Raw genomic sequence first — 57,671 nt, forward strand, 5'->3', positions numbered from 1 at the left:
TCTGATTCTTAAAAAAAGCTGTGCCCCATCGTAACAAATGCGCCAAGCATTTTAAGCGAATTACAGTCTGATTTTGTAAAATCGTTAGATAATCACCCTGGTTTTTGGCAAGAGTTCTAAAAATTACCACAAAGTAGGGGATAGCGTTTTGCGTCTTAAACCGCAATATTTGTAAAGTAACCTTCAAAAAAACGAATACAATTTTTGACTTTTTTTATTAACCCAATTAACACCACAGCCCATGATTAGAATTAATTTTAGAGAGGACGAAGTTGAAGCCCTCAAGTTTGAACGCTATCACAATGCGAGTGCCCGTATCCAGCAAAAAATGGAAGCATTGTACCTGAAAAGCAAGGGCCTGCCTCATAATGAAATATGCCGTATCTGTGAGATATCAAAAACCACTTTGATTACTTATCTGAGAGAGTACCAGAAAGGTGGAATAGACAAGCTGAAATCTGAAACCAAGTACAAAGGTAGAGTGAAAGAAGTAAAACCTACCCGTATGGGATACAAGTATATTTCTGAGCAGGCTTATGCCTGAAGCCCGCTTAGGCTTTAGTAGAAGCAGGTATCTCTGGTGCCTGCTTTTTTTGTTTCCAGCGGTTATGTGACCATAACCATTCCGCAGGGCGTTCCCGGATCGCCTCCTCAATCAACCTCACATACTGTTCAGTGATATAATGCGCATCCTGTCTGAAAGGAGGCGCATCTATCACTTTGAAATCTATGCTATAGTACCCACGCTTGATACGCTTCATATTGACCACGAAGGCCGGTCGCTTCAGCTTATGCGCAATACGTTCAGGTCCTTCATAAAAGCCTGTTTCCTGGTTTAGAAAACTGGTGTAGTGTTGATACTGACTGCTTTTTGCCCTTTGGTCGGCTACCATAGCGGTAATGCTGACTTTTTTTTGTAGCATCATACTTCGGAAAGAAGTGCGTTTTTCTATGGGCGTGGCCCCGAACCTGCCCCTGATTTTTCGCATGAGCTGGTCAAAAAAGTTGTTTTTCAGGCGCATATAGACAGCGTCAATATGAAAGGGTAACTGTGCGCTGCATGATACCAACATCCATTCCCAGTTTCCCTGATGGGAAGAAAGTCCGATGACTGACTGACCTTTTTCAAAGAAAGGAGTGATAGCTTCGGGATTAAGCAACTGTACTCTTCGGTTGAGGTCTTCTTTTGAAATCGTTAAGGTTTTTACACATTCTACCACTACATCCCCCAAATGACGGTAGAACTGATTTTTGATCTGATGGAGCTCCTTTTCAGTTTTTTCAGGAAATGAAGCGCTGAGGTTTTTGAGAATTACCTGTTTGCGGTAACCCACCACATATCTCAGCAAAAAATACATAAAGTCTGAGATCAGATAGAGTACCGGAAAAGGTAAGTGCGATATGAGTTTAAGGAAGATCATAAAAAGCAGGCGAAATTATAGGTAATCAACGGAAAATGCTGAACTTTGCGGCATAAAATTTAAGCATAAAAGTATAAGCAAGAGGATAAAGCATTGAAAATTTCCGCATCATTATATTCAAATAAAGTTAAGTCGCTGGAAGAACTGGTAAAAGAACTGGATGCGCTTAATATTGATTCCTTTCATATTGATTGCAACGATAATCCGGCAGTCTTTGATGATATCGCACAGATCAGGAAGATCAGTGGTACACCCATTGACCTGCATATCATTTCTTCGGAGCCAGAGAAATACCTGGACCAGATTGTACGCCATGAGATAGAGTACGTGCAATTTCAGTATGAGGATATGCGAGGGAAAAATTTCAGCCTCCCGAAAAACCGTACGCAGTATGGTCTGGCGGTGGTTTCAGATACGCCGCTGGAAATTTTTGAGCAGTATCAGGATCAATATTCCTTTATTCTGCTGATGACGACCACGCCCGGCCAGAGTGGAGGTGTCTTCCGGAAAGACAATTTTAACCGCATTCGCAGATTTGGAAAGATGTTTCCCGCTAAGAAAATCCATGTGGATGGTGGAGTGAATGATGAAGTCTCTTTTATCCTGAGAAGTATGGGCGTAGATTCTGCGGTATCCGGTTCTTTTTTGGTCAATCATACCTCTATGGGCGCCGCCCTGATGGGACTTAAAATGCAGGACGTAAGCTCTCACTACCAGGTAAAAGATATAGTCATTGACAAAGAAAATCTTCCGGTACTGGACATTAACACCTGCACTTTCCCTGAAGTGCTCCAAGCCATAGAAAGCTTTGACCTTGGCTTTACTTTGTTTACAGATAATAGCCAAAAACTCGCTGGAATTGCGAGTAATGCTGATGTGAGAAGAGGGTTACTCAATAATATTGAAGATTTCAACCAAACCCGTGTGGCTGATGTAGTAAACACTACACCCATAAGCATACGGGAAGAGGCCACTATTTCTGATATGCTGGCTTTGGTCACCAGTAAATCATTTCCTATTTTGTTTTTGCCGGTAGTCAACGCAAACCAGCAACTTACCGGCGCGGTAACATTTAATAACCTAATCAGAGGAGAAGTATGATTATTCATCTGAAAGAAAATATAGACGAAATTGAAGCGGTTAAGCTTGCGGAGCAAAGCAGGTCAGCTTATTACAAAAAGCACGGTCAGTATGTGCTGATCACCTCCTCTTCGGATAAGGAACTTCCTGCTGCCCTGGAATCTGTTGCCGACGAATATTTTGTGATGAGCAGTGATATTCAACTGGCGAGCAGGCAGTATAGAGCGCAGGTACGGGAAGTTCAGGTAGGAAAAAACGTGCAACTGGGTGGTGCTCATGATAATACCCTGCTAATCACCGGCCCCTGTTCTATTGAGTCCAAAGAGCAGATTACCCAAAGTGCGAACTTACTGAAAGAGCTGAACATCACTACGCTGCGTGCCGGTTGCTTTAAGCCCAGAACCTCGCCCTACTCTTTTCAGGGATTAGGGATGGAAGGCCTGCGAATGCTGGCTGAAGTACGCGAAGAGTACGGACTCAATATTATTACTGAAGTAAGAGATGCCACCCATGTAGATGCGGTCATTGAATATGCGGATATTGTACAGGTAGGCTCCAAGGCTATGTATGATCAGGGGATTTTGAGGACTTGTGGCAAAGCGAACAAACCGGTACTGCTGAAAAGACATTTCGGGGCTACTTTGCAGGAGTTTGTACAGGCTGCCGAGTTTATTCTTTCCGGAGGTAATGAGCAGGTGATGCTATGCGAAAGAGGGATTCGTACCTTTGAAACCAAAACCCGTTTCTCCTTAGACTTATGTGGAGTAGCTTATCTGAAAGAACACACCAACCTGCCGGTAGTGCTTGATCCCAGCCATGCAATGGGGATTGCTTACGGTATTCCTGATTTGACGCGTGCCTGTGTAGCGATGGGTGTGGATGGGCTGCTGATAGAAACGCACCCTACGCCTAAAACCGCCAAGTCCGATGCTGCGCAGCAACTTAATCATGATGAGTTCCGTGCCTTGTATCGCACCCTTGAGCCCATTGCCGGAGCAATAGGAAGGAGAATTATATAGTATAATGCGATGCAACACTTTGTTTTAAGGTTCTTATCCTGACCAAAACCATAACACTAAGAACTAACGCACTAAAAACTATAAGCACCCAGAACTTTTTTAAACTCATGTTCCTAGAACTCCGCCACATCAAACTTATAGTATTGGATATTGATGGTACACTTACCGACGGAGGTGTATACATCACCGAGAATGGAGATGAATTCAAAAAATACAATACCAAAGATGGGATGGCCATCAAGCGTCTGATCAAAAAAGGAATACATATCGCTTTCCTGAGTGCCAGCAGTAGCTTAAGAACGGTGACCAAAAGAGCGGAAATGCTGGGCGTAAAATATTGCTATGTTGGTAACCACCCTAAAACCGAAGTGCTACATTCCTGGCTAGAAGAGCTGAAGCTTGAGCTGTCACAGGTACTTTTTATGGGAGATGATATAAACGACCTGGAAATTATGAGGAAAGTAGGAGTGTCTGCCTGTCCGGCGGATGCAGTTCCGCATATCAGAGAAGAAGCTAAAATCGTGCTCTCCCGCAAAGGAGGGGATGCCTGCTTCCGTGAATTAGTTGACCTTTATTTTCCTCTGTTGGATTAGCATTTTATTTGTATCTTTCTGATGAGGATTTTTTTGCATCGGAAAACAATAAGCATGAGATTCATGCTTTTTTACAATAGTAAATCGTCTCTATGATTTCCGGAGGCGTAGCTTTACCGCTAACTTATCGCTAATGAGTTTTGTATATCCGCAGTTTTTGTGGGGGTTGTTGGCTTTGAGCATCCCCATTATTATACATTTATTTAATTTCAGAAGGACCAAAAAAGTATATTTTAGCAATACCTTTTTTCTAAGAAATGTAAAAGAAACAACCACTTCCAAGCTGAAGGTGAAGCATTTGCTCATTCTTCTTGCCCGCTTACTCTTTATCACTTTCCTTGTGCTCACTTTTGCACAGCCTTTTCTTCCGGGAAAAGAAAGTGCTGATAGCGGCAACAACGCCGAAAAAATGGTTTATATCTATATGGACAATTCTCTGAGCATGTCGTCAGAATTGAGTTCCAATGCACGGGCGATAGATCAGGGTGTCAATTATATTGAAGAGATTCTTGCTCTCTACCCCCGCAATACGCAATATAAATTTTTGACCAATGAGTTTGGTAATTTCTCAAGGGTACCCAAGAGCAGTGACGAACTAAGTGAACTGATTGCTGAAGTAGAACTGAGCGGTGTCATCAGGAGCGGTAGTGAAATACTGAATAAAATACAAAGCGATATCAGTAGCAGTGCATTCGGACAGGAGACTGATGCGCAAGCTGATATTTATGTGATCTCTGATTTTCAACGTTCTACTTTTGGTGACCCTGAAGCATTTACTGAAGATACTACCCATAACATTAAACTGGTACCTATCAGCAGCAGCTTTGAATCCAATGTGTTTGTAGATTCTATCTACCTGGCCAACCCATTCGTACTGGCTGATGAGGCTAATGAACTGGCGGTAACCCTAAAGAATGATGGTAACGAAGACATAACTGATCAGATCGTCAGACTGCTTATCAATGAAGAACAGGTAGCCAGCGCCAGCCTTAATATTCCTTCCGATGCCAGTGGCACAGTACGGTTCAGCCTGAATTTTCCCCTGCAGCAAAACAATCGTAGTCAGATCGTTTTTGATGACTATCCGGTAACTTTTGACAATGAGTTCTATTTTACCCTAAACCTGGGAGATAAAATTTCAGTGCTGGAAATTAAATCTGAACAACTCAGCGTTCAGGATAGTAGCTCAGTAGCCAAAGTTTATGCTAATAAGAGCATATTTGATCTCCAGTCCTTTGGAGTGGGAAACCTGGATTATAGTCTGATAGAAAGCTCAGACTTAATCGTGATGAACGAAATCGGGAACACAGGCGATGAGGCTAACCGGGCGGTTATTCCCTACCTGCGCGAGTACATCAGTCAGGGCGGGCACATCATGTTTATTCCCCCCTCCAGTGGTGATATATCCCTACTGTCTGAGATTACCGGCAATACAGGAATATCGGCAGAGCGCATCGTAGTTCCTGACTCAGTAGATGTGGATCGTCCTCCGCTCGCAAATCTGGACATGGCGAATCCTTTCTACGATGGTATGTTTGAAGGTGAAACTGAAAACTTTGTAATGCCTTATGCTGAGAAGATTCTTCAACACAATCTCCAGGGAGAAGCTTTACTCAACTATCGTACTGGTGAACCATATTTATTGAATCTCAGTAAGCGCTACATCATGGCTGAAAATGGCTCTTCTGACCAGATTTCTTTTTTCTCCACACCATTACGAGATCCTGTTACCAATATACACCGCCATGCGATTTTTGTGCCTGTGATGTATCGGCTGGCATCCCGAAGCAAATCCATGAACAATCAGTTATATTATTATGTAGATAATCCGGTAATCGCCCTGGAGACGGCAAGTTTTAACAATGAATCTTCAGATGAGCAATCTGATGGTCCTGACCGCAGGTATCTTTATAAACTTATCAGGGAGGGAGAAGAAGTAATCCCCTCGCAGCGGATGATCAGTGGTCGTCTGCTTATGGAAATTCCTCAGGGAGTAATTCAGGCAGGCTTTTACGAACTTGTGCGGGTAGAGGAGAGTGCTTCCGGTGAGGGAAATCCTGAGCCCCTTACGACACTTTCTTTCAATATTGATGAAAATGAGTCACTGATCATGCAGTATGATGTGAGTGACCTGGAGGATATTTTTGAGAACTCCGCCAATGTCAATATTTATGAAGCAGAAAATGTAGAGGCATTTGCAGGTATGATTCGTAGTGAGCAAACCAATACCGCACTCTGGAAATATACTTTGCTCATGGCATTATTATGTTTGCTGACGGAAATATTACTCATCAGATTTCTGTAGGACAGGCTGAGTCATTATTTTTTATAAAAAAAGCGACCAAGTCAAATGCCAGCCACTTGAATAGAAGCAGCACTTCTTCTTAAGTTTGTTCTGCAATCAGATAATCCGTAAAATTGTCCGAAATCCGGAAATCAAAAGCGCTGATCTTTTTATCATGAATGTACTGCTTCGGTCCGTAAAGCTTATACACCCAAGTTCTTCCTTGCACCAAAAAGAAGTAGACCTCCTTATTCAAAATGGAGTCATCAAGCAACTTGCTCCCGCAGGTGAAGTCAAGCTCACTGACGATAGCATAGAAGTAATAAATGCCAGCGGAAAAATGGTTTCGGCAGGTTGGTTTGATATGCAGGTTAGCTTTGGTGACCCCGGAGAGGAGCATAAGGAAGACTTACTAAGCGGCGCTGCTGCTGCTGCTGCTGGTGGATTTACCGAACTTGCACTACTACCCAACACTTCTCCTGTAGTGCAGAGTAAGAGTGATATTCGCTATCTGATCAGCGATCTAGAAGAGCCGGTCAAGATTCATCCCATAGCTGCAGTGACCCGTGATGCTAAAGGGGATGAGCTGACTGAAATGATTGATCTTCATCATGCAGGTGCTATAGCGTTTTCGGACGGGCTAAATCCGCTCTGGCATACGCAAGTAATGCTTAAAGCATTGCAGTACATGCAGAAGATGGATAGCTTACTGATCAACCGACCGGAAGATTTGCACCTGACGCAGTATGCGGATATGCACGAAGGGCTTCAGAGCACCATTCTGGGCATGAAAGGGATGCCTGTGCTGGCAGAAACGCTGGCTATTGAAAGAGACCTCAGGCTTCTGGAATATGTATCGGAAATGTCAGTAGGTGCCTCACCCAGATTGCATTTTAGCAACATATCTTCGGCCGCAGCGGTAAAACTGATCAGAGAAGCCAAACAGAAAGGGCTGGCGGTAAGCTGCGACGTGGCAGCGCATCAATTGTACTTTACTGACCAAGCGCTTTCGGAATTTGATACCAACCTTCGGGTAAACCCTCCTTTGCGGACAGAAGAAGATCGTCAGGCATTGATTGAGGGTATTATTGACGGAACTATTGATACGATTGTCTCTTCCCATCAGCCTCACGAAGAGGAAAGCAAAAAGTGTGAGTTTGAACTTGCTGCCTTTGGGATGAGTGGACTGCAGACGGTACTTCCTATTCTATCGCAGGTCTTTACTGCTGAGCAGTTGCTGAATATAGTGCTGGACAAAATGATTACAACACCACGTGCATTACTGAAAATTGAGCCTGTTAAGATTGAAGAAGGTGCGGAGGCGAACCTTACTTTATTTGACCTGGAAAGTGGCTGGACGTTAAACGATAAAAGCAATCGTTCCAAATCCAGAAATTCACCATTCTGGGGACAAGCATTAAAAGGAAAAGTATGGGGAACGTTCTACCAAAACCGCTATCGTACAGATATATACTGAGGAATGGCTAAGCAATCAATTATGAAGTCCCCCTATTTAATTTTGCCCTTAAAATATGGAGTAGCCGGGGGAGTTTTGTCAATAATATTGTTTTTTATTGTTTTGGTAGTAGGAGGCAACCCATTGATTTCGAACCCTCTGGACTTTATTGTAAATTCTGTAATACTTCTAGTGTTTATTATTTTCAGTATCAGAGAATTTAAAAAGATTTATAATTCAAACACACTTCATTTTTGGCAAGGTATCAATGTTGGTTTTTTTACAGCCATCATTATTGGGTTCACAACTTCTTTTTTTATATATATTCACCTGACTTATATAAATCCTGAACTGTTAGCTTCTTACAGAGCAATAATTAGTGAGCAGTTAGCTACCAATAAGGAAGGATTCGTTGAACAGTTTGGAGAAGAAGTATATAATAAATCTTTACAAGATAATGAAAGTGTTACACCATTGAAGTTGGCTTTAGATGAGTTGATTAAGAAGAAATTAGTGATCGGCTTTTTTATTACTACCATCATCTCGGTGGTAATGCGACAACAACCTCTAACCAAAAAATCTAACTAAAATGAATCACGATCTTAAATACGGATTGATTCTGGGAATTATCAGCATCGTTATTTCTGCCTCCATTCTTATCATTGATTATACTTTACTAGCCAGCGCGTGGTGGATCGGGCTTGTCAACATCGCAATTACTGTGGGTATACTTATTTACGCAGGTTATCAGCTGAGATCAGAAAATGAAGGTGTACTTTCATTCAAAGATGCGTTTATGTCTACCTGGCTCATCATCGTGATTGCGGGTGCTATGGCCACGATATATAGTATCATACAGTACCATCTCATCACTCCGGAACTTCCCGCCCTGATTCAGGAGTCTATCATCAACCAGTCGGCTGCAATGATGGAAAGGTTTGGTGCTGACGACCAGACCATAGACGAAATGGTAGCCGAACTTGAGTCTGATAATTCATTTAGTGTAAACAATCTGCTGCTCAGCTTTTTTTATACCAGTATACTGGGTGGTGCGGTGCTGGCCATGATCATCGGACTCATTGTGAAGAAAAAACCGGAAGCAGATTTTAGATAATGGAAATCAATCAGAGGAAAGACATATCCGTAGTAGTTCCGCTTCTCAACGAAGAAGAGTCTCTTCCTGAACTGTGCGCGTGGATTGATAGCGTAATGCAAGCCCATGAACTACGCTACGAGATATTGCTGATTGATGATGGAAGCCGGGATCGTTCCTGGGAGGTAATCATAGATATTGCCAAGATGAACCCCAACGTGGAAGGTATTCGCTTTAACCGAAATTACGGTAAGTCAGCAGCTCTGAATACGGGCTTTGAACATGTAAAGGGAGAAGTAGTAATCACCATGGATGCCGACCTGCAGGATAGCCCTGATGAAATACCGGAGCTGTACCGTATGATCAAAAAAGAGGGGTACGATATGGTTTCCGGCTGGAAAAAGAAAAGGCATGACCCGCTGAGTAAGACTATCCCATCTCTGTTCTTCAATTATGTTACCCGCAAAATTTCAGGAATCAGGCTGCATGATTTTAACTGTGGATTGAAAGCTTATGATATTCACGTAGTTAAAAATTTGGAACTGTACGGGGAAATGCACCGCTATATTCCTATGCTTGCCCAGCGCCATGGTTTTGACAAGATCGGAGAAAAGGTAGTGGAACACCGTGCCCGAAAATACGGCAACTCTAAATTTGGCCTAGAAAGGTTCATTTACGGTTTTCTGGACCTGCTTTCTATTTCTTTCGTTTCTAAATTTAAGAAAAGGCCCATGCATTTTTTTGGTACCATGGGTACCTTGAGCTTCTTCTTCGGAATCATAGTCACCATCGGCCTGATCGCTGATAAACTTTATAAGTTAAATACTCATCTGCCAGTAAGAGAAGTTACAGACCAGCCATTGTTTTATCTGGCATTGGTAGCAGTTATCGTTGGGGTGCAGTTGTTTATGGCTGGTTTTGTAGCCGAAATGCTCACCATGAATTCTGAGAAAAAGAATGATTACATCATCTCTGAAAAAGTAAGTTTCCCTCGTAATAAAGTATTCTGATATGTTTTTTTCCCTGATCATTCCGGTATACAACAGGCCGGAAGACATGCAGGTAGTGTTAGATGGGCTGAGCCGACAAAGCTACAACCACTTTGAAGTAATTGTGGTAGAAAGTGGCTCTGAAATCAAATCAGATCAGGTCGTAGCCGCTTTTAAAGACCGACTGGATATACACTATTACCTCAAAGGGAATGATGGACAAGGCTTTTCCAGAAATTATGGCCTTGCCAGGGCAAAAGGAGATTACCTGATCATTCTGGACTCTGACATCATTATACCCTCTCACTATCTTCAAAGTGTATACGATTACCTGAAACACGATTATCTGAATGCCTTTGGGGGGCCGGATAAGGCTCATACATCATTTACTACAGTTCAGAAAGCTGCTGACTTTGCCCTTACATCCTATCTTACTACCGGAGGAACCCGGGGCAGAAAAAAAGGGGCCGGTACGTATTACCCCCGTAGCTTTAACATGGGGATGTCTCGTGCGGTGTATGAAAAAACCAAAGGCTTTGCCTTACCCAATTGTGGAGAGGATATTGAACTCAGCATTCGCATTCAAAAGTGGGGTTTTAAGACAGGCCTTATTCCAGATGCTTATGTATATCATAAGCGAAAGGACACGCTTGGTGGTTTTTTAAAACAAATGGAATGGTTTGGCAAATCACGCATCAATCTGTACCGAATTTATCCGGAAAGTCTGAAGCTAATGCATTTGCTACCGCTGGGTTTTTACCTTTATACGCTATTGATGCTCGTGCTACTTATAGTATTACCAATGTTAGGCTTTTCAATGCTTACCGCATTCTTCATCTATTTTGTAGCGGTATTTGTTGAGGCAATGCTGCGCTATCAATCTATTAAAGTAGCAGCCTTCAGTATTTGTACTTCGGCATCGGTTTTTATAGGATACGGATATGGTCTGATCAAGTATTTTTTTCTTCAGAAAGCTCCCTATACCAACTTCCCTGACATTTCTCAGCAGCCAAATGCGAACATTTAACCTGAGTTGCTGTTTACTACATAAGAAATAAAAAATTTTTTAACTATGAAAAAGACAATTTTTGTTTATATTTTTAGCTTCTTTTTATTAATTTTCATCATAAGTGCTTGCGATAGCAGTTCCACTAATGAAACGAGTGATCAAACTGCTGAAAGTGCTTCTGATACGGTTCTGGTAGAAAGTGCTGATGAAGAAATGGCTGCCAGCGGAGTTGATTTAGTGTTGTTAGCTTTTATGAATAACCGCTTGCAATACTATATGAGCGATCTCGCAGCGAAAAAAGCAAGTGCTGAAGAAGTACGCGAACTTGCTCAGTCAATCAACAACGTTGAGGAAGATGCCAGAGTGAAGCTTGAGGAACTTGCGCAGGCAACGGAAACAGATTTGCCTGAAGCCATCGGTGCTGGTCAAAAGATGAAGATTGATAGTATTGATGCTTTACCTCAGGAGCAGTTTGACCAAGCTTACCTGACAGAGGTAGTTGAGGAATACAAAGAAAATGTTGAGCGCCTGAACGAGCTGATCATAGAGGAAGAAGATAACCCTATAGTAGCTGGTTTAGTGGCAGATATAAAAGATTACCATGAGGAGCAAATGGAAAAAGCAGTCTCCTTATTGGAAGAATTAAGTTAATTTTGGTTTTACTCTTTTTGTGGTTTAAAGCCGGCCTTCACGTGGAGGCTGGCTTTTTTTATGGTTGAAAGTCAGGATGATTTTGGTCTTTTTCAGATACAATGGGCTGATCGGTTGGCCATTCTACATTGAAGTAGGGGTCATTCCAGCGAATGCCTCTTTCTTTGCCTGGTGCATAAAAGTTTGAGACCAGATAATACGCTTCAGTGTGATCTTCAAGCGTAATGAAAGAATGAGCAAAATGTTCAGGTACGTACAATGCCCTATGGTTTTCATCTGATAGCTCTACTGCTACGTATTGGCAATAAGTCGGTGAGTCCTTGCGCAGGTCAATGATGACATCCAGTAACTTACCTTTAACACATCTTATGGTTTTTGCCTCTTCAGCTCCTTCTACCTGATAGTGAAAGCCCCTAAGGGTGTGCTTTTTTTCTGAACGGGATAAGTTAGCCTGAGCGACAGTAGGATTTAGGCCATGCTCTTTGTACTCATTGGCACAAAATGCACGCGAAAAAAATCCTCGCTCATCACCTATTTTTTTTAAGTCTAGAATATATGCTCCGGCTAATTTGGTCTCTGTAAATATCATTCCTTAAGTTATTCTTCTTATCTAAAATAATATCATAAGTCAGTTCTCTGATATGTATTACTGGATCAGGCTCAATCTCTTGGCCAGCGTTTTGAGACGGACAAACTGATCGCCATCAAAATCTTTGGCACTGAAGTGATGCTCAATCAGCTTATCAAAAAGCTCCTGCATACCTTTTTGCAGATCGTATTCCAACTTAAAATCTGGCAGTAAAGAATAGAGTAAATCAAAATTCACTTTATAGTTTCTCGGATCTTCACCAACTTCCCCCGTGTAGACGATTTCGGCATCAGGAAGTAACTTCTGTACCTGATCTGCGACATCGCGAACCTGATAATTCTCACTGTTTGCTCCGATATTAATGATACGGTTGTGCATTTTATCTTTTGGTGCTTCCGCCAGAGCGACGAAAGCATGAGCAATGTCTTTGCAGTGGATCAGTGGACGCCAGGGTGACCCATCACTTTTGATGGCGATATTGCCTTTAGACACAGCGCATGCCAGGAGGTTATTCACTACCAGATCTATGCGTAGCATGGGGGAGTAGCCATAAGCCGTAGCATTGCGTAAAAAAACGGGTGAAAAGTTTTCATCGGCCATGGCTCCAATACGCTTCTCTGACTCAATTTTGGATTTGGCATAAGCAGTTAGTGGGTTGACCGGGTCATTTTCGTCCATGTCCAGCTTGGCGCCTTTTCCGTAGATAGAACAGCTACTGGCAAAGAGAAAGCGAGATACGCCCGTACTTTTGGCTAGCCTTGCCAGGCGCACGCTTCCCTCCAGATTGATCTGGTAAGTAAGTTCTGGATCTACATCCCCCATAGGGTCGTTGGACAGAGCGGCCAGATGCATGACTGCGTCATGGCCACGAAGATCCTCTTCCTGCACTTCCCTCACATCTTTAATCAGCTCATGGTCGGGTTTTTCATATGCTTCCCAGGCGCAGCCTTCGTAGAGGTTGATGTCACAGCCGGTAACTTCATGCCCTTTGGCCTTAAGCAAACTTATAAGGTGGGCACCTATGTATCCATTATGTCCGCTTACAAATATTTTCATGAATTAGAATTTAACATTTTGAAAATGTTTTTGGCTTCTTCCTTAAAACGCAGCTGAACTTCATACTCATAACAGGATTGTAGCTTTTGCGCACTTACCTTCAAGTCATCAGGATAGACTGTTTGGTCTTCTCGATTAATTTTGATGGGAAGCACCTTACCATACATTTCCTGGTAGGCCTCTCGTACCTGCTCAGCTACATACAGCATGGTATAGGTTTCCTCTCCGGCAATGTTAAAGTAATCGTTTGGAGCAGGGCGCTCCAATGCTTCCTGCACAATTTTACAAACATCGCCCATCCAGATAAAGTCACGTGTAGCCTGCCCGTTTGATTTCAGTACAATCTGCCCTTCGGTAGCAGCCATTCTTGAAAGGTCATTCAGTACCAGGTACCATTTAGAAGAATCATGGTCTTTGGGGCAACCATAGCTATTTGTCAGCCTGAATATGGTATAAGGTATATGATGTGTACTGAAGAACTGCTTGACATAGTATTCGGCAAAAAGGTGCGTACTGCCATAGTCATTTTTGGGTTCGGTGGGTGTCTCTTCAGTAATCAGCCCACTTCTCTGTCCATATACCTGAAAAGTAGAGAAGTATATAAAGTTTTTCAGTGCTTTATCCTTAAAATAATCCAGCAGGTTTCTGGTGCCCAGCGCATTGACCAATAGTGCATCTTTGGCAAAGTTGTCTTTAAAGTAGTCATTGACACTGGCAGTATGTACTACATGGTCAAAAGTATAAGGACTTAACTGCTGTTGACAGGACTTGGCATCCGAAATGTCACAAGTGATGAAAGTGAAGTTCAGATCCTGAAATATCGGTCGCTTACGACTGGCGAGTACAAATACATTCATATCGGTATAACGGCAGAAGTAATCGGTAAGCCAACTGCCCAGATTGCCAAGACCACCGGTGATCAAAAGGTTTTTACTCATCTTATATTGTTTACCAGATTTTCCAACGAGGACTATCTGTTTCCCACATATCTTCCAGCATACGTTTATCACGAAGGGTATCCATACACTGCCAGAACCCTTTGTGTTTGTAGGCTACTAATTGTCTGTCACGTACCAGCATGTTCAAGGGTTCCCTTTCAAACATAGTTTCATCTCCTTTGATGTAATCCAGCACCTTAGGTTCACAGACAAAAAAACCGCCGTTGATCCAGCCTCCTTCTCCTTCTGGTTTTTCCTCAAAGCTATTGACCGTCATGTCTTCTCCGATCCTCATGGCCCCAAATCGGCCTTCGGGCTGTACAGAGGTCATAGTGATCATTTTATCGTGCTTTTTATGAAAGGACAACAAAGCATTAATATCAATATTGGAAACACCATCACCATAGGTAAACATGAAAGGCTCGTCCTGATTGAGATAAGGTTGAGCACGTTTCAGCCTTCCACCTGTCATAGTCTCCAATCCGGTATTAACCAGCGTTACCTTCCAGGGTTCCTCATTGCTCTTACTGTGTGTTTCAATTTTATTATTGGCGATGTCTATGGTAACATCATTTTGATGCAGGAAGTAATTGGCAAAATATTCTTTGATCACATACCCTTTGTATCCCAGCAGGATGACAAAATCATTGAATCCGTAGGAAGAGTAGATCTTCATAATATGCCACAGGATGGGTCGCCCACCAATTTCTACCATGGGCTTGGGTATCAGATGTGTTTCTTCGCTCAAACGTGTGCCAAACCCTCCGGCCAGTATTAATACTTTCATACTTGTTTTATTATGGTATCCATAAATGACAAAACTCTTATTCTCTCTTCTTCAATTTACTTTTGTGCCTCAAGCTTCTCGCAGAAGTAAATGGTTTCGCTATCCATTAACGCATGCCATTTAACTACAGCCGCAGGTAATGTTCGTACATAATCATCTTCAGTCACTTTAAAACCTGCTTTTCGCAAACGATCTGCGTAATCAAGTCCATACATACGTACATGATCACGTTGTCCGAAGGCCTTCTCCCGCTCCACCGGATCAGTAATTGTAGGGTCTTCTTTGGTAATCGGGAAATTATAAACAGGTGATTGTATAATGGCCCACCCCCCTGGTCTGAGTACTCTGTAAAGCTCGCTCATGCAGCGAATATCGTCATCAACATGCTCCATCACATGATTACAAAAAACAATATCAAACGAACTGTCCTCAAAAGGTACATCATGCAGATCCATCTTTACTTTTGCCCAGGGAGACTCCAGATCTGCAGTAATGTATTCCAGGTTGGGCATTTTTTCAAAACGGTGGATAAAACAAATTTCAGGAGCTACGTGGAGCACCTTATGTTTAGCTGAAAAAAAATCAGTTTTATTTTTTAAAAATAACCACATCAGACGGTGCCTTTCCAGTGTTAATGAGCTGGGGCATAGTGCATTAGGTCGGGTTTCAATTCTTCCATAGGGTAAAAACCTGCGATATTTTTTCTCATCTACCGGACATTGGACATTGTTTCCCCGATAAAAAAACGCTATAATGTTGAGAAATTTCTGCCCGAAACGCTGCAAATACTTGCGAGGTATGTAACGTATGGCCCAGCGGATCAATTTTTTCATGGCACAAATATAAGCCTGTTTACCTACTTATGAAGGGCTTGAATTGATTTGTAAGGATAAGTTTTAGCTAAGGAACTATTATTGTTAAGATTGTATTCTCTATACTTGTAATTCTTTAAGAAGAATATGCTTATGAAAACCTATAAGTTTAAAACTAACATTAATTGTGGCGGCTGTGTTGAAACCGTTTCATCGTACCTAAACAACTCCCAGGAAGTATTACAATGGGAGGTAGATACGGAAAACGAGGACAAAGTTTTGACCGTCATGGGGCAGGAGTCCCTGGAATCAAGAGATGTCGTGGATATTATTAATCTGGCCGGCTTCTCTGCAAAACCACTAAAGAAAGGAATTTTAACTAAAATCTTCGGAAGTTGATTTTAGTAACATGTACAGAACAAATGAAAAAGGACGACTGCGAAGTCGTCCTTTTTCATTTAATGGTAAATTTCTGGCCTTGATTTAAATAAGTCGTTGTTTTTCTCCTCATCATCGCTTTTGCAAAGCGCTTTAAGTAAACTTGTATCGTTATTCCATTTGCTTCCGTCAAAGAATTCAGCGCCTTTGTGATCTCTCACTTTGTACAATGATTTCTCTCTGTAACAGGTACCAATGTAAACATGAGCCAGATTTTGTTCATGTGCCCAGTTAATGACTTTCCACATCATCCATTTTCCTAAAGAGTGTGAGCGCATGTATTCGGTATCGTAAAAAGAGAACCAATAATGGAGCATATCACCTTCCATCACAGTAAAAACATAACCAAAGACCTTCTCATTAGAACAGAAAGTGATAATATGGGTAAGCATATCCCTGTTTAGCACATACTGCAAGCGTTCGGCTTGCATAGCGCCTCCCGAGAAGCGTTCTTCGGCATAATCGGAGCAAAACTGACGGAATGTTTCGTCCTGAAAATCAAAGTTTTCTTTTTTATACACTTCCATACTAATATCAAGAGGCTCTATTTTGCGGTTTACCCGACGATTTTCAGAACTGTTTTTAAATTCCTGTAAGTTGACTCTCAGACTTCTGGCAAGGTAAAAAGTATCTTCTTCCAGGCTGGTATTTCCTGTATAGGGAAGAAATCCTTTTGCATAAATTTCAGGAAGCTCTTTCTGAGCCTCTTTGATGCAATATACCGCGTAAGAAAAAGTGTAAGTTGAGTAATCCGTTTTGTATTCGGAGAATAGTGTTTTCATTTCAGTTTTCGTCTCTTTTGTAAAAAATATAATCTGTCACAGGCGGCTCCATACCATTTTCACGAATCAGTGTAGCCACTTGTCCTCTGTGGTAAGTAGAGTGATTGACTATGTGCAGCAGAATGTCCCTGATGGTATTTTGATAAGTGTTGCCCTTTGAGTTAGTATAATTAATTACTTTGTGCAGATCGTTTGCCTCCTGCAGTAGTTGTATAGATCGGGAATAATTGTCTTCATTAACTTTTGCAAAGCTATTGATCACATGGATTTCCCAAACGTCAAAAATGGGGGCTTCATCTTTTATTCGGGCTAGCCAGATATGGTGTGCATTGATGATATGACTAAAAAGTTTAATGCCTTTTTCTACATTAAAATTATTTTCAGTAAAGCTGCGAATGAATAATTTGTTCGCATACTGGTTGTAGTCAAATAAACTTTTTAAGGTGGTGTCCATTTCAAATATGTTTATATAAACAAAGATAATAGCTCAAACCAGTGGGAAAAAATTTCTGAACTCACGAATTTATTTTTCGTTACTATCAGTTATATATTTGTTATCTCACATTTAATTTTCCCATCACTAACAGAGGAGTATATTGTGAAATTTGAGCAGATTCAACAACAATTGGGTAAATACAAGCAGGAGGGGAAAAAGGTATTCACTTCATCATCTTTTCAGACACACAGCCTGGTACTTTTGCATATACTTAGCCGAATTGATCGCAGCATTCCTATTTATTTTCTCAATACCGGTTATCATTTTCCAGAGTCCGTAGCTTTCGCGGAAGAAGTCGCTGAAAGTTTTGGACTAAGTCTGGTCAGGCTAAACCCCATAGTACCCAAGCATCAGCAGAAAGATGCCGAAGGCAACCTTTTATTTACTTCAGACCCTGATTATTGCTGTTACCTCAATAAAACTCAGCCTATGGATGCAGTTTTGCGTGAGTATGATGTTTGGATCAATGGTATTCGCGCTGAGCAAAGCCGAGTGCGTCAGGCTATGAAAATAGAACAGGCAGCCCCTCATGACGTCATCCGATTCCACCCTATGCTGGACTGGACTATTCAGGAAATATTTGCCTACATTCGTGAGTATGACCTGCCTCGTCATCCCTTGGATGCCAAGGGGTACGCAAGCATTGGATGTGAGCCTTGTACCAAAAAGCCTGATCCTGATATGCAGGAGAGAGAGGCGCGCTGGTATGGTATGAACAAAACGGAATGTGGACTTAATACAGATCTGGTAAAATCTTAATATATGAATGTTTTAGTAACTGGAGGTGCCGGCTATTTAGGCACACAATTGGTTGCGCAACTGGTAAATGACCCCGCTGTTTCTCGTATTATTGTTTATGATAATCTATCACGAGATAACTTTCACTTATTTTTAGGTCACCCTTTTACTGATAAAAGCACTAAAGAGCTTAAAATTGATTTTGTACACGGTGAGCTTTTAGATACCCGTAAGCTGCGATCTGTAGTTAAAGATGCTGACATTGTGTATCATTTGGCGGCAAAGGTTGTTACACCTTTTGCTACTACCGATGGACATGCTTATGAGCAGACAAATCATTGGGGCACAGCTGAGCTAGTCTATGCTATAGAAGAGTCTTCGAAGGTACAAAAGTTGATTTATCTAAGCAGTACCTCAGTATATGGTTCTTCTGAGACCCTGGTGGATGAAAATACCCGGCCCAATCCCCAGACAATATATGGAATCTCTAAGCTTAGGGCTGAGGATCATGTCAAGCGTATGTTTACCAAGATACCTACTTACATCATGCGCTGCGGCAATGTATATGGATATAACAAAAGCCTACGCTTTGACGCTGTGATCAATCGCTTTATGTTTGAGGCCAATTTTAAAAGACGCATCTCCATACATGGTGATGGAAAGCAAAGAAGAGCATTTGTCAATGTGCAGCGGGTAGGGGAGGTGCTGGGCGCTTTGCTTCATACCGACATGCCCTCAGATATCTATAATCTCGTGGATAAAAATTTCCAGATCCTGGACATCGTGGATGTGGTAAAGGCCATTTATTTTGATCTGGAGTTTATTTTTGTCAATCGCCATCTGGGGCTTAGGGAACTCTCTGTAGATACAGAACTAAAACTTTTTAAGTATCTGCCTGAATGGGAAGAAGCTTCCTTATTAGATGAAATGGAAGAGTTTAAAACCCGCTTTTCATTTTAGTTCTTTCCCGTAAAAAAACATAAAAAAAAGGAGGTCTAATCCTCCTTTCTCTTTTTATTGGTCATTACTTTTTAGCAAAACTCGTTGAATACATCAATAAGATGTTCGGCAATCATTTCTGCCGGACGGCCTTCTATATGATGTCTTTCTACAAAGTGAACCAGTTCTCCATTTTTAAAGAGTGCGATTGAAGGAGAGGAAGGAGGGTAGGGCAAAGTAAATTCACGCGCTTTCTCCACTGCTTCTTTATCTACCCCTGCAAAAACGGTAGTAAGGTGATCAGGTTGCTTTTCACTATGCTGCAAAGCATATTTTACCCCTGGACGGGCGGCACCGGCAGCACATCCACACACTGAATTAATTACCATTAAGGTGGTGCCTTTGTGTTCACTCAAATGCGTTTCAACCTCTTCTGCTGTCTTAAACTCCTGAAATCCTGCTACGGTCAGGTCTTCGCGCATGGGTGCTACTAATTGTTCTGGATACATATCTTGTCTTATTTTACTTTAAATAAAAAATTACATAAACCCTAATTCCAACTTAGCTGCCTCAGACATCATATCCTGAGTAAAAGGAGGGTCAAAGGTAAGTTCAACTTTAACATCTCCTATACCTTCTATAGCCTTTACTTTTTGTTCTACCTCAGCGGGAATGGTCTCAGCAGCAGGACAAGCCGGAGAAGTGAGTGTCATCAGTATATATACGTTATTAACCGGATAAGTACTGATCTCGTAAATTAATCCTAACTCATAAACATCTACCGGAATTTCAGGATCATATACGGTTTTAATTGCATTGATAACCTTGTCCCTCAAACTTTCCGTTGTTGAATTTTCTGTAGTATCTGTGCTCATAATATTTAATTACTTGGTTGCTTCAATACGATCTTTTTGTACTAAGGCAAATAGCTTGATCTGCTTAATCATGGCAGCAAATCCATTGGAACGCTGCGTACCAATAAAGCGGTTCATTCCGATTTTGTCTATAAAGTAAAGATCAGCGTCCAGGATGTCTTTTACCTTTTGATGATCAAAAATACGTACTAACAAACTTACTAACCCTTTGGTAATCGCAGAATTACTATCAGCCTTGAAATGCAATCTGTCGTCTTCAGCTTCAGGTACTACCCAAACTTTTGACTGGCAGCCTTTAATAATATTATCTTCAATTTTGTACTTCTCCTCCAATTCGGGTAGTTTCTGACCAAGCTCCATAATATAAAAGTTAGTCATTTCCTGATCGCCCTCTAGAAGAGAAAACTCTTCAATAATCTCATCTTGTATTTCGCTTATCTTCTCCGCCATATTAAGCAATTATGCTTTCACTAATAAACTTAAGCTTTTGTTTACGCTTATCGTAATTAACAGCTTATTTACGCATCATTTTTACAATTCTATGTATACCTTCCAGCATACTATCAATTTCCTCTCTAGTATTATAAACAGAAAATGAAGCCCTGGCCGTTCCTTCAATACCATACCAATCCATAAGGGGTTGAGTACAGTGGTGTCCAGTACGGATGGCTACACCACGGGCATCCAGCATTTGTCCCAAATCAAAATGAAAAATGTCTTCCACAACAAAAGAAACCACACTTACCTTTGTTGAAGCCGTTCCGATAATTTTTAGTCCTTCAATTTTTTCTAATTCCTGCTGGGCATACGTTAACAGTTCCTGCTCATAAGTATGTATTTGTGGCTTTCCAATTTTTTGAACGAAGTCAATTGCCTGCTTAAAAGACACAACTCCGGCTATATTGGGGGTCCCTGCCTCAAACTTGTAAGGAATATCGTTGTAGGTGGTATGCTTAAAACTTACGTTGCTGATCATTTCCCCACCCGATTGGTAAGGAGGCATCTTTTCCAGCAACTTTCTTTTGCCATAAAGCACCCCTACACCTGTAGGCCCGTACATTTTATGTGCAGAAAGTGCATAAAAGTCACAATTTAGTTTTTGAACGTCAATCTCCAAATGAGCTGATGCCTGAGCACCATCTACTATCACTACCGCATTCTGCGCATGTGCCAGCTCAATGATTTCCTGCACAGGATTAATTGTTCCCAAGCTATTAGAAGCGTAGACAACACTGACGATTTTAGTTTTTTCGCTAAGCAGCTTGCGGTATTCATCCAATATAATTTCTCCCTGCTCATTTACCGGAATGATCTTCAGCTCAGCTCCTTTTTCTTCACACAGGATTTGCCAGGGAACAATGTTGGAATGATGTTCCATTGCTGAAATGATGATTTCATCACCCTCTTTCACAAAGGCTCTCCCGTATGAAGATGCTACAAGATTGATACTGTCAGTAGTACCTTTGGTAAAAATGATTTCTTCAGCCTCGCGAGCACCTAAAAAATTTTTTAAGGACTGTCTTGTAGCTTCAAAATCCGCAGTAGCCCTTTCTGCCAAAGTATGTATGCCTCTGTGAATGTTTGCGTTATCGCGCTTGTAATAATGGTTCAGCGCATCTATAACCTGTTGAGGCTTCTGAGTAGTAGCAGCATTGTCAAAATAAACCAGGGGTTTACCATTAACTTCTTGACTCAGCACAGGAAACTGCTTACGCACTTCCTGTACGTCAAAAGCTGTACTCAAGGTATCGATATGTTGAGACGAAGTATCGCTCATATTATAGCTCTTTTTCCAAACGCTTACTGATCTCCTGTTCAATAACCTCCAGAAGTGCATCAGTTTTGATGTGTTGAATTACATCTCCGGCAAAAGCTTTGAGCAATACAGCTCTGGCCTGGGTTTTGCTCAGGCCGCGCGTTTGAAGATAAAACATTTGCTCTGCATCCAATTGCCCAGTAGTAGCACCGTGAGAACACTTTACATCATCTGCCCAGATTTCCAACTGGGGTTTGGTGTCAATAGAGGCCTCATCAGTGAGCAGAATATTAGCATTGGACTGAAAAGCATTGGTCTTTTGTGCGTTGGGACGCACAAAAATCTTCCCGTTAAATACACCTTTAGACTGATCATCCATAATACCTTTGTACAGCTCATTGCTAAAAGCATTAGGTTTTTTGTGGTCTACAGAAGTGTGATTGTCCACATGGCTTTGACCATCTAACATATAGAGGCCATACATATGCGATTCGCAGTATTCAGCATCCAGTACAGCATTTATATTATTACGGATCATGGCTCCTTTGAGTGAAATACTGGTACCGTGGAAATGACTATTCTGTGCTTGTAATATCTGCGTGGTGCCTGTATGATAAGCTGCGTCACTTTCGTTTTGATATTTGCAGTAGTGTAGATGGGCAGCATCCTTGAGCACAACCTCTGTAACAGGATTATTATAACTGGATGATTTTCCAAAAGTATGGAATATCTCAATCAGCTGAGCTTGCGCGTTTTCTTCTACTACAAACAGGTTACGAGGATGCGCTATCACATTATCTGTACTGGCATCACTGAAAAAATAGGTGATGACAGGTTTCTCAGTAGCTTTATTTTTTGGGACATGTAAAAAAACACCGTCATCAATCATTGCCGTGTTAAGCGCAATAAAAGGGTCACTATTCACATCAGCTTGCTTACCGAGATACGCACTTAGCTCTTCATTTTGCTCTTCAAATGCTTGTTGAAGTGTCAGAAGAGTTATTCCGTCACTCAAAGAGACATTTGTAGATAGTGATTCTATAAAATGACCATTGACAAATACTAAATGATTTGCTTCTACATCTACTAAATTCTCCTTAACCTGTTTCTCCAGCTCAGCAGAAATTTTGGGAGTAGGAGATGGCGTTACATCCAAACTATTGAACTGCTTCTCTAACTGCCGAGTGATAGGGGTATACTTATATTCTTCTTCTTTTTTAGCCGGCAAACCTTTGGCAGCAAAGCTCTCTATGGCTTCCTGGCGCAGGGAGGCAAGGGCATTATTTGAAGATTGCTTATCTGACAGACTATATTGCTCAATAAAAGCAGATGTCAAATCTGTCTTTTTACTTTTTGTTACCTGACTCATAGCTATGCTTTATAAGTTTGATAAAAAATTTAAGCAACAGCCTGATCGGCGATTTCTTTAATCCAGTCATATCCTTTGTCTTCAAGTTCAAGAGCAAGCTCTTTGGTACCTGATTTTACTATTCTTCCGTTATAAAGGACATGCACATAATCAGGAATAATGTACTCAAGAAGTCGCTGGTAGTGGGTAACTACGATAGTAGCATTATCTTTATTTTTAAGCTTATTGACACCATTTGCTACAATACGAAGCGCATCTATATCCAGACCAGAGTCTGTCTCATCTAAAATGGATAATTTAGGCTCTAACATTGCCATCTGGAAAATCTCATTTCTTTTCTTTTCTCCTCCGGAAAAGCCTTCATTTAATGAACGGTTCAACAAAGACTGATCAATATCTACCAATTTCATCTTTTCTTTCATCGTCTTAAGAAAAGATACGGCATCCAGAGGGTCCAGACCTTTGTGCTGTCTAATCTGGTTGATAGCTGTTTTCAGAAAATTAGTGGTGCTCACACCAGGAATTTCAACCGGGTACTGGAAGGCAAGAAATATGCCTTCACGCGCACGCTCTTCAGGATCCATCTCCAGAAGGTCATTGCCAAGATATTCTATGCTACCCTCAGTAACTTCAAAATCCTCTCTTCCGGCCATAACTGAAGCCAGAGTACTTTTGCCAGAACCATTAGGCCCCATGATGGCATGGACCTCACCGGCTTTTACTTCCAGGTTAATACCCTTCAGGATATCTTTATCTTCTATTTTTGCTTTAAGGTTATTTATCTTCAGCATCTTCCAACTTGTGTATGTGTATATAGTATAAACAAAATCAGAAGGAAACCACCTTCTGATTTGATAAAATATCGAGATTAATAATGTTTGATTAGCCTACGCTACCCTCTAATGTAAGCGCCAGAAGCTTTTGTGCTTCCACTGCAAACTCCATGGGCAGCTGATTTAATACTTCTTTACAGTACCCATTAACAATCAGGGCGACAGCATCTTCTTCACCTATGCCTCGCTGATTACAGTAGAAAATCTGGTCCTCGCCGATTTTAGAAGTAGTGGCTTCATGCTCTATCTGAGCAGTATTGTTATCAGACTCTATATAAGGAAAGGTGTGCGCACCACATTGATCACCCATCAATAAAGAATCGCACTGGGAGAAGTTACGCGCGTTATCTGCACGTTTCATTACTTTTACAAGTCCACGGTAGCTGTTCTGGCTATGCCCAGCTGATACTCCTTTGGATACGATACGGCTCTTAGTATTTTTACCGATATGTATCATTTTGGTGCCGGTATCAGCCTGCTGATAGTTATTTGTAACTGCCACAGAATAAAACTCTCCGATGGAATTGTCACCTTTCAGAATACAGCTTGGGTATTTCCAGGTCACAGAAGATCCGGTTTCTACTTGTGTCCAGGAAATTTTAGAATTGTCTCCTGAACAGATGCCACGCTTGGTTACAAAATTATAAATTCCACCTTTACCATTCTTGTCACCGGGATACCAGTTTTGTACGGTAGAATATTTGACTTCAGCATCTTTAGCGGCATAGATTTCTACTACTGCAGCATGTAACTGATTCTCGTCACGCTGAGGAGCGGTACAACCTTCCAGATAACTAACATAAGAACCCTCTTCGGCTACGATAAGCGTACGCTCAAACTGTCCGGTATTAGCCGCATTAATACGGAAGTATGTAGACAATTCCATAGGACATCTTACTCCTTTGGGAATGTAGCAGAAAGATCCATCGCTAAACACTGCTGAATTTAGCGCGGCAAAATAATTATCATTCTGAGGGACAACTGACCCAATATACTTCTTTACCAGTTCAGGGTGATTATGAACAGCTTCGCTGAATGAGCAGAAAATAATTCCCAGATCGCCGAGCTTCTCCTTAAAAGTAGTAGCTACTGAAACACTGTCCATTACCGCATCTACTGCCACACCGGTAAGCCTTTTTTGCTCTTCCAGAGAGATACCAAGGCGTTTAAACGTATCAAGCAATTCCGGATCAACCTCTTCTAAACTCTTCGGTTTAACCTTTTGCTTAGGTGCTGCATAATAAATGATATCTTGGTAATCAATTTCAGGATATTTTACATTATGCCAGCTAGGCTCCTTCATGGTAAGCCAATGACGATAAGCTTTTAGGCGCCATTCCAAAAGCCATTCAGGTTCTTCCTTTTTAGCAGAAATAAATCTTATAATATCTTCGTTGAGACCTTTGGGAGCTGAATCAGATTCAATATTAGATTCAAAGCCATACTTATAATCTGAGTTGGTAAATTCCTCAAGAATCTGGTTGTCCTTACTCATAGTTAATTATTGGTAAACAAATATTTCTAAAGACTTGTACATATGGTTAACACGCAAAAAAATTAAACGTTTCCATACGTGTCAAAATTTGACTGTAAATTGCTGGAGTGGACGTTTTTCCACTAATTACTTATTTGGAACGAATTTAAACAAGCAGTGTTACAGTTCAAAATTTATTATTTATTCACCAAGCTGAATATGACGGTTGAGGCTTTCTTCGAGAGAGATAAGCGTTTCAGTACGCACGATTCCATCAATTTTTTGGATTTTGTCGTGCAAAACTTCTCTGAGATGTTTGGTATCCCGACAATGGATTTTGATGAAGATACTGTAGTTACCAGTAGTATAGTGAATCTTAACTACCTCAGGGACTTTCTTAAGTTCATCCACCACTTGGTTGTACAAAGAACTTTTTTCAAGGTAAATTCCCAAAAAAGCTGTAATATCGTAGCCAAGTTTTGAGTAATCCATATTGAGGGTAGTGCCTCTCACAATGCCCATCTCTTCCATTTTGCGCATGCGGACGTGAACAGTTCCCCCGGATACGTATACTTTTTTGGCAATTTCAGTGTAAGGAATTTTTGCATCTTCAGATAGTAGTGCAAGGATTTTGAGGTCGATGTTATCAATTTCTAAATTTTTGCTCATTTTGATGGGGCAAATTAGGTTTGGTTTAATTTTAACTGCTTAAAATTACGACATATATAAATTTTAATCAAATTTATTAAATTTTTTTTAAGTTGAAAGATTAAATCTTAATTTAGCAAATGAACAGAGAGATAAACGAATCTCTTATATCACACTGTAGGGTGATGAAACTGGCAGACATGCCCTCCCGTCTCGAGGGTGGAGACAACGGAATAAACGCTGATCTATATTAGCGCTAACCGCTCCGTGGAGGTTCGATTCCTCCCCCTACAGCACTTCATTTTTTGGGTTAATGTTGTTTTCAAAAAAGGCCATGAGTTTTCATGGCCTTTTTTGGTATATAACTACCACTTAAAAATCCACTTAAACCAGTTTTTTGCAATCCTTCCGAATTATAATCATTCCATTAGAAAATTTTAAATAATATTCATATTATTAGCATGACTATTTAATTATTTAAAATAATTAAGCTACTAAAATGAATGTTAAAGAAGAGTTGCCTTGGTTAGAAAATTATCCTGACAGTGTTCCTAAGGATATTAACCCTCATGAATATGAGTCATTAGCAGAGCTTTTTGAAGAATGCTTTAGTAAATATAGTGACCTTACTGCTTATGAGTGCATGGGTAAAAGTTTAAGCTTTAAAGAATTGGGAGAGCAATCTGCACATTTTGGGGCCTTTTTGCAGCAAGAGCTAGGCTTGCGAAAAGGAGATCGGATTGCCATTCAGTTGCCCAATCTCCTGCAGTATCCTATAGTAGCCTTCGGTGCATTACGAGCGGGATTGATTATTGTAAATACAAATCCCCTTTACACTGCCAGAGAAATGGAACATCAGTTTAAAGACTCAGGGGTAAAGGCTATCGTAATATTGGCAAATTTTGCTTGCAATCTTGAAAAAATCATTGACAAAACCGCTATTGAACATGTCATCATTACAGAGATAGGAGATAGGCTGGGAGGGCTGAAGAAGACGATAGTTAACTTCGTGGTAAAAAACATTAAAAAGATGGTTCCCACTTATCACCTCCCTCAAGCCATTAAATTAAATGATGCACTGAGCAAAGGCAGGTCATATACGCTCAAGCAACCAGAAATAAAAGGAAGTGATACGGCTTGTTTACAATATACAGGAGGTACTACCGGAATTTCCAAAGGGGCCATTCTTTCCCACACTAATCTGGTTGCCAATATAGAGCAGATGGTGATATGGATGAAGGTGAGGCTTAACGAAAGAGAGGAAGTGATTATTACAGCTTTGCCCCTGTACCATATCTATGCTTTTACAGTAAATTGTCTGGGCATGCTTAAGCTTGGGGCTAAAAATATCCTGATCACCAATCCCAGGGATATGAAGTCATTTCTAAAGGACCTTAAGAAGTATCCTTTCACAGTCATTACCGGAGTGAACACCCTCTACAATGCGTTACTGAATCAAACTGAGTTTACGAAGCTGGACTTTAGCCACCTTAAAGTGGTGAGTGCAGGAGGTATGGCCGTGCAGAAAGTCGTAGCTGAAAAATTTAAGCAAGTGACGGGGATTGGCATCGCAGAAGGTTATGGCCTTACTGAAACTTCACCGGTACTCACTACCAATAGAATAGACGGGAAGGAAAGGATCGGTACGATTGGATTGCCGGTACCGAGCACAAAACTGATTATCGCGGATGATAATGAGCAGGAAGTTCCTATTGGTGAAGCAGGTGAAATATATGCCAAAGGTCCTCAGGTGATGTCCGGCTATTGGGAAAAGGAAGAGGAGAGCAAAAATGCCTTTAGCAAAGATGGATGGTTCAAAACCGGAGATATTGGTATTATGGACAATGATGGGTTTGTAAAGATCATAGACAGGAAAAAAGAGATGATCAATGTGTCTGGATTTAATGTGTATCCAAATGACATTGAAGACACTGTAGCAGCACATCCCAAAGTGATGGAAGTTGGTGCCATCGGCGTGCCCGACGAAAAATCAACTGAAGTTGTAAAAATATGTGTAGTGAAAAAAGACCCGAGCCTGACGGCACAGGAATTAAAAGAATATTGCAAGGAGAACATGACTCCTTACAAAGTACCCAAATTCATTGAATTCCGGGATGAGTTACCCAAATCTAATGTAGGCAAAATTCTGAGAAGGTTATTGAAGGAGGGTGAAACGAAAGTTTGATCCGTTTTGCTTGACTAAGTTTGTAATGAAAGAAGCATGAGGTAAAACTTCATGCTTTTTTTATCTCTACATATTAATTTTAGCATACTTGACAATCATTACTACTAATCTGACCTAATTATGAGCGTAAGCAGAACCAAACTATGTTCAGACGGACCTGAGTTTTCTCGTCTGGTTACGGGTACCTGGCGATTGTTAGATCAACCTCCTCAATCTTCTCAAGAGACACTTGGCATGATAGAGCAGTGTGTTGATTTGGGCATTACTACATTTGATGAAGCAGATATTTATGGTGATTATGGTAGCGAAGCGCTATTCGGCAAGGCGCTGGAACTTAATCCTTCTCTTAAATATAAAATTGAGATAGTCACTAAATGTGGTATTAAGCTGATCTCAGATAAGCGTCCTTCTCATTATATCAAACATTATGATACTACCAAAAACCATATTATTGCTTCAGTAGAAAATTCTTTGAAAGTGCTAGGGGTGGATCATATAGACTTGCTTTTACTCCATCGCCCTGATCCGCTGATGAACCCTGATGAGATCGCTGAGGCTTTTATGCTACTTAATGAACATGGAAAGGTTTTTCATTTTGGGGTCTCTAACTTTACTGTACGACAGTTTGAATTGCTACAATCCCGTATGAGAACCCCTTTAGTTACCAATCAGCTTGAAGCCTCTTTGTTGAAGAGAGATGCTTTTCTGGATGGTAATATTGATTACCTCATGCAACATAAAAAATCTCCCATGGCCTGGTCACCGTTTGGAGGAGGTTCTCTTTTTAGCAATAGTGAAGGAAACAAAAGATTACATAAAGCAATGAGTGAACTAAGCGACAAGTATGGTGGTGCAGGCTACGATCAGCTTGCGCTTGCCTGGCTTTTTCATCACCCTGCTAACTTGTTACCTATTCTGGGAACGAGAAAATTAGAAAGAATTTGTGCTGCAGCAATGTCAGAAACTATACAGCTTACAAGAGAAGAATGGTTTCAGTTATGGGTTGCGGCAGGAGGACAGATCCCCTGAAAATTTATTGCTCCGCGATGTATATAGTACGATAATCGTATGAATCTGTTTTTTTTCTGCTGGTGGCAAAAAAATAAGCACAACATTTTGTTTAATAATTACGTGTTGATAATTAAACAATTTTTAAACTCTTTAGTCAACTTTATTGGAGCAAATGCAGTTATTAAAGCATGGAAAATTCAGCGACAAAAAAAAGCAGTAAAGCCAATACTGATCAGTCCTCCAAAATTAAGGAGGCATATATAGACTATCTTCTAGAACATGGCAAACAGCCTGCTTCAGTTTACCAATTTATGAAGCAGCTTAAAATGAAAGAAGGTGTTTTTTACGATTACTACAATTCCTTTTCTGCCATAGATAAAGATATTTGGAAAGGATACCTGGATGAAACGCTATCTAGAATTCAGAGTGAAAGTGTTTATAATGAGTACACAGTAAGGGAAAAGCTTCTTGCATTCTACTATACTTGGATAGAAATACTCAAAGATAACCGAAGCTACGTAACTTATTCAGTTGGACAAGTGAAAAGGCGGGGCTTAATGTGGACAAACACTGATTTTTTAAGTGCTTTCAAGGCATCTTTTCTTGATTTTGCCAACGAACTATTATCAGAAGGTAAAGAAACAGAAGAGATTGTGGACCGTCCGATTGTCGGAAATCGTTATGACAATGGCTTATGGCAACAGCTTTTGTTCGTGCTTAAGTTTTGGGTTAATGACGATAGCCAGGGGTTTGAGCGTACAGACGCCGCTATAGAAAAGGCTGTTAACCTCTCATTTGATTTGATGAGTCGAAGCGCATTGGATGCTGCTTTTGACTTTGCCCGCTTTCTATATCAGGGACGTAAGTAGAGAAACTGCGTTCCATCTCAAATTATTTACCATAAGTATCAGAAACTAATGAAGGAGCAATCAAGAATACCTACCTCCAAAGTGCAGAGGGCCAGCAGATTTGTGCGTACCGGAGCAAAAGTAGGAGGAAATTACGTTAAATATTACGCAAAAAGAGCATTCAACCCTCAACATAGCCGCGAAGATTTGCATCTGGATAATGCGGAAGATATATACGAAGGCCTGAGCGAACTGAAGGGAAGTGCCCTCAAAGTACTTCAGATGATGAGCATGGACAAAAATCTGTTGCCTACTGCTTATGGCGACCGCTTTGCTATGGCACAGTATAGTGCCCCGCCACTATCATTTCCTCTGGTTATTAAAACATTCAATAAATATTTTGGTAAGTCACCCGATCAGCTGTATGACACTTTCAGCAAGAATGCGAAAAACGCAGCGTCAATAGGTCAGGTACATGAAGCCACTTTGGAGGGAAAAACTTTAGCAGTAAAAATTCAGTACCCAGGGGTGGCGAGTAGTGTAAGCTCAGATCTGAAAATTGTTAAACCTTTCGCCATTAGATTGTTCAATATCAATGAGAGAGATTTGGATCACTATATGGAAGAAGTAGAATCCAAACTTTTGGAGGAAACGGATTATGATCTTGAACTGAAACGCTCTGTTGAGATTTCTGAGCAGTGTGGGCATATAGATAATTTATATTTCCCTAATTATTACCCGGAATTGTCCTGTGAGAAGATCATCACCATGGATTGGCTGGAGGGAAAGCATATGAAAGAGTTTTTACAGGATAACCCCTCTCAGGAAGTTCGCAATAGTATTGGTCAGGCTCTTTGGGATTTTTATGATTTCCAGATCCATCAATTACAGCAAGTACATGCTGATCCTCATCCTGGTAACTTTCTGATGAGAAAAGATGGCACACTGGGCATTATTGATTTTGGCTGTGTCAAAGTAATTCCTGAAGATTTCTACCAAAAGTACTTCAAATTGATTCGTAAAGATATGCTTATCAATGAGCAGGAGTTAGATGATATCTTCTTTGATTTGCAGTTTATCAACGAGAATGATAGTGAGCAGGACAAAAAGTTGTTCAAGGGAATCTTCAAAGAGATGATCGGCTTATTAGGAAAACCATTTCATCATGATGAGTTTGACTTTGCTGATGACACTTACTTTCAGCAGATTTTTGCGTTGAGTGAAAAGGTTTCTAATATGAAAGAAGTAAGAGAGTCACGCTCTGCTCGTGGACCTCGGGATGCATTGTATATCAACCGTACATATTTTGGCTTATATAATCTTCTCAACGCTTTACAAGCTAATGTAGTCACAAGAAAGCCAGAGTGGTTACAGGTTCAGGAAGCTTAACTCAAGGTATTAATGCGTATATTTTTTTTGATCACTTTGAGTAGCATCCTTATCACTCCTCTTATCGGGTTATCGCAAGAGCTGGAGTACCTGGAAGTCACAAATAATGAAAAAATGCGTCTGAACATCAATATTACTCCACTTTCCAATGGTAAAGAACTGGTATTTACAGATATTCATACGTATTCAAAGCATATTTTTTCTCCGGTAGGCTATACGCAAAAGTGGTTGCACAAGGACGAAAAAGACATTCATGATTTTGAAGCCGTAAGAAAAGGTAATTTTATCCATATTGATGGTGTGTTTAAGGGAGAGAGAATCCAGAAAACTGTTGAAATTGACGAAAAACGCTGGATCAACAAGCTGGACCATGGTTTGAGCAGTTGGGCTATCGGAAATGAAGATGAGTTAGTTTTCTGGACACTGAAATTATCTTCCGATTTGGACCCTATTGAGTTCAGAGCAGAGAAAGTTGGGCAAGAGGCCATAGAACTTTCAGGAGAAGAATATCAGACAGTCAAAGTCAAATTGACTTTGGATGGTATGTTGTTATCAAAGTTGTGGTCTGCCTACTGTTGGTATGAGCGTGAGACCGGGCTTTTTCTGAAGTTTGAAGGTACAAACGGCGGGCCTGGTACACCTTTAACCATCATTAAGCTGGATCATAAACTATCTCCGCAAGTTACTCCCGCGGATAAAAAAACAGATGAGGGATAATTCCGAATCGCTTTTCACTAATGGTATAAAATCCATCTCCTTTAGGAGTAAATGTGATGGCTTCTCCCTGTGGCTCCGGTGTATATGCTAAAGTGTCTGGTTTGGTTTGCAACAATGAAGGAATAGATGTTTGTCCGTCTTCACGCCTCCAGTAATAAATAGCGCCATAAGTTTTCACTAAAACTTCCAGCCCATCCGTACTTATGTCAGCTGCTGTTATTAAATCAGGTGGACCTTTGGACTCAATATTTAACAAGCCTGTTTTTTCTAAAATTGCTGTCTGAGTTGTAGATTGCTTTGCGTAAGCTAAGCGATAAAGCGCTGGATTCTCCAAGTTTTTTGCGATGATATAAATGTCTTTGCTTAAAGGGTCTATCAGCAAGGCCTCGGCATTCTGAGTTTTTTCGGGATATTGAAACGCAATAGTTTCTATTCTACTGATGGTATCAACTTTTTCGGCATTTGTATCAACTTCCGGCTCTAGTAGCCTGTAAATGTATTTATTATCATATTGGGTGTTGTTATCACCTATTTCACCCAGGTAAAGGTATGTTTGTCCGTCTATTGGTCCTGGTCCAAGTGTCATATCTTCCCAATCTCTGTTTTCAACCCCTTTGATATAGAAAGTCTTGAGTATTTTTGCCTGTGAGCTGATCAGGAATAATTCAGGCTCGTTGCCACTGTCGTTATGTACCCATAGTGCCTGTTCAATTTTGTTGCTAGCGGCAATACCGGATGCTTCAGTAATCCTATCGTCTGATAATTCACCCAAATCTTCTGCCGGCCCAAAAATATGGGGAGCAGCATCTTCATTGCCGGTGGTATGCTCTTCATTTTCCTGACAGCTGGCCAGGCTAGTGAAAAGCACAAAAAATACAAGAAAAGGAGAAAATGACTTCATGCTATGCTTGTTAGATAATAATCGTAGCGAACACGATTATCTAGTGTCCTGACTTATAGACATACAAGTCAAATTAACACTGACTATTTTAAAGTAAAAAGAAAATAATGAGATAAAACTAAATTATATTCAGACTGATTTTTTAAGAGCTTAAGAAGCTTTTTAAAGATCCTTAATTGTACTTAGACGGATAGAAAGTTTGAAGGGCAAATGTATATTTACATTCTTTGAAAATATCATAAGCTTAATAAAACACATAATTTTAAAACGCAGTTGATTTTTCAGGACTTTTCAAAAAATAGCAAATGAATAATTTGATACTTCAGTTTGTTAGGCTTTAAACAATATTTTATAAAAGTTAAGAACATGAGAATGATGAGAAAATGGATAATGCTGCTGGCATTAGCTCTTTTAACAAGCCTTCACACTAAAGCTCAACAGCCAATTGATTCTGTTGCTCTTGAATATGGCAATACAATCACTGCGGAAGAATTAAAAGAGCATCTTTACACATTTGCTTCTGACTCGTTTGGAGGTAGAGATACAGGCTCTGAGGAGTTGAAAATGGCAGCAGATTATCTGATCAAACATTATCAGGGAAATCAACTTGAGGGTATAGTAGAGGGAAGTAAATATCAGCAGCCTTTTCCGGTAGTTGAGTCCAAGTGGGATGCACCTAGCATAGAAGTAAATGGTCAAAAATTTAACTTTATTGAAGATTTTTACGGTTTTCCCCGTATGAATCAGGGATTGAGTGAATCAATAGAAAGTGTAACTTTTGCAGGCTATGGTATTGAGAGCGAAAAGTATAATGACTACAAAAAACTGGAAATAAATGGCGATGCACTGATGATTCTCTCTGGAGAACCTATGGCTGCTGATAGCACTTACTTTGTCACGGGTACCACTGCTAAATCCAGGTTTACTTCTAATTTTTCTGCGAGCATGCGTACTAAGCAGGAAATTGCTGCTGACAAGGGGGCAAGTATTGTTATGATGATAGATGAAAATTTTGCTTCTAATTCGCGTCGTTATGGTGCGTATGTTCAAATGCCTTCTATGCTATTGCCCCAAAACACTCCTGAGATCAGTACCAACTTTGTTTTTGTTTCTCCTAAACTGGCTCAGGCGATACTGGGCAAAAAAGATCTTGAAAAGATCAAACGCAAAATCAGTAAGAAGGGAAAATCAAAACCATTTAATGTTAAAGCAGATATCCAACTGGCTTTGGAGAAGCATGAGGAAAAAATAACTACTTCCAATGTATTAGCATATATCGAAGGTAGCGACCTCAAGGATGAGGTAATTGTAATTACTTCTCATTACGATCATGTGGGGACTACCGACGGGCAGGTATATAATGGCGCAGACGATGATGGAAGTGGAACTGTAGCAGTTATGGAAATCGCTGAAGCTTTTGCCGAAGCAAAGGGAGAGGGAAATGGACCTCGTCGCAGCCTTTTGTTTATGAATGTATCTGGAGAGGAAAAAGGTCTTTTGGGTTCAGAATACTATACTAGTAATCCAGTTATCCCCCTTGAGAATACAATTGCTAATCTCAATATTGATATGATTGGAAGAACAGACGTAGAGCATGAAAATAATCCTGAGTATGTATATATTATTGGTTCAGACCGACTTAGTACTGAATTACATCAGATCAACGAAGAGGCCAATGCTATATATACCAATCTTATATTAGATTATAAATATAATGCGTCGGATGATCCCAACCGTTTTTACTATCGCTCTGATCATTATAATTTTGCCAAGCACAGGGTACCTATTATTTTTTACTTCAACGGAGTGCATCAAGATTATCATCAGCCTAGTGATACTCCCGATAAGATTCGCTACGATTTGTTAGAACGAAGAGCAAGGTTGGTTTTCCATACGGCATGGAAACTCGCCAATCAGGATAAAAGAATAGAAGTAGATGTTGCAGGAGAGTAAAGTTCAAATTGCAGGATTGTTAAGTATATTTTTGGGTATTGCATTACTAACTGCCTGTGAAAAAAATATTACACGTGAAAGAGACTCATTCTTTGTCAAAGCTAATGTTAAGCTTAATGAAGGAGAATATAATGAGGCGATCCGTTATTATAACGAAGCCATAAATATTGATTCTACTTTTGCCGATGCGTATAACAATAGAGGGATAGCCCTTTATGAAGAAGGTAAATACGGGAAAGCTGTTCTTGATTATAACCAAGCAATCAATCTCAAGGAAAGCTATGCAGATGCTTTCTATAACAGAGCCAATGCTTACTATGAGTTAGGTAAACTTGATCAAAGCCTTCAGGATCTGGATAGCGTGCAAAAATACTATCCGGATTCTGCTTATGTTTTTTTCACTAAAGGACTTACGTTAAGCGAGGCAGGCGAGTACGAAAGGGCCGTCCAAGCCATGAATCAGGCAATTTTGTTAGATTCTACCAATGCGGAGGCATTTGTCAACCGAGGTACTGTATATTACTATCAGCAAAATTTGGACTCGGCAAAAAAAGATATTAATAAAGCCCTTTTGCTCAATAGTAAAGAGGCGAATGCTTACAATGTCAAAGGGTTGATTTTAACTGAGGAAAAAGATTATCAGGAAGCACTCAAAGCATTCAATAAATCATTAGCATTGGCACCTTATCAACCTTACTATCTGAATAATAGAGGCTATTTGTTTCTGCAGATGGATAGCTTAGAGCGGGCAAAACTGGATATCAATCAAAGTATCAAGTTAGATACGCAAAATAGCTATGCCTATCGGAATAAAGGTTTATACTATCTGATGAGTGGACATGCGGAGGAAGCAGTTCGCTTGCTCAGGCAGGCTTTGTCAATAAATAAGCGAACTGATAAAACTCATTATTATCTGGGGCTGGCTTTGATAGAGATTGGGGAGAATGAAGAAGCATGTAATGCCCTTAATGCCGCTAAATTAACACATATTGAAGAAGTAGATAGCATTTATCAGCAGCATTGCCTATAGTTGAATCACTCTTACTTCCACTCTCCTGTTTTGCTTTCTTGCTTTTGCAGATTTTTCATTAGAAATAGGCTTGGTGCCACCAAATGCTTTCGTCTTGATTCTCTTTTTGTTTACTCCATTTACTTCTACTAAGTATCTTTTTACTTCCTCAACACGGTTTTCTGATAAATAGAATAATGATTTTAATGTGCCCCTATCAGTATGGCCTTCCAGACGTATTTTCATATCCGGGTGAGCTTGCATGATATCGGCCAGGGCTTGAAGTGTAGGAATGGAAGCTTCGTTGATGGTAAACTTTCCTCTTTCAAAGTAAATTTTGTCAGAAAGGTCAAACACCTCGCCTTTTTGAGGGATTTTATATAAGTGAAAGTCATTTTGGATTATCCTATCATTGTTTGTGCTCAACTCAATCTCCAGCGGTTGATAATCCTCCGAGCTTACTTCAATTTTGTATTTTTGATATTTCTGTAGCTGTACCAGGTATTCTCCGTTCTCGTTTGCAAACATTCTGATTCCGGTTACACTGCCTGAAGGGATCATTTTATATACAAATTTAGCAGAAACCGGCTTTAGGGTAGCTGCATCTAAGATTTTTCCTTCCAGCCTAACAAGTACTTCATCGTCATTATTTGCCATCGTATGTTGGAAGAAGCCTTCTACTACCAAGAATACTAATACAATGGCACAATTCCTTATCCAGCACATAATAAGTCTTATTGAATTGACACGCAATTTTCATTTTGATAGTAAATTTATTAAAATAATAAAATATAATATTTATATAATTATATTTTTTAGTACACGCATAAAAAAAGCTCTCCTTATAAAAGAGAGCTCTGTATAAATATTGATCAAAGTTTAATTATCTCTCACTGTAAACTCAACTCTTCTGTTTATTTTACGATTGGAAGGATTTGAGTTTTGTACCAAGGGCTCGCTTTCACCATAACCTCTTGTTTCAATCCTTAAAGGGGAAACACCTTGTCTTTCCAGAAAACCTGCAACGGCTTCTGCTCTGTTTTGAGATAGTTTCATATTGAACTGACTTCTTCCTAAATCACAGGTATGACCAGTGATGAGTAATTTCGCTTCTGGGTTTTCATTCATAAACTCAGCGACTCTCCGAAGCTGTCGGTAGGCTCTTTTACTCAATTTCGCCTGGTTGATATCAAATAATACCTCTTCTGCTGCAATGGCTGCACGGTTTGTTAATAACTCGTCTTTGATGTCCACATCTCTAAAGTCACGGATAAGGTACAAGTCTCTAAGCACTATCCTATCGCCATCATCGTCAAGTGCAGCAAGGTTGATATGCTGAGGGTCAACGCTAGTGTAGCCCTCTTTTCTAGCGGAAATCTCATATTCACCGGGCGTTAATGTTATGGAATAATTACCATCTTCCTGACTTTGTTCGGCAATATTATCTTCACCCTGAGAAATGGGAGTGATAATTATTTCCGCGTCTACCGGCATATTATTTTTTACATTATATACCAGGCCCTGTACGAGATATTGGTTAGCGGGCACTGCAGGTTTTGTGAAGATCGGCATGGTAACACGGTAAAGGTCTGCCTGGTCAATTTTTCCACGGGTCAGATAAGCGTATTCTTCATTGAGGCCAATATTAAAAAATGTATCATCACGCGAAGAATTGATGTCTGATCCAAGGTTTTTGGGTTCAGACCAGTTTTGCCAGCTGTCGTCTAGTCTGTATGAAACATACACATCTTCCCCTCCAAAGCCACTATAGCCTCTTGAAGAGAAAAATAATGTGGAATCATCAGCAGCGATAAAGGGTGAAGATTCTATATCAGGTGTATTGATCTGGTTTCCAAGATTGATGGGTTGCGTCCAGCTGTTACTGCCCTGCTTAAAACTGATGTACAAATCAAGTCCGCCATAGGTATCGTCTCTTTCTACTGCCATCAGTAAGTACCTTTGATCGTTAGAAAGAAAATAGTTGGCAGACATTGCGTAATTATAAAAATTACTAATGTTCTGAGATCTGGGATTTGACCAGCCATTTTCTTGTTTAGTACTGGTGGAAACTCCAGATATCATCTTATTGTCATCCAGATAAGCATTACCCAATAATAATACATAATTATTATTCTCGTCTACCGTAACGGCACTTACAAAATTACTTCCTTTATTATTTAGCGGACGGCCAATATTTTTAGGGTCACTCCAACTGTTAGTACTTAGGTTTCTTTCAGAGTACCAGATGTCTTCGGGGTCGGTTTCTCCTCCTACATTTTCAGGAGACCTTCTGCTAAAAAATAACATATTGCCGTCAGGAGCTATGATAGGTTTTAGGCTAATAAAATTTTGCTCAGTATTGAAATCCAATACTTCAGTTTCCAGGTTAGGATTGACATTCTCTGCAATATTGATCTCTGCATTAATGGGGATGGGTGAGGATGAAATCGCTACTGCATCTATGGCATTAATGCCGGCTACCTTACTCCCGTCTATCACGATTTTTATGGAATATACCTCATAGCCGGTTGGATCAATAAATACATTGTACAACCTGCTACTGGAATTAACCGGGCTTGCCTCAAGCTCTGCAACCAGCTCTTCATTGCCTTGCAAATCATAGGTGTAGATTTCAGTAACCGCACCGGGGTTTCTGGACTCAGCAATAGCGATTTGCTGTATTTTTATAGGATACTCAAAACCGATTTTTACAAATTCTTTACGGTCAGGTTTTTGAGGTACCCATGCATTGGGACTGTCTCCAGAATTTCCCGGTAGAACATCCGGATTGCCTAATATTCTTTCAGCAGGATATTTGTTGTAACGCAGGCCATCTTTAAATAACAAACCTTGCTTATATGATGATGAAACATCAATAACTTTGTTTGCCCATAAAGTTTCCACATCCTGGGCATGTAGATTAATAGTGAATACAGTAGAAATACTGAATATTATAAAGAACAAGTAATTTTTTTTCATAGTAGTGAGTAACTTTTGAAATAAAAAATGAACACATTCATACACCTGCTTACTGAATAGTTTCATTTTTCATACCGATACAAAAGTTTGTAAACATGGATATAAGAATAATACAATGTTGATAAATCAAAATTTAATGTTTGAATAGTTATATTTATAACGTTTAAACAGAATTTTCTTTTAATTTAAATAATTAATTTAATACTAAATATTAATTGGTTTATAAATTTTGTAATTGGTATATCTATTTCTCCAAACCCAATAATAAGTTTGTGTAATTGAACAAAAAATTGAATTTAAGTTGTTTGCTTTGAGGTTAAATGAAAATGCAATCCCCTGGTTCTACCATGAAAAAAATATTTTTGATCATATTATTTTTCTTCCCCTTGTTAGGTTATACCCAGCACCGGGAGGAGGATTATGAGCAAGTTAAAAATCTTTATGAGGATCGGAAGTATGAAGAAGCTTTATCTCTGGGGGTTCAATATTTAGCCAGTGCCAAACAGCAAGCAGGGGTAAAAAGTGCTATACATGCACAATACCTTAAGTTGTTAGTACTCATCAGTTATTCAGCCGGTTGGAATGAACAGGGTAGAGAATATGCGCAACAGGAGGTAGCTCTAAGAAAGCTACTCAATGAGCAGCCGCCAAAAGCTTATGCTGAGTCTCTTTACAATCTGGCAGTACTTAAACTAAACAATGACGATCCTTTTACAGCAATACAGCTGTTTGAGCAATCTGAAAAATTGTTTCAAAGTCTGGAAGGAGAGCAGGATGAGCTAAGTCAGTTACATTTATTTTTAGCAGATGCTTATATCCAAGCTCATCAATATCAACAGGCAGATAGTTTATTAGTCAGCATGAAGTCCAATCTATCTGAAGGTACAGAAGAGGGGGTTCAATACTATCTCGCATTTAAAAAAAGTAAGAAAGCCGGTGAGGTCACATCGTTAGATTATCTGGAGCAAGCCGTTCATTGCTTTGAAGGAAGCACCGACAAAAATACGCTAATATTTAAAGGAGAAACATTATATGCGATGGCCTCAGAGTATTTGTTGAGAGAAGACTTTGACAAAGCATTTGAGTGCTATGCTGACTTAAACAAGCTGTTTGAAAACAATCAGTTGAAGGATAGCCTTCGGTGGGCTTCTGTGCTCAATAATCTAGGAAGGTTATCTTTAAAGATTCGCCCTGAAGAAGCAAGAGCGTGGTTAAAACAGGCCTACACTATAAATGTCCAATTTACCAGGCCTGAAGATGACAGGCTTTGGGCCAGTATTGATAATTACGCAATGGCCCTCTATGAACAAGGAAAAGCGGAGGATGCAATACAGCTTTATAACCAGCATCAGGCATTACTCACAGACACTACAGGGGTAGTTGATATGGCTTATGTGTCAGCGCTTAACAACAAGGCGCTGATTCATAAAGATAAAGGTGAGTCTGAAACAGCGCTTGACTGTCTTTATCAGGCAGAAAAAATACTAAACCAATTAGACTTAAAAAGTAAAAGTGAACAGTTAAGGGTAGCTACGCTTTACTATAATTTTGCACGAACTTATCAGGAACTGACTCAGCACGACAGTGCTATTTATTATTACAAGCGGTCAACTGAAATCAGTAAGCTTGCAAATGCCAGCTTGAGCTCAGAATATCTTGCTGCAATCACTGGAATGGCAGCATTGTATCAGGATATAGGACTATTTACCGAATCTGAAATATTCTATCAGGAAGCATTACGGATTCAAAATACCCTCGGAGGTAAGGAGAATAATGTTTATGCTAGTATTCTGAGTAATTATGCCCTCCTGCATCAGGAAAAAGGTGACTTTAAAAATGCTAAACAAACTTTTGATGAGGCACTGAGCATCAAAAGGCAGCTGTTGGGCTTAGACCACCCAGAGTATATTGCGGTATTGTCCAATCTTGGATTACTTGCCTTGGAGCAGGCTAATTACGAGCAAGCCAGAAGGATGCTGGAAACTGTACTGATCAAAAACGAAAATTTATATGGTGAAATGCATCCTTTGGTTGCACAAAACCTGAGTAATCTGGCAAGGCTTGAAGTAGCTTTAGGAAGTTATCCTGAAGCAGAACCCTTGTTAAAACAAGCATTAGATATTCAGAAAAGTATCTATTCTGAAAACCACCCTGCTTACGCAATTACAGCAATTGAAATGGCTAATTTTTATATGCAGTTGGGTAATTATGATGCCGCTGAACCCCTACTTATGAAAAGTAGAGATGTGTTGCGAAAAAGTTATGGCAGATATCATCCGGATTATGCTACTGCTACACAAAACTTGGCTTCACTGTATGAAATCAAGGGAAATAATCAGCTAGCTGAGAATTACCTGCTTGAGACCCTGGAAATTGATGAACAAACTTTGGGTAAGCAACATCCGTCTTACGCGATAGCATTAAACAGTCTGGCATCATTTTACCAAAATAATGACGACCTGAGCAAAGCTGAACCATTGCTGAAAGAAGCCCAGCTTATCTGTCAAAATAGCCTGGGAAAAGAGCACCCTTTATATTCTACTATTCTATTGAACCTTTCGCTTCTCTACCAAGATCTGGAAGCGTATGAAAGAGCAGCTCCTTTATTAGATGAAGTGGTCTCATTAAGAGCAAAGCTTTTAGGGAAACAGCATCCCGATTATGCCTATGCTTTGTATGGAAAAGCTGTAAATAGCTATCGGCTTAAGCAATACACAGAGGTGGAGGGACTATTTGAAGAAGTAATAAACTTGTATTCATTGCAACTCAAGGAGTATTTTCCTGCTTTAAGCGAAAAGGAGAAGAGTGCGTTTTATCAGCGCATTGAACCTGTGCTAAACTCCTATAGAGATTTCGCGATGAACATGAATCTAAAAGAAGGCCTGATTTCCCCGCAAAGTCAACAGAAACTACTATCAAAGCTCTATAATTTGCAGCTGATCACGAAAGCTATGTTATTGGATGCATCCAGCCGTATTCGCAGAAGTATTTTTCAAAGTGGTGACGAAGATTTGATTGAGCTCTATGAAGAATGGTTGCTGAAAAAAGAACAGCTGGCAAAATATTACACATTATCTTCTCAGGAGCTAACCAATAGAAAGTTGAATATCAGCGCCGTGGAGGAAGATGCCAATGAGCTTGAGAAAAAGCTTTCTGCAAGTTCTCAAATATTTGCAAGAAGTCTGGAAAACCGTATGCTTACCTGGAAAGATGTGCAAAGCAGACTTCAACCGGGTGAAGCCGCCGTTGAAGTGCTACGCATCAGTAAAAATCAGGAGCAACCGATCGTATATATTGCACTAATCGTAGAGCCTGGTCAGGCCTCTCCAAAGCTTACAGTACTACCGGATGGTCAGGCTATGGAAACCAAGAACTTCAATTACTACAAAAACGCCATTGAATATCATATTGAAGATGAACTTTCTTATGCACTGTACTGGAGGGGTATAGGTGAAGCATTGTCTGCTGAGGTTAAAACTGTCTATTTTGCTCCGGATGGTGTCTATAATAAAATCAGCTTGAACAGTCTTTATAATCAAAATAGCAAGACTTTTTTATTAGATGAAATAAACCTTCGTATGCTTAGCAGTACCCGGGAGCTTACTGAAGATGTGTCTGAGGGTAGAACAGATCCGTACAAGGAGGCGCTGATTCTAGGATACCCCGATTATCAGCTGGATTTATTGAGCCAGGCTGAAGTACCATATCTAAGGGATGGTAATGGTGTATTTATTGATGGAGGGGAGTTTAAGTGGAATAAGAGCAGTCAAAAGGAAGACTATAACTTGCACCCATTGCCTGGCACCAGAGTAGAAGTGAACACCATAGAGAGAATGATGCAGGCAAAGAATTGGAGAGTAAAAAAATTAACTGAAGCACAGGCAAAAGAAGAAGCAATCAAGCAGGTACTTATGCCTGATGTATTACACTTTGCCACGCATGGTTATTTTCTGAGCGATTTACCGCTTGAGGTGGATCAGCGGGCCTTCGGTATTCATATGCAAAATGTGTCTGCTAACCCCTTGTTACGTTCAGGCTTACTATTGGCAGGCGCTGCCAGTGTTTTGAGAAATGCGGATAGCCTGAATCTGGAAATGGAAGATGGCGTGCTTACTGCCTACGAGGCTATGAACCTCAATTTGAGCGGTACTGATCTTGTGGTTCTTAGTGCTTGTGAAACGGGGCTGGGAGAAGTGAAAAATGGTGAGGGTGTTTATGGATTGCAACGGGCATTCCTGGTGGCTGGCGCAAAGAGTGTATTGATGAGTTTGTGGAAAGTTGACGATGCATCTACAACAGAACTGATTTCACTTTTTTACGAAAACTGGTTATCAGGACAAAGCAAATCCCTCGCGCTTTTAAATGCACAACGGACGATGAGGGAAAAATATGAAGAACCCTATCACTGGGCTGGCTTTGTTCTCATAGGTCGTTAAGCCCGTGTAAATTCCTTAACAGCATCCCGGATTCTGTTAAAAGTTTCCACAAGTATTTCTTCGTTATTCTCCAGCAAAGTTACCCTGAAACCCTGCAAGTCAGAACAAAAAGATGATATAGGAACTACACATACCCCTTTAGCAGCCAATAGTGAATAAACAAAACGTTTGTCCAGCGGCATATCCGGCTCAGCGTCCAGCCAGCTATTCAGTAGAGAGGCTACTGCAGGATCATCAATTTTCAAACTTTGGTGAGGTGAAAGTACCCCTTCCTTAAAGATAATGGTATTGTAAAAAGCCCCATAGGTGGGATTGAAGGTAATCTCAGGGATGTCTTGTAACATCTCTGTGATAATAGCGCTTCTTCTGCCGATTGCGTTGTTAAATTCAATACGATACTCTGGATATCTAGGACTACCCATAATTCGTGGAATAGCCATTTGAGGTAATTTGGTAGAACATACCTCTATCATTTTGGCATTTTCTAAAGTAGAGCAGTACTTGCTGAACTCAGTTGAGTTGTCCCGGTTGTAAAACTCCATCCAGCCACAGCGTGAGCCGGGCCAAGGCAGTTCTTTAGAGATTCCTTTCATAGAAATACCGGGCAGATCTTCTATAATATCTGCTAAAGCAATGTGTTTAGCACCATTATATGTGATGTTCAGGTAAATTTCATCGGCCACCAGGAAGAGGTCAAATTCACGGGCAATCTCCACCATTTGCTGCAAAATTTCCAGCGGATATACCACACCCGTAGGATTATCGGGATTGATCACCAGTATGCCCACAATATTAGGATTGTACTTCACCTTCATGTACAAATCATCCATGTCGGGATACCAGTTATTGTTGGGGTCCAACTGATAGGTAATTGGATGGTGGTTGGCATGAGAAGCTTCGGCAGAGGAATGCGTAGAGTAGGAGGGAGAAGGGCCTATCACTCTGGAAGTAGGCACCAGGTATTGATAAAGTTTGGAGATACCATCGCCCAGCCCATTGAAGAAAAGAATATCATCTGCGGTAATCTGTGCACCATTTCGCTGATTATTGAGCCTGGCTAGAAATTCACGGGTCTCCAACACGCCTTTGGAGTCGCAATAGCCATAAGTGGTATTTTCCTTAAGAAGCTCAGCGATGATCTCTTTGATCCATTCAGGAACCTGATAATTCTTTTGGATAGGATCTCCTATATTTTCCCAGAAAATGGGCTTGCCTAGCTTTTGTAATTGCTGTGCTTTTCTAACAATTCCACGGATTTCGTAACTCAATTCCTTTGCGCCTTCGCTCAATAACCTTTGTCTCATGATCTGCTTCTAATCCCTTACTTTTTGTGATTTTGATGAATTGCCTATAAAATTGAGAAAATAATCCGACTTTCTAACAGATTAGCTAATAAAATGGCCCTTTTTTGCTACTGAATGGATGTAATGTTCTGTGGTATGCCTCACCTCCTTATGTGTCACCTACTATTTCATTGCCCCAATGGATTGCCCCTACGGCCCTTAGGTTGGCAGAGAAGACACTGAAAATGATAATGAAAAAATGCAGTTTCCTGTGGCAGCTGCTTACAGGAAAGATTGAGGGAGGTGAATGGCATATTCAGGTGAGTATATTTGTATACCAAATTACATACTATAAAAATCTACACTCATGGAGCGAACAAGGATAGCGCTTAAGAAAGCCAGCCGGATAAGGTCCATGCGCTCTTCTTCTTTTACGGTCTTGCTGAACAAGAGGTAAGGAGTTATGCGGTCTTTTTTATTGAGGATAATATAGTTGGGATTACTTTGAAAGATTGCTATCGGCTCTGCTTCCAGCATGATAAGTGATGCAAAATGGCTACCACTGCTCAGTATGGTGTATAAGTTTCCGCGAAGCACCGCGATCAGCTGAAAATTATAGTGCATCTGGCCTGCTTCATATTTTTTTAACTTATCTCTCACCTGGCTTTGTTCCTCACCGATACGTGCCAGCCAGGACATACTGGCAGTATCATCCTCGAGATTGGTGATCAGGGTAAAACCACCCAGAGAATCGCCTTGACTAAGAATGAGTCCATATGCACCACGACTCCAGTCTACATACACTCCCTTCTGTGTCTCCACGCTGCTGCTGCCATCGTCATTTTCTACACGTTCCCTATTTTTCATATACGCTCCGTGAAAGAAAAGAGGAACCTGCCAGGTATAGGCTGGGTCAGCAAACTTAATCTCGTTTTCCGATACCCATAATGCATCCTCTGTTGAACTGGTACTAAAGCCTGTCAATAAGGTGAAAGTCCCCTCTCTCAGGTTTGCCCAGAATTTTCTCGGAACATAGCTCACAGCTTCAGGCGCCCTGTTGATGAGAGAGATTTCGCTCACTATGGTATGGTTTACCTGGTATCTAGGCTTGAGCGACTTAAGCTTAGAAATGGAAATGGAATCAAATTCGGCAAGTATGTGCTGAGCTGAAATGTTTACAGCGGAGAGAAGCATGACAGCATACAGAACGAACATAAGTTTTCTGATGGACATGGCTTGGGTGGGGTGAGGGGAAATTCACTCCCTTTGTGTGTATAATAAAGCTAATCAAATACTGAATACGTTGTATCATACAGGACCAGATTTAATTCAAGAGTAATCCCTTACTTCAGTATTGCCCCTGGTAATTGCTGCGCAATGCGCAGATAGACATATTGGATAAGTGGATGCGCGACTTTATGAAAGTAGCCAGTGTGGCCCTGGACGAATCTCCTCAGCAATCAGAAGCCCCGAACAAAGTAGTGCTATGATGAATTGTACTTTCCCTGATACAATTCAAACGACTTCACAAGTCTTATCAGGTTCCCTACTGGATGAAAGACCCTTCCTTTTCTGTCATCCTGGAGGGATCTTTTGTGTTAAGAGTATAATAAAAAAACTAAGTCTAATTGTATTTGCTAGCAAGTCCCAACCCCAAATCATTTTACTCATCCTGCTATCGGCTCAAGTTCGAATAAATTTCCTTTTGAAGGACTACCTATTATTTTCAGTCAGGATGGTTTTGATTCTATACTTGGTGGCTAAAGACTAGCAGCCTTTCTTTTTTGCTTTCATCCTGCTAGATTACCGAAAATTGTAAACAGAGATTTTTTTCCCTATGAGTATTAACGTATCCTTATTAAAAGACATATGTGAGATAGCCGGCGCACCCGGCTTTGAGTCCCGTATTCGGAATCTAGTCATCAAAGAAGTAGAACCACTGGTGGATAGCCTGGAAGTGGACAATATGGGCAGCGTAGTGACTGTCAAGAAAGCCAAAAATAATCCTGACGGCAAAAAGGTAATGATCGCCGCCCATATGGATGAGATCGGCTTTATCGTCACCCACATTGATGATAAAGGTTTCCTGCGCTTTCATACTTTGGGTGGATTTGATCCCAAAACACTGACCGCGCAGCGGGTAGTGGTGCATGGCAAGAAGGATCTCATCGGCGTAATGGGCAGTAAGCCTATTCACGTGATGAGTCCTGAAGAAAGAAACAAAAACCCCAAGCTTAGCGACTATTTCATTGATCTGGGCATGAATGCTGACGAGGTAAAAGAGATCGTGAAGGTTGGGGATCCCATTACCCGTGAAAGAGAACTGGTAGAGATGGGAGAGTGCGTCAACTGCAAGTCTATAGATAACCGCGTGTCGGTCTTTATCCTGATAGAAACGCTGCGACAGTTACAGGAAGTGCCCTATGATGTCTATGGCGTATTTACCGTACAGGAAGAAGTGGGGCTGAGAGGTGCCAATGTGGCTGCGCATAATATCAATCCAGATTTCGGCATCGGACTGGATACAACTATCGCTTTTGACCTGCCCGGAGCGCAGGCACATGAGAAGATTACCAATCTCGGTGAGGGTGCGGCCATCAAAGTCATGGATGCCTCAGCCATTGCCGACTACCGCATGGTAGAATTCCTGAAAGAGACTGCCGAGAAGAACAATATCAAATGGCAGCCTGAGATTTTGACTGCCGGAGGTACCGATACTGCGGGCATACAGCGTATGGGTAAGCAGGGAGCCATCGCGGGAGCCATATCCATACCTACACGTCATCTTCACCAGGTGATTGAGATGGCCAACAAAAAAGACATAGATGCCTGCATCCAACTGCTGAAAGCTTCACTGGAAAGTCTGGATAAGTTTGATTGGAAACATCGGTAATGGTAGTATGATAGTTCTAAGTGTTATGGCTTTCTCTATTTATAACAAATATAACACTTAGAACTATTGTACTCTCAAAAAACAAACACCAGCTTAAACATCTGACTGGCTTGTGGGTCAAGGTGGAAGCCCTTGGTATTTGTTTCCAAATTTTTTCCTTTGGTCGTTTCATGTAGGCGGGGAATAAAATAGCCGAGTGCAGCTCCTATCACATATCCGGTGAGGATATCAGTGATATAATGCTTACCGGCGGCATATCTGAAGTAGCCAGTAGCAGCGGGCCAGGCAATCGCCCCTGCCCAGATCACTTTACGTGTGGTAGGATTATCTATGTACTGTGAGAGTACCTGCGCAGAAAAAAAAGAAAGCGCAGCGGTATAGGAAGTATGTCCGGAGAAGAAGGAGAGATTATTGTCTTCCTGTATTCTCTCCTCAAAAGGAACGTCAGCATTATGCGTAAACGGTCGTGGACGACTGACCAATACTTTACTAAGCCCCGTAAACGTCTCATTGAGAAGTATTGTTTCCAGCAGCATTACACTGATAATCCCAAATTCCTGACGGGCATCCTTAATGAGCAAAGGAGCTAGAGGAAATAAATATGATACGTTTAAAAATACATCACTGGCAATACGTGCGTCCTGGTTATAGTTTTCTGTTGCGGGTAAATCAAAACCTAAAAGGTGATCACGATTTAGTTCAATGATCTGCATTGAATCAAGTGGGCTCTGATTGACTCTAAGTACCAGGCTGCTAACTGTGCCAAGTGTTCCGGTAGTGAGCAGTGGTATTTCTTTATCAGGTGATAATCGGTAGGCTTTTTCCTGTGCTTGTGACGGTGATTTTGGTAAGAAAACTACCAACAAAAGGTAGAGACTGAATAATAAAGTGTTTTGTTTAAAAAATTTCATGAACTTTTGGGAACGGTCTTGTAATTTTGGAAAAAAATGATATAATCATAAGTACTATATTTACCTAACTGTTTACCTAAACTATTAAATATTTCATGCTCAAGAGATTTATGGTGCTGATTGTATTATGTATTGTTTTGTTCGTGTTATCAAATACTGTTGCTCACGCCAGCCCACCAGCTACAGTTTCATCCTCGTACTTTGTGAATAATCATCAGATACCCATCCACTTGGATACAAGTTTCACAAATAAATTGCCGGACTCTAATTAATTTATAAGTATTTGCCCTCAGGCTGAAGAAGGTTATTTTTCAGGAGCTTAATATATTATTTTCAATACTTGGCAGAAAATAACGTTAAAAAGATAGATAAATCTTTTATTTTTCATAAGTTAGATAACTAAAAGCTTAGTTAAGCAGCAGTTGACTCTGCTGACTCTTAGCATGCGTTTTTTTACTCTAACCTGAACTACCATAGCCTCAACTACATGAAGCCTATTATTGAAACTAATGCTATTGCCAAGTTTTACCACATGGGGGAAGAGGAGATTCATGCCCTGGAATCCATTTCTATCAAAGTAGATCGTGGAGAGTACGTAGCTTTTATGGGGCCTTCCGGCTCAGGAAAGTCTACGCTAATGAATATTATCGGTTGTCTGGATACACCTACTTCTGGCACTTATTTTTTAAATGATCAAAATGTCAGTCACATGAGTGAAAATGAGCTGGCTACGGTGCGTAACAAAGAAATTGGCTTTGTTTTTCAGACTTTCAACTTGCTACCTCGCTCATCTTCACTGGATAATGTTGCCCTACCTTTAATATATGCTGGTATCAATAAGTCAGAAAGGCAAGATAGAGCGTTGCAGGCGCTGGAAAGCGTGGGACTGGGAAGTAGAGCTTATCACAAACCTAACGAACTTTCCGGTGGACAGCGGCAGAGAGTCGCTATTGCCAGAGCATTGGTAAACAACCCCAGTATCATACTGGCAGATGAGCCCACCGGTAATCTGGATACCAAAACTTCATATGATGTGATGGATCTTTTTCAGGACCTGCACGATCAGGGAAATACCATCATTATGGTTACGCATGAAGATGATATAGCGCATTATTCACATCGCATCATCAGGCTTAAAGATGGCCTAATAGAAAAAGATGAAGTCAACACCGAGATCAGAAGAAGTAGCATAGAAAAATCTGTGTAAATATATATTCATATTCGTCAGCACTTTCAATACAAAACCTATCATGTTAAAAAAAATTCTTATTCCATTGATTATACTGATCGTGGCGGTCAGTGCTTACTACTACTTTGATGATCAAGGTAATGAAGAGACAGGTGATATTCTTACTGAGGTAAAACGTACAAGCCTGAAAATAGATGTTACTGTTTCCGGAGAGCTACAGGCAAGAAATTCTGTAGAAATCAGAGGCCCTATGGGTATGCAGAGAGCGCGAATCTACCAGGCTAATATCGAAGATATTGTTCCTGAAGGTACAGTGGTGGAAAAAGGTGATTATGTAGCAAGACTCGATAATTCTGAATTAAGCGAACGTATTAGCAGCGAAGAGCTGGATATGCAGGAAAGCCAGAATGCTTTCGAGCAAACACAAATAGATACTGCCATTACACTGCGTGAGCAGAGGGAGAAGATGATTACGCTGGGTTATGAAATGGAACAGAAAAAACTCACGCTGGAGCAATCTCAGTACGAACCCCCGGCAACAATCAAACAGGCAGAACTGGAACTGGAAAAAGCCAAGCGTGCGATGGAGCAGGCGAAACAAGAATATAATTTGCTGCTGAGAAAGAGTAAAACTCAGATGGCGCAAGCTAGTGCTGATTTGCAGGATGATCGAATGGATGTAAACAGGCTGAAAGAGCTAAATACTGAGTTTGTAATTCGCGCCCCTGAAAACGGAATGGTAATCTATGAAAGAGAGCGGGATGGTCGTAAGAAAGGCAAAGGTTCACAGGTTCGTGCCTGGGATCCGGTGGTAGCAACGCTTCCTGATCTTTCGTCTATGATTTCCAGGACCTATGTAAACGAAGTAGACATCAGCAGGATCAATGTTGGCCAGCAGGTAGAAATAGGCCTGGACGCTTTTCCTGAAAAAAGACTTACTGGAGAGGTAACAGATGTAGCCAATGTGGGGGAGCAAAGACCAAATTCAGATGCTAAAGTGTTTGAGGTTTCTATACGAGTAAACGAAAGTGATACTACCCTTCGCCCTGCCATGACAACCAGTAATATGATCATTACAAATTTCATGGAAAATGTGCTGGTCGTGCCCCTGGAGGCAATTCAGAGTCAGGGAGACACGCTGGTGTATGTATTTAAGAGAAGTGGCCTTACCACAGTAAAACAGCAAGTAGCACTTGGCCCGAAAGGTAATGATGTGGCAGTAGTAAGCCGTGGCTTAGAAGAAGAAGATGTCATTTATCTGTCTATTCCGGATAATCCAGATGACAAAAGAATTGCTTACCTGGATGAAGAACCACAACCATTAACTGAGGTAGGAAATGAATGAAAAGATAGTTGGGAATTTTAGTATTGCGCTGGAAGCTATTCTGGCTAACAAGCTTCGTTCTTTCCTTACTGCTTTGGGCATTATCTTCGGTGTGGCGGCTGTAATCGCCATGCTGGGTATTGGTGCCGGAGCACAGGAAGAGATACTGGAACAGATCAAACTGGTAGGTGTAAATAATATCATAGTACAACCAGTGGTTGAGCAGACGGAAGAAGAAGTAAATGAAAGCAGTAATATTGCTAATCAGAAGCCCAAGTTCTCCCCGGGGCTTACCATGCTGGATGTGAACAGCATTCAGGAGATCATTCCTGGCATCAGCACGATTAGTCCGGAGATAATAATGGATAAACATATCATCAAAAATGGTATCCGTCGTTCGGCCAAACTGGTAGGTGTAGAGAAAAGCTATTTTGGGCTGGCTAATTTCCGCTTAGGGTATGGAGAGATGTTTTCTGCCAAGCAGATTGAAGAAGGAGAACCCGTTTGTATTATTGGTAAATCCATTGAGGATAGGTTTTTTAGCGAAGAAGATCCTCTGAATAAAATGATCAAAGTGGGTAATCAGTGGCTGAAAGTGATCGGGGTGTTAGAACGTCGTTTGATTTCTCAGGAAAATATTAATCGCTTGGGGATCAGGGATTATAATATGGATGTTTATGTGCCTATTAGCACGATGCTCATCAGGTACAGAGATCGTTCTCTTATTACACAAACCCAGATTCAGGAAGCTAACAGCAGGAATACACAAAGCGATGATACAGAAACTACTGATGAGGAGTTTATGGAAAGTAGGAATTACCATCAGTTGGATCGCTTGGTAATCAGAGCGGACGAAACAGAATCATTAAGCAAGATTGCCGATGTATTATCCAGGATGCTACAGCGGCGCCATTTCGGGGTTGTTGACTATGAAATTGCCATACCTGAACTTTTGATCAAACAGCAACAAAGGACCAACCAGATATTCAATTTTGTATTGGGAGCATTGGCTGGAATTTCCTTACTGGTTGGTGGAATTGGTATCATGAATATCATGCTGGCCTCGGTGATGGAGCGGATCAAAGAAATTGGCCTCAGATTGGCAGTCGGGGCGCAGAAGTCAGATATCATCCTGCAGTTCCTTTTTGAAGCCATGCTGATCAGTCTTGCCGGAGGCTTGATTGGTGTTATTTTAGGAATGCTGATCGCTATGGGTATTTCCAACATCGCTGACATACCTACCGTAATTACTCTTACTTCAATTATGCTTTCTTTCGGTGTAGCCGCAACAGTCGGCCTTATTTTTGGAATCGCACCTGCCCGAAAAGCAGCTAACCAAGATCCTATAACCTCACTTAGATATGAATAAACGCCTTTGTTATAAGCTAATATTTGTCAACCTAAGCCTAATTTTTTTCTTTCACTCAAGTACAGCACAGGAAAGCCCTCAAATTGTTCAGGAATATACATTAGAGGAAATCATCACTCTTGCTAAAGAACAATCGCCTTCCTCATTATTCGCGGAGACCAGAAAGCAAAACCGTTTTTGGGCATATCGTTCTTTTATGTCTGAATATCGCCCACAACTCTATTTGAGTGGGGATTTTCCATTCTATCAGCGTAGCAACAATCCTATTACACAACCTGATGGAAGTATAGAGTTTAGAAGAGTCAATCAGAACCTTACCAGTCTCAACTTAGGTGTAAGGCAGGTGATCGGGCTTACTGGCGGTAGTATTTTCATAGAGTCAGAAATGCAGCGTTTTGACAATTTTGAAACGGATCAAACAACATATAGCGGTAATCCGGCAGTCATAGGCTTTGAGCAGCAGCTTTTTGGATTTAATCCGTATAAATGGGATAAAGAAATAGCACCTCTTCAGTATGAGGAATCCCTGAAAGAATATGCTGAAGATATGGAAGAACTTTCTATTCAGGCTACTAATCTGTTTTTTGATGTATTGCTTGCGCAGATCAACCTGGAACTCGCTGAAAAAAACCTTTCCAGCAATGATACGGTATACCAAATTTCTGAAGGACGTTATAATCTGGGGAAAATAGGAGAGAATGAGCTGTTAAGAGTAGAGTTTAATGTGATGAAATCTAGGCAGGAGGTAGCCCAGGCACGTCTGGATTTGGAAACCAGTACCCTAAGGCTAAGATCTTTCATCGGACTTAATAATACCGAAAGTTTTGTATTGGCTCTACCGGATGATATTCCCGAATTTGAAGTGAATGAGCAGACGGCGATTAGCGAAGCGCTCAAAAATAATCCTAATACCGTAGAGTTTGCCCGTCAGATAAAAGAAGCAGAACGAGATATGGCAGAAGCCAAAGGAAATACTGGGCTAAACGCTTCTTTGGAAGCTACTTACGGGCTTACTAATCGCGCGGATGACTTTCCCGACATTTACAACAATCCTGAGAATCAGCAACGGCTGGGCGTAAGCTTTTTTATCCCTATTGTGAACTGGGGAAGGCAAAAGTCAATTGTCAAAACACAGGAAGCGCTTTTGAACCTTACCCAGTACCAGGTGGATCAGGAGAGGATCAATTTTGAGCAGGAAGTGTATACCCAGGTGAAGACCTATCAAATGTTACGCAATAAGGTAGAGATTACTGAAATATCAAATGATATTGCTGCCCGTAAATATGAAATTACCAAACAACGATACCTGATTGGTAAGATTAATATTACTGATCTGATTATCTCTTTGCAAGAGAAAGACCAGGCGAGAAGAGACTATATTCAGGCGCTTAACGATTTTTGGACTGATTATTATAACCTAAGAGCGCTTACGCTTTATGATTTTGAAGCTGGACAATCTCTATTAACCCCTGATATTATGCAGGGTTACGAATAAGCAAAGATACTGTCTAATTAAATGGTAAGGGCTGGAGAAACTTTCTAGCCCTTTTTATTTGCGTATTCAGATGTAACATTCTGAATTATTTACCGGCAATTTATTGGCCTGGTATATTCATTTTTGATACTTTGAGCATAAAGCCAGGTTGAATAGGCATTCAATAACGGGTTTGAGGCCAATTTAGAGGGAGTTGGTTTAAATTCTTTCAAAAGTACTAACCCACAAAATTCAGCACGTTTACCATCGCAAATATATTGTATTTTAGCAGGAAAAAATTTAATATATGATAGTTTACGATGTGGAAGCTTTTTTGGGAAAAGTAAGTACAATGATAGAGAGTGCCTTAAACAAGCCTGAAATTCAAAATAAATTAGAATCGTATAATTATGACCTGGATCAATTAGTAACCGGTCGTGATCTACTAGAAGAATTAATCAAACTACAGGAGCATTTCCAGAGAGAATATGGCAGGAAAAGCAAGTTTTTTGAAATGATCAAAAGAGATCAAAAGTTCGCATTTGATACCTACATGCGTCATCAAAAGCTCATTTATCAGGCTTTAAAAGATTCCCCAGGTTTGAAAGAGGCATTACATTTTAACGAAAATACCGCGGATGTTGCTGAAGGATGGCTTAATCAGGCGAGTGTTTTTTATAAAAAAGTGGGTTTTATTGTAAAAGATTTTAGTGTATATGATCTGGATGATTCAGAGCTTTTGCAAAGTCGTGCAATGATAGAAGCCCTCAAAGATGCTAAAATTATGGAGCGAAAAATCCAACAGAAGGCACAGGAAGCGATAGTACAAAGAGATAAAGTCTTAAACGTATTACAACAGTGGGTTTATCAATTCAATAGCATTGCTCAAATCGCTCTCCATGATGATTTGCTGAGTTTGGAATCATTGGGTATTGAGCTGGAGTCCTGAATTGTTCAGTAAGATTGACAAAAAGTGTTGATCCAATTACAAATTCCTACGGCTTAGGCCAAATTTTTCGTCTACCTCATAATTTCCTTTGGGCTCAATGTGTATCATGATGTCGTACACATTTTCCAGTCGTTCTTTGATCTCCTGCTCTACGGCGATACTGATTTTATGTGATTCTGCCACGCTCAAACGTGCATCTACCTCAATGTCCAGGTCAATAAGGTAAAGATTTGACATTTTACGGATGCGAGCCCGATGTGGGTTATGAGCCCCTTTTACAGCATCTGCTGCCTCAAACACCTTTTCATATGCAGAGGTGTCGTCCACACCGTCCATTAGCTCAGTATTTGATTCCATGAATATTTTGAAACCAATACGTAAAATCCACAGACTTACGCCGATTGCTATAACTGTGTCTATGATAGGCATTTTCAGCAGGAGCGTAACTGCAATGCCAATCAGTACAGAAAGCGAAAGTATAATATCTGCTCGCATATTTTTGGCATTAGCGATCAACATACTGCTATTGGTCTTTTTTCCGACCTTGAACTGCCAACTGGCCATCAAAAATTTTACGAGCATAGAAAATACAGTAGCGTATACTGCAAGCATATCAGGTAAATCACGCTGAACACCGCTGATCAGGTCTTTTACATTTACATAAAACAGTTGTGCGCCGGCAAAAAATATAAAGAATGAAAGGAATTTGCTGGCAATAGTTTCAGCACGCTGGTATCCGTAAGGATATTTCACAGAGGGAGGTTTTTGACTGATTCGCGCCGTAAAGAGGATAATCACATAAGTAGCTACATCTGAAAGAGTATCTATACCATCTCCTATTACCGCCTGACTGTTCGCTGTGAAGCCAACTACCATTTTGATCAGCGCGAGTAATGCATTCCCAACTATGCCTACCCAGGCTGCTCGGATAATTTTATCAATTCTATCTGACACCTCAATCCTATTTAAAAAAACAAGCTTATTCGTTTAGGCCGACAAAAGTACGCACTAAGTTTTGTAAAAAAATAATGATTTTGAATAGTCGTTTATATAAATTGTAGAGACAAAGATCATTTCAATGATGATTTTTTTAATATTTTTTTAAACCTTAAATAAACAAACCAATGGCATTCCAATTACCTGACTTACCTTACTCTTCTGACGCACTTGAGCCTCATATCGATGCCAAAACTATGGAAATCCACCATGATAAACACCATGGCGGTTATGTGACTAAACTTAACAAAGCAATTGAAGGGACTCCCCAGGCTGATATGTCTTTGGATGACCTGATGAAGAGCATAGGAAGTTTGTCCACCGCTGTACGTAATAATGGGGGAGGACATTATAATCACTCTCTTTTCTGGACAGTCTTATCTCCTGATGGAGGTGGAAAGCCCAGTGGTGAATTAGCTGAGGCTATTGACAAGGCTTACGGCTCATTTGACAGTTTCAAAGAAGAATTTAATAATGCTGCCGCTACCCGTTTCGGTTCAGGTTGGGCCTGGTTGATTGTTGAGCCTGGCGGTTCACTTAAAATTACCTCAACGCCTAACCAGGACAATCCTGCTATGGAGATTGCCGAAGTGAAAGGAACACCTATCCTGGGCTTAGATGTGTGGGAACACGCTTACTATTTAAATTATCAAAACAAACGTCCCGAATATATTTCAGCCTTCTGGAATGTGGTAAACTGGGATGAAGTAAGCAAGCGCTACTCAGCAGCCAAGTAAGGAAAAGTAAATCTATAATTGTGACCCTTTCCTCCATGGAAAGGGTTTTTTTAGCTTATTGCTACATTAAGGTAGCGTATGAAAGGCTCAATCGTTTTGAACATCCGAATAGCATCATCTTTAAAATTTTCGCTTTTGATCTCATCATCACTCAGCTTATGGATTACTACATAGTCTTTTAGTTTGAGCAATTCAATATTTGGATGATCTGTTTCGTAGCCTTTGGGAGCCTTCTTCAGTTTGTCTCCTTGTATTGTGCCATAATATTCCTGAAAGTCAGCTTTAGAAACGATCTTTTTTAACTCTGATGCATTATAATCAATCTCCTGCCTCACTTTGGATATTACCTCTGAACTGGGATGGTACATACCTCCTCCAATAAAAGATTCTCCATGAGGTTGTATATGGAGATAATAGCCAGCATTGGGTGATTTTTTACCCCCCTCCGACATATAAGCGCCAAAATTATTTTTGTATGGTGCTTTGTCTTTGGAAAAACGTATATCTCTGTTGATTCTGAAGATACAGTGCTTAGGTGCCAGTCCCACGAGCCCTTCATCTATAACAGAGAGTTCGCTCAGCAGCTGGGTTACCAGAACTTTAAATTCTTCTTTAGCCTCTTCATACCACGAGCGGTGGGCATCCATCCAATCTTTATTATTATTCTGGGCCAGTTCATCCAGAAAGCTGAGTACAAGTTGCGAATTCATAGATCGTCTAGTATGGTCTCTAAAGCAATGCCCCTTGAGGCTTTCAGCAATATGGTTGCATGCTCATAATTTTGAGTCTGCAAATAGGTTTTGAGTTGCTCTTTATTTGGAAAAAAGTGAGCCTCTGGATATGTTTTTTTTGCGTCTTCCATCATGCTACCACAAAGCAGCACGTCATTGATGTTACACTGGGTGAGTAGTGTGCCAATAGCAACATGCTCAGCAGGGCTGTCTTTTCCCAGTTCAAACATATCTCCCAGTATGGCTACTTTATGCCCTACCT

Annotated in this window: 55 protein-coding genes (1 of these 55 only partly in view); 30 read left to right on the forward strand and 25 right to left on the reverse strand. The window is 40.6% G+C overall.

What is annotated here, in order from left to right; genetic code table 11:
- Positions 1-241: 241 nt before the first annotated feature.
- Positions 242-544 carry a helix-turn-helix domain-containing protein gene (locus tag OKW21_RS04855; protein WP_277477827.1) on the forward strand — a complete coding sequence of 101 codons (303 nt, stop codon included), beginning with the start codon at positions 242-244 and terminating at the stop codon, positions 542-544.
- Between the two features lie 7 nt (positions 545-551).
- Here OKW21_RS04855 and OKW21_RS04860 read toward each other — a convergent pair whose 3' ends face one another.
- Positions 552-1,421, reverse strand: a complete 870-nt coding sequence (locus OKW21_RS04860; protein WP_277477828.1) for a lysophospholipid acyltransferase family protein — start codon at positions 1,419-1,421, stop codon at positions 552-554.
- Positions 1,422-1,514: 93 nt separating this feature from the next.
- On the opposite strand from OKW21_RS04860, the gene OKW21_RS04865 reads away from it, so the two are divergent.
- From OKW21_RS04865 to OKW21_RS04910, 10 genes are all read left to right on the forward strand, one after another.
- Positions 1,515-2,522: a CBS domain-containing protein gene (locus OKW21_RS04865; RefSeq protein ID WP_277477831.1), complete on the forward strand. Its 1,008-nt coding sequence runs from the start codon at positions 1,515-1,517 to the stop codon at positions 2,520-2,522.
- Positions 2,519-3,520, forward strand: a complete 1,002-nt coding sequence (gene aroF / locus OKW21_RS04870) for a 3-deoxy-7-phosphoheptulonate synthase (RefSeq protein WP_277477832.1) — start codon at positions 2,519-2,521, stop codon at positions 3,518-3,520. Before OKW21_RS04865 ends, aroF begins: the two co-directional genes overlap by 4 nt.
- Before the next feature lie 107 nt (positions 3,521-3,627).
- Complete coding sequence (locus tag OKW21_RS04875) at positions 3,628-4,113, forward strand: KdsC family phosphatase (RefSeq protein WP_277477833.1); 486 nt, start codon at positions 3,628-3,630, stop codon at positions 4,111-4,113.
- A 133-nt stretch (positions 4,114-4,246) separates the two neighbouring features.
- Positions 4,247-6,418 carry a BatA domain-containing protein gene (locus OKW21_RS04880; protein ID WP_277477834.1) on the forward strand — a complete coding sequence of 724 codons (2,172 nt, stop codon included), beginning with the start codon at positions 4,247-4,249 and terminating at the stop codon, positions 6,416-6,418.
- A 154-nt stretch (positions 6,419-6,572) separates the two neighbouring features.
- Positions 6,573-7,874 (forward strand): dihydroorotase, encoded by a 1,302-nt coding sequence (locus tag OKW21_RS04885; protein ID WP_277477835.1) that lies wholly within the window; start codon positions 6,573-6,575, stop codon positions 7,872-7,874.
- Positions 7,875-7,895: 21 nt separating this feature from the next.
- Positions 7,896-8,441, forward strand: coding sequence for a DUF4199 domain-containing protein (locus OKW21_RS04890; RefSeq protein WP_277477836.1), 546 nt, complete (start codon positions 7,896-7,898; stop codon positions 8,439-8,441).
- Between the two features lies 1 nt (position 8,442).
- Positions 8,443-8,967 (forward strand): DUF4199 domain-containing protein, encoded by a 525-nt coding sequence (locus tag OKW21_RS04895; protein WP_277477837.1) that lies wholly within the window; start codon positions 8,443-8,445, stop codon positions 8,965-8,967.
- On the forward strand, positions 8,967-9,956 hold the full coding sequence (locus OKW21_RS04900; protein WP_277477838.1) for a glycosyltransferase family 2 protein: 990 nt from the start codon (positions 8,967-8,969) through the stop codon (positions 9,954-9,956). The genes OKW21_RS04895 and OKW21_RS04900 overlap by 1 nt, the downstream gene beginning before the upstream one ends.
- A gap of 1 nt (position 9,957) precedes the next feature.
- Entirely contained in the window at positions 9,958-10,962 is a 1,005-nt protein-coding gene (locus OKW21_RS04905) for a glycosyltransferase (RefSeq protein WP_277477839.1), read from the forward strand.
- A gap of 45 nt (positions 10,963-11,007) precedes the next feature.
- Positions 11,008-11,595, forward strand: coding sequence for a DUF4142 domain-containing protein (locus OKW21_RS04910; protein ID WP_277477840.1), 588 nt, complete (start codon positions 11,008-11,010; stop codon positions 11,593-11,595).
- A 58-nt stretch (positions 11,596-11,653) separates the two neighbouring features.
- Here the strand turns inward: OKW21_RS04910 and rfbC are convergent, their stop codons facing one another.
- From rfbC to OKW21_RS04935, 5 genes are read right to left on the reverse strand one after another with little or no spacing between them, the layout of a single operon-like run.
- On the reverse strand, positions 11,654-12,184 hold the full coding sequence (gene rfbC / locus OKW21_RS04915) for a dTDP-4-dehydrorhamnose 3,5-epimerase (RefSeq protein ID WP_277477841.1): 531 nt from the start codon (positions 12,182-12,184) through the stop codon (positions 11,654-11,656).
- Between the two features lie 57 nt (positions 12,185-12,241).
- Positions 12,242-13,240 carry an NAD-dependent epimerase/dehydratase family protein gene (locus tag OKW21_RS04920; protein WP_277477844.1) on the reverse strand — a complete coding sequence of 333 codons (999 nt, stop codon included), beginning with the start codon at positions 13,238-13,240 and terminating at the stop codon, positions 12,242-12,244.
- Entirely contained in the window at positions 13,237-14,178 is a 942-nt protein-coding gene (locus OKW21_RS04925) for an NAD-dependent epimerase/dehydratase family protein (RefSeq protein WP_277477845.1), read from the reverse strand. Before OKW21_RS04925 ends, OKW21_RS04920 begins: the two co-directional genes overlap by 4 nt.
- A gap of 10 nt (positions 14,179-14,188) precedes the next feature.
- Complete coding sequence (gene rfbF, locus OKW21_RS04930) at positions 14,189-14,965, reverse strand: glucose-1-phosphate cytidylyltransferase (protein WP_277477846.1); 777 nt, start codon at positions 14,963-14,965, stop codon at positions 14,189-14,191.
- Positions 14,966-15,021: 56 nt separating this feature from the next.
- Complete coding sequence (locus OKW21_RS04935) at positions 15,022-15,798, reverse strand: class I SAM-dependent methyltransferase (protein ID WP_277477847.1); 777 nt, start codon at positions 15,796-15,798, stop codon at positions 15,022-15,024.
- Between the two features lie 132 nt (positions 15,799-15,930).
- Between OKW21_RS04935 and OKW21_RS04940 the strand changes: the two genes are divergently transcribed.
- A complete protein-coding gene (locus tag OKW21_RS04940; protein WP_277477848.1) occupies positions 15,931-16,176 on the forward strand; it encodes a heavy-metal-associated domain-containing protein in 246 nt (81 codons plus the stop codon).
- Positions 16,177-16,235: 59 nt separating this feature from the next.
- On the opposite strand, the gene OKW21_RS04945 is transcribed toward OKW21_RS04940, so the two are convergent.
- A complete protein-coding gene (locus OKW21_RS04945) occupies positions 16,236-16,997 on the reverse strand; it encodes a GNAT family N-acetyltransferase (RefSeq protein WP_277477850.1) in 762 nt (253 codons plus the stop codon).
- Position 16,998: 1 nt separating this feature from the next.
- Complete coding sequence (locus OKW21_RS04950; protein WP_277477851.1) at positions 16,999-17,451, reverse strand: DinB family protein; 453 nt, start codon at positions 17,449-17,451, stop codon at positions 16,999-17,001.
- A gap of 144 nt (positions 17,452-17,595) precedes the next feature.
- Here OKW21_RS04950 and OKW21_RS04955 point away from each other — a divergent pair, with 144 nt between their 5' ends.
- The gene (locus OKW21_RS04955; RefSeq protein WP_277477852.1) at positions 17,596-18,252 is read left to right on the forward strand and encodes a phosphoadenylyl-sulfate reductase; all 657 of its coding nucleotides are present in this window, start codon (positions 17,596-17,598) and stop codon (positions 18,250-18,252) included.
- 3 nt (positions 18,253-18,255) lie between these two features.
- Positions 18,256-19,191, forward strand: coding sequence for an NAD-dependent epimerase/dehydratase family protein (locus tag OKW21_RS04960; RefSeq protein ID WP_277477854.1), 936 nt, complete (start codon positions 18,256-18,258; stop codon positions 19,189-19,191).
- Between the two features lie 71 nt (positions 19,192-19,262).
- On the opposite strand, the gene OKW21_RS04965 is transcribed toward OKW21_RS04960, so the two are convergent.
- From OKW21_RS04965 to OKW21_RS05000, 8 genes are all read right to left on the reverse strand, one after another.
- A complete protein-coding gene (locus tag OKW21_RS04965) occupies positions 19,263-19,679 on the reverse strand; it encodes a BrxA/BrxB family bacilliredoxin (RefSeq protein ID WP_277477855.1) in 417 nt (138 codons plus the stop codon).
- A 30-nt stretch (positions 19,680-19,709) separates the two neighbouring features.
- On the reverse strand, positions 19,710-20,045 hold the full coding sequence (locus tag OKW21_RS04970) for a DUF59 domain-containing protein (RefSeq protein ID WP_277477856.1): 336 nt from the start codon (positions 20,043-20,045) through the stop codon (positions 19,710-19,712).
- A 9-nt stretch (positions 20,046-20,054) separates the two neighbouring features.
- Positions 20,055-20,495, reverse strand: a complete 441-nt coding sequence (locus OKW21_RS04975; protein WP_277477857.1) for a SufE family protein — start codon at positions 20,493-20,495, stop codon at positions 20,055-20,057.
- Between the two features lie 64 nt (positions 20,496-20,559).
- On the reverse strand, positions 20,560-21,822 hold the full coding sequence (locus OKW21_RS04980) for an aminotransferase class V-fold PLP-dependent enzyme (protein ID WP_277477858.1): 1,263 nt from the start codon (positions 21,820-21,822) through the stop codon (positions 20,560-20,562).
- A 1-nt stretch (position 21,823) separates the two neighbouring features.
- The gene (gene sufD, locus OKW21_RS04985) at positions 21,824-23,170 is read right to left on the reverse strand and encodes a Fe-S cluster assembly protein SufD (RefSeq protein ID WP_277477859.1); all 1,347 of its coding nucleotides are present in this window, start codon (positions 23,168-23,170) and stop codon (positions 21,824-21,826) included.
- Positions 23,171-23,199: 29 nt separating this feature from the next.
- Positions 23,200-23,961 (reverse strand): Fe-S cluster assembly ATPase SufC, encoded by a 762-nt coding sequence (sufC, locus tag OKW21_RS04990; protein ID WP_277477861.1) that lies wholly within the window; start codon positions 23,959-23,961, stop codon positions 23,200-23,202.
- Positions 23,962-24,052: 91 nt separating this feature from the next.
- Positions 24,053-25,498: a Fe-S cluster assembly protein SufB gene (sufB, locus tag OKW21_RS04995; RefSeq protein ID WP_277477863.1), complete on the reverse strand. Its 1,446-nt coding sequence runs from the start codon at positions 25,496-25,498 to the stop codon at positions 24,053-24,055.
- Between the two features lie 180 nt (positions 25,499-25,678).
- Positions 25,679-26,146, reverse strand: a complete 468-nt coding sequence (locus OKW21_RS05000; protein ID WP_277477865.1) for an Lrp/AsnC ligand binding domain-containing protein — start codon at positions 26,144-26,146, stop codon at positions 25,679-25,681.
- Between the two features lie 478 nt (positions 26,147-26,624).
- Here OKW21_RS05000 and OKW21_RS05005 point away from each other — a divergent pair, with 478 nt between their 5' ends.
- From OKW21_RS05005 to OKW21_RS05025, 5 genes are all read left to right on the forward strand, one after another.
- Positions 26,625-28,310: an AMP-binding protein gene (locus OKW21_RS05005; RefSeq protein WP_277477867.1), complete on the forward strand. Its 1,686-nt coding sequence runs from the start codon at positions 26,625-26,627 to the stop codon at positions 28,308-28,310.
- Positions 28,311-28,430: 120 nt separating this feature from the next.
- Positions 28,431-29,339 carry an aldo/keto reductase gene (locus OKW21_RS05010; protein WP_277477869.1) on the forward strand — a complete coding sequence of 303 codons (909 nt, stop codon included), beginning with the start codon at positions 28,431-28,433 and terminating at the stop codon, positions 29,337-29,339.
- A 170-nt stretch (positions 29,340-29,509) separates the two neighbouring features.
- Positions 29,510-30,190, forward strand: coding sequence for a TetR/AcrR family transcriptional regulator (locus OKW21_RS05015; protein ID WP_277477870.1), 681 nt, complete (start codon positions 29,510-29,512; stop codon positions 30,188-30,190).
- Positions 30,191-30,238: 48 nt separating this feature from the next.
- Entirely contained in the window at positions 30,239-31,558 is a 1,320-nt protein-coding gene (locus OKW21_RS05020; RefSeq protein ID WP_277477872.1) for an ABC1 kinase family protein, read from the forward strand.
- Positions 31,559-31,570: 12 nt separating this feature from the next.
- Positions 31,571-32,275, forward strand: a complete 705-nt coding sequence (locus OKW21_RS05025) for a hypothetical protein (RefSeq protein WP_277477876.1) — start codon at positions 31,571-31,573, stop codon at positions 32,273-32,275.
- Here OKW21_RS05025 and OKW21_RS05030 read toward each other — a convergent pair.
- Entirely contained in the window at positions 32,241-33,176 is a 936-nt protein-coding gene (locus OKW21_RS05030) for a hypothetical protein (protein ID WP_277477879.1), read from the reverse strand. The genes OKW21_RS05025 and OKW21_RS05030 overlap by 35 nt on opposite strands.
- 366 nt (positions 33,177-33,542) lie before the next feature.
- On the opposite strand from OKW21_RS05030, the gene OKW21_RS05035 reads away from it, so the two are divergent.
- Positions 33,543-35,129: a M28 family peptidase gene (locus OKW21_RS05035; protein ID WP_277477881.1), complete on the forward strand. Its 1,587-nt coding sequence runs from the start codon at positions 33,543-33,545 to the stop codon at positions 35,127-35,129.
- Positions 35,113-36,159: a tetratricopeptide repeat protein gene (locus OKW21_RS05040; RefSeq protein WP_277477883.1), complete on the forward strand. Its 1,047-nt coding sequence runs from the start codon at positions 35,113-35,115 to the stop codon at positions 36,157-36,159. Before OKW21_RS05035 ends, OKW21_RS05040 begins: the two co-directional genes overlap by 17 nt.
- On the opposite strand, the gene OKW21_RS05045 is transcribed toward OKW21_RS05040, so the two are convergent.
- Together OKW21_RS05045 and OKW21_RS05050 are read right to left on the reverse strand one after the other, a co-directional pair.
- Positions 36,154-36,864: an OmpA family protein gene (locus OKW21_RS05045; RefSeq protein ID WP_277477886.1), complete on the reverse strand. Its 711-nt coding sequence runs from the start codon at positions 36,862-36,864 to the stop codon at positions 36,154-36,156. The genes OKW21_RS05040 and OKW21_RS05045 overlap by 6 nt on opposite strands.
- 153 nt (positions 36,865-37,017) lie before the next feature.
- The gene (locus OKW21_RS05050) at positions 37,018-39,117 is read right to left on the reverse strand and encodes an OmpA family protein (protein WP_277477888.1); all 2,100 of its coding nucleotides are present in this window, start codon (positions 39,115-39,117) and stop codon (positions 37,018-37,020) included.
- 347 nt (positions 39,118-39,464) lie between these two features.
- Between OKW21_RS05050 and OKW21_RS05055 the strand changes: the two genes are divergently transcribed.
- The gene (locus OKW21_RS05055; RefSeq protein ID WP_277477890.1) at positions 39,465-43,553 is read left to right on the forward strand and encodes a CHAT domain-containing protein; all 4,089 of its coding nucleotides are present in this window, start codon (positions 39,465-39,467) and stop codon (positions 43,551-43,553) included.
- On the opposite strand, the gene OKW21_RS05060 is transcribed toward OKW21_RS05055, so the two are convergent.
- The gene (locus tag OKW21_RS05060; RefSeq protein ID WP_277477893.1) at positions 43,550-44,857 is read right to left on the reverse strand and encodes a pyridoxal phosphate-dependent aminotransferase; all 1,308 of its coding nucleotides are present in this window, start codon (positions 44,855-44,857) and stop codon (positions 43,550-43,552) included. The two genes, OKW21_RS05055 and OKW21_RS05060, sit on opposite strands and share 4 nt — an antisense overlap.
- 321 nt (positions 44,858-45,178) lie before the next feature.
- The gene (locus OKW21_RS05065) at positions 45,179-46,069 is read right to left on the reverse strand and encodes a hypothetical protein (RefSeq protein ID WP_277477895.1); all 891 of its coding nucleotides are present in this window, start codon (positions 46,067-46,069) and stop codon (positions 45,179-45,181) included.
- Positions 46,070-46,203: 134 nt separating this feature from the next.
- Between OKW21_RS05065 and OKW21_RS05070 the strand changes: the two genes are divergently transcribed.
- Together OKW21_RS05070 and OKW21_RS05075 are read left to right on the forward strand one after the other, a co-directional pair.
- The gene (locus tag OKW21_RS05070) at positions 46,204-46,326 is read left to right on the forward strand and encodes a hypothetical protein (RefSeq protein ID WP_277477897.1); all 123 of its coding nucleotides are present in this window, start codon (positions 46,204-46,206) and stop codon (positions 46,324-46,326) included.
- Between the two features lie 347 nt (positions 46,327-46,673).
- On the forward strand, positions 46,674-47,729 hold the full coding sequence (locus tag OKW21_RS05075; RefSeq protein WP_277477899.1) for a M42 family metallopeptidase: 1,056 nt from the start codon (positions 46,674-46,676) through the stop codon (positions 47,727-47,729).
- A gap of 74 nt (positions 47,730-47,803) precedes the next feature.
- Here OKW21_RS05075 and OKW21_RS05080 read toward each other — a convergent pair whose 3' ends face one another.
- Entirely contained in the window at positions 47,804-48,640 is an 837-nt protein-coding gene (locus OKW21_RS05080; RefSeq protein WP_277477901.1) for a phosphatase PAP2 family protein, read from the reverse strand.
- A gap of 487 nt (positions 48,641-49,127) precedes the next feature.
- Between OKW21_RS05080 and OKW21_RS05085 the strand changes: the two genes are divergently transcribed.
- From OKW21_RS05085 to OKW21_RS05105, 5 genes are all read left to right on the forward strand, one after another.
- Positions 49,128-49,847, forward strand: a complete 720-nt coding sequence (locus tag OKW21_RS05085) for an ABC transporter ATP-binding protein (protein ID WP_277477904.1) — start codon at positions 49,128-49,130, stop codon at positions 49,845-49,847.
- 43 nt (positions 49,848-49,890) lie between these two features.
- Positions 49,891-51,174, forward strand: coding sequence for an efflux RND transporter periplasmic adaptor subunit (locus tag OKW21_RS05090; RefSeq protein WP_277477906.1), 1,284 nt, complete (start codon positions 49,891-49,893; stop codon positions 51,172-51,174).
- Positions 51,167-52,522 (forward strand): ABC transporter permease, encoded by a 1,356-nt coding sequence (locus OKW21_RS05095; RefSeq protein ID WP_277477909.1) that lies wholly within the window; start codon positions 51,167-51,169, stop codon positions 52,520-52,522. The genes OKW21_RS05090 and OKW21_RS05095 overlap by 8 nt, the downstream gene beginning before the upstream one ends.
- Positions 52,515-54,017: a TolC family protein gene (locus OKW21_RS05100; RefSeq protein ID WP_277477912.1), complete on the forward strand. Its 1,503-nt coding sequence runs from the start codon at positions 52,515-52,517 to the stop codon at positions 54,015-54,017. Before OKW21_RS05095 ends, OKW21_RS05100 begins: the two co-directional genes overlap by 8 nt.
- A 286-nt stretch (positions 54,018-54,303) precedes the next feature.
- Positions 54,304-54,945 (forward strand): PQLLE family protein, encoded by a 642-nt coding sequence (locus OKW21_RS05105; RefSeq protein ID WP_277477914.1) that lies wholly within the window; start codon positions 54,304-54,306, stop codon positions 54,943-54,945.
- A 36-nt stretch (positions 54,946-54,981) separates the two neighbouring features.
- On the opposite strand, the gene OKW21_RS05110 is transcribed toward OKW21_RS05105, so the two are convergent.
- Positions 54,982-55,899: a cation diffusion facilitator family transporter gene (locus OKW21_RS05110; RefSeq protein WP_277477917.1), complete on the reverse strand. Its 918-nt coding sequence runs from the start codon at positions 55,897-55,899 to the stop codon at positions 54,982-54,984.
- 170 nt (positions 55,900-56,069) lie between these two features.
- Here OKW21_RS05110 and OKW21_RS05115 point away from each other — a divergent pair, with 170 nt between their 5' ends.
- A complete protein-coding gene (locus OKW21_RS05115; RefSeq protein ID WP_277477919.1) occupies positions 56,070-56,678 on the forward strand; it encodes a superoxide dismutase in 609 nt (202 codons plus the stop codon).
- 50 nt (positions 56,679-56,728) lie between these two features.
- On the opposite strand, the gene OKW21_RS05120 is transcribed toward OKW21_RS05115, so the two are convergent.
- Both OKW21_RS05120 and OKW21_RS05125 read right to left on the reverse strand, forming a co-directional pair.
- Positions 56,729-57,388: a DUF2461 domain-containing protein gene (locus tag OKW21_RS05120; protein WP_277477921.1), complete on the reverse strand. Its 660-nt coding sequence runs from the start codon at positions 57,386-57,388 to the stop codon at positions 56,729-56,731.
- Positions 57,385-57,671, reverse strand: partial view of a UDP-N-acetylmuramoyl-tripeptide--D-alanyl-D-alanine ligase gene (locus OKW21_RS05125; RefSeq protein WP_277477923.1) — the 3' end only. 994 nt of this gene lie beyond the right edge of the window; 287 of the gene's 1,281 nt are visible here — the last part of the coding sequence; its start codon lies off the right edge, out of view — the gene reads right to left on this strand; its stop codon occupies positions 57,385-57,387. Before OKW21_RS05125 ends, OKW21_RS05120 begins: the two co-directional genes overlap by 4 nt.

It is taken from the genome of Catalinimonas alkaloidigena, from assembly GCF_029504655.1.
Taxonomy (GTDB): Bacteria; Bacteroidota; Bacteroidia; order Cytophagales; family Cyclobacteriaceae; genus Catalinimonas; species Catalinimonas alkaloidigena.

What these genes read in the sequence shown, in the direction of transcription:
- OKW21_RS04855 (WP_277477827.1), top strand. Translation starts at nt 242, where the DNA reads ATGATTAGAATTAATTTTAGAGAGGACGAAGTTGAAGCCCTCAAGTTT.
- OKW21_RS04860 (WP_277477828.1), bottom strand. Translation starts at nt 1,421, where the DNA reads ATGATCTTCCTTAAACTCATATCGCACTTACCTTTTCCGGTACTCTAT.
- aroF (WP_277477832.1), top strand. Translation starts at nt 2,519, where the DNA reads ATGATTATTCATCTGAAAGAAAATATAGACGAAATTGAAGCGGTTAAG.
- OKW21_RS04875 (WP_277477833.1), top strand. Translation starts at nt 3,628, where the DNA reads ATGTTCCTAGAACTCCGCCACATCAAACTTATAGTATTGGATATTGAT.
- OKW21_RS04880 (WP_277477834.1), top strand. Translation starts at nt 4,247, where the DNA reads ATGAGTTTTGTATATCCGCAGTTTTTGTGGGGGTTGTTGGCTTTGAGC.
- OKW21_RS04885 (WP_277477835.1), top strand. Translation starts at nt 6,573, where the DNA reads ATGAATGTACTGCTTCGGTCCGTAAAGCTTATACACCCAAGTTCTTCC.
- OKW21_RS04890 (WP_277477836.1), top strand. Translation starts at nt 7,896, where the DNA reads ATGAAGTCCCCCTATTTAATTTTGCCCTTAAAATATGGAGTAGCCGGG.
- OKW21_RS04895 (WP_277477837.1), top strand. Translation starts at nt 8,443, where the DNA reads ATGAATCACGATCTTAAATACGGATTGATTCTGGGAATTATCAGCATC.
- OKW21_RS04900 (WP_277477838.1), top strand. Translation starts at nt 8,967, where the DNA reads ATGGAAATCAATCAGAGGAAAGACATATCCGTAGTAGTTCCGCTTCTC.
- OKW21_RS04905 (WP_277477839.1), top strand. Translation starts at nt 9,958, where the DNA reads ATGTTTTTTTCCCTGATCATTCCGGTATACAACAGGCCGGAAGACATG.
- OKW21_RS04910 (WP_277477840.1), top strand. Translation starts at nt 11,008, where the DNA reads ATGAAAAAGACAATTTTTGTTTATATTTTTAGCTTCTTTTTATTAATT.
- rfbC (WP_277477841.1), bottom strand. Translation starts at nt 12,184, where the DNA reads ATGATATTTACAGAGACCAAATTAGCCGGAGCATATATTCTAGACTTA.
- OKW21_RS04920 (WP_277477844.1), bottom strand. Translation starts at nt 13,240, where the DNA reads ATGAAAATATTTGTAAGCGGACATAATGGATACATAGGTGCCCACCTT.
- OKW21_RS04925 (WP_277477845.1), bottom strand. Translation starts at nt 14,178, where the DNA reads ATGAGTAAAAACCTTTTGATCACCGGTGGTCTTGGCAATCTGGGCAGT.
- rfbF (WP_277477846.1), bottom strand. Translation starts at nt 14,965, where the DNA reads ATGAAAGTATTAATACTGGCCGGAGGGTTTGGCACACGTTTGAGCGAA.
- OKW21_RS04935 (WP_277477847.1), bottom strand. Translation starts at nt 15,798, where the DNA reads ATGAAAAAATTGATCCGCTGGGCCATACGTTACATACCTCGCAAGTAT.
- OKW21_RS04940 (WP_277477848.1), top strand. Translation starts at nt 15,931, where the DNA reads ATGAAAACCTATAAGTTTAAAACTAACATTAATTGTGGCGGCTGTGTT.
- OKW21_RS04945 (WP_277477850.1), bottom strand. Translation starts at nt 16,997, where the DNA reads ATGAAAACACTATTCTCCGAATACAAAACGGATTACTCAACTTACACT.
- OKW21_RS04950 (WP_277477851.1), bottom strand. Translation starts at nt 17,451, where the DNA reads ATGGACACCACCTTAAAAAGTTTATTTGACTACAACCAGTATGCGAAC.
- OKW21_RS04960 (WP_277477854.1), top strand. Translation starts at nt 18,256, where the DNA reads ATGAATGTTTTAGTAACTGGAGGTGCCGGCTATTTAGGCACACAATTG.
- OKW21_RS04965 (WP_277477855.1), bottom strand. Translation starts at nt 19,679, where the DNA reads ATGTATCCAGAACAATTAGTAGCACCCATGCGCGAAGACCTGACCGTA.
- OKW21_RS04970 (WP_277477856.1), bottom strand. Translation starts at nt 20,045, where the DNA reads ATGAGCACAGATACTACAGAAAATTCAACAACGGAAAGTTTGAGGGAC.
- OKW21_RS04975 (WP_277477857.1), bottom strand. Translation starts at nt 20,495, where the DNA reads ATGGCGGAGAAGATAAGCGAAATACAAGATGAGATTATTGAAGAGTTT.
- OKW21_RS04980 (WP_277477858.1), bottom strand. Translation starts at nt 21,822, where the DNA reads ATGAGCGATACTTCGTCTCAACATATCGATACCTTGAGTACAGCTTTT.
- sufD (WP_277477859.1), bottom strand. Translation starts at nt 23,170, where the DNA reads ATGAGTCAGGTAACAAAAAGTAAAAAGACAGATTTGACATCTGCTTTT.
- sufC (WP_277477861.1), bottom strand. Translation starts at nt 23,961, where the DNA reads ATGCTGAAGATAAATAACCTTAAAGCAAAAATAGAAGATAAAGATATC.
- sufB (WP_277477863.1), bottom strand. Translation starts at nt 25,498, where the DNA reads ATGAGTAAGGACAACCAGATTCTTGAGGAATTTACCAACTCAGATTAT.
- OKW21_RS05000 (WP_277477865.1), bottom strand. Translation starts at nt 26,146, where the DNA reads ATGAGCAAAAATTTAGAAATTGATAACATCGACCTCAAAATCCTTGCA.
- OKW21_RS05005 (WP_277477867.1), top strand. Translation starts at nt 26,625, where the DNA reads ATGAATGTTAAAGAAGAGTTGCCTTGGTTAGAAAATTATCCTGACAGT.
- OKW21_RS05010 (WP_277477869.1), top strand. Translation starts at nt 28,431, where the DNA reads ATGAGCGTAAGCAGAACCAAACTATGTTCAGACGGACCTGAGTTTTCT.
- OKW21_RS05015 (WP_277477870.1), top strand. Translation starts at nt 29,510, where the DNA reads ATGGAAAATTCAGCGACAAAAAAAAGCAGTAAAGCCAATACTGATCAG.
- OKW21_RS05020 (WP_277477872.1), top strand. Translation starts at nt 30,239, where the DNA reads ATGAAGGAGCAATCAAGAATACCTACCTCCAAAGTGCAGAGGGCCAGC.
- OKW21_RS05025 (WP_277477876.1), top strand. Translation starts at nt 31,571, where the DNA reads ATGCGTATATTTTTTTTGATCACTTTGAGTAGCATCCTTATCACTCCT.
- OKW21_RS05030 (WP_277477879.1), bottom strand. Translation starts at nt 33,176, where the DNA reads ATGAAGTCATTTTCTCCTTTTCTTGTATTTTTTGTGCTTTTCACTAGC.
- OKW21_RS05035 (WP_277477881.1), top strand. Translation starts at nt 33,543, where the DNA reads ATGAGAATGATGAGAAAATGGATAATGCTGCTGGCATTAGCTCTTTTA.
- OKW21_RS05040 (WP_277477883.1), top strand. Translation starts at nt 35,113, where the DNA reads ATGTTGCAGGAGAGTAAAGTTCAAATTGCAGGATTGTTAAGTATATTT.
- OKW21_RS05045 (WP_277477886.1), bottom strand. Translation starts at nt 36,864, where the DNA reads ATGTGCTGGATAAGGAATTGTGCCATTGTATTAGTATTCTTGGTAGTA.
- OKW21_RS05050 (WP_277477888.1), bottom strand. Translation starts at nt 39,117, where the DNA reads ATGAAAAAAAATTACTTGTTCTTTATAATATTCAGTATTTCTACTGTA.
- OKW21_RS05055 (WP_277477890.1), top strand. Translation starts at nt 39,465, where the DNA reads ATGAAAAAAATATTTTTGATCATATTATTTTTCTTCCCCTTGTTAGGT.
- OKW21_RS05060 (WP_277477893.1), bottom strand. Translation starts at nt 44,857, where the DNA reads ATGAGACAAAGGTTATTGAGCGAAGGCGCAAAGGAATTGAGTTACGAA.
- OKW21_RS05065 (WP_277477895.1), bottom strand. Translation starts at nt 46,069, where the DNA reads ATGTCCATCAGAAAACTTATGTTCGTTCTGTATGCTGTCATGCTTCTC.
- OKW21_RS05075 (WP_277477899.1), top strand. Translation starts at nt 46,674, where the DNA reads ATGAGTATTAACGTATCCTTATTAAAAGACATATGTGAGATAGCCGGC.
- OKW21_RS05080 (WP_277477901.1), bottom strand. Translation starts at nt 48,640, where the DNA reads ATGAAATTTTTTAAACAAAACACTTTATTATTCAGTCTCTACCTTTTG.
- OKW21_RS05085 (WP_277477904.1), top strand. Translation starts at nt 49,128, where the DNA reads ATGAAGCCTATTATTGAAACTAATGCTATTGCCAAGTTTTACCACATG.
- OKW21_RS05090 (WP_277477906.1), top strand. Translation starts at nt 49,891, where the DNA reads ATGTTAAAAAAAATTCTTATTCCATTGATTATACTGATCGTGGCGGTC.
- OKW21_RS05095 (WP_277477909.1), top strand. Translation starts at nt 51,167, where the DNA reads ATGAATGAAAAGATAGTTGGGAATTTTAGTATTGCGCTGGAAGCTATT.
- OKW21_RS05100 (WP_277477912.1), top strand. Translation starts at nt 52,515, where the DNA reads ATGAATAAACGCCTTTGTTATAAGCTAATATTTGTCAACCTAAGCCTA.
- OKW21_RS05105 (WP_277477914.1), top strand. Translation starts at nt 54,304, where the DNA reads ATGATAGTTTACGATGTGGAAGCTTTTTTGGGAAAAGTAAGTACAATG.
- OKW21_RS05115 (WP_277477919.1), top strand. Translation starts at nt 56,070, where the DNA reads ATGGCATTCCAATTACCTGACTTACCTTACTCTTCTGACGCACTTGAG.
- OKW21_RS05120 (WP_277477921.1), bottom strand. Translation starts at nt 57,388, where the DNA reads ATGAATTCGCAACTTGTACTCAGCTTTCTGGATGAACTGGCCCAGAAT.